The organism is Acinetobacter sp. A22 (genome assembly GCF_030913345.1).
GTDB lineage: Bacteria > Pseudomonadota > Gammaproteobacteria > Pseudomonadales > Moraxellaceae > Acinetobacter > Acinetobacter junii.
The window spans coordinates 979,394-1,037,064 of record NZ_CP133162.1 but is presented as its reverse complement, the minus strand read 5'-3'; the positions used below and the strand labels follow the sequence as shown (position 1 = coordinate 1,037,064).

The 57,671-nt window shown below is 38.4% G+C and carries 51 protein-coding genes and 8 pseudogenes (2 of these 59 running past the window's edge); 24 read left to right on the top strand and 35 right to left on the bottom strand.

What is annotated here, in order from left to right; translation table 11 throughout:
* The 10 genes from catA to pcaD all read left to right on the top strand — a co-directional run.
* On the top strand, positions 1-27 hold the 3' portion of the coding sequence (catA, locus tag Q9Q86_RS05250) for a catechol 1,2-dioxygenase (protein ID WP_039047311.1). It extends 894 nt beyond the left edge of the window; 27 of the gene's 921 nt are visible here — the last part of the coding sequence; its start codon lies beyond the left edge, outside the window; it ends in the stop codon at positions 25-27.
* 82 nt (positions 28-109) lie between these two features.
* A complete protein-coding gene (gene benA / locus Q9Q86_RS05245; protein ID WP_004911181.1) occupies positions 110-1,486 on the top strand; it encodes a benzoate 1,2-dioxygenase large subunit in 1,377 nt (458 codons plus the stop codon).
* 11 nt (positions 1,487-1,497) lie between these two features.
* Complete coding sequence (benB, locus tag Q9Q86_RS05240; RefSeq protein WP_039047310.1) at positions 1,498-1,998, top strand: benzoate 1,2-dioxygenase small subunit; 501 nt, start codon at positions 1,498-1,500, stop codon at positions 1,996-1,998.
* Between the two features lie 70 nt (positions 1,999-2,068).
* Complete coding sequence (benC, locus tag Q9Q86_RS05235) at positions 2,069-3,085, top strand: benzoate 1,2-dioxygenase electron transfer component BenC (protein WP_039047309.1); 1,017 nt, start codon at positions 2,069-2,071, stop codon at positions 3,083-3,085.
* A 17-nt stretch (positions 3,086-3,102) separates the two neighbouring features.
* A complete protein-coding gene (locus Q9Q86_RS05230; RefSeq protein WP_005402611.1) occupies positions 3,103-3,888 on the top strand; it encodes a 1,6-dihydroxycyclohexa-2,4-diene-1-carboxylate dehydrogenase in 786 nt (261 codons plus the stop codon).
* A gap of 39 nt (positions 3,889-3,927) precedes the next feature.
* Complete coding sequence (gene benE / locus Q9Q86_RS05225; RefSeq protein ID WP_039047308.1) at positions 3,928-5,160, top strand: benzoate/H(+) symporter BenE; 1,233 nt, start codon at positions 3,928-3,930, stop codon at positions 5,158-5,160.
* An 18-nt stretch (positions 5,161-5,178) separates the two neighbouring features.
* On the top strand, positions 5,179-5,862 hold the full coding sequence (locus tag Q9Q86_RS05220) for a 3-oxoacid CoA-transferase subunit A (protein WP_039047307.1): 684 nt from the start codon (positions 5,179-5,181) through the stop codon (positions 5,860-5,862).
* A 10-nt stretch (positions 5,863-5,872) separates the two neighbouring features.
* Positions 5,873-6,526, top strand: a complete 654-nt coding sequence (locus Q9Q86_RS05215) for a 3-oxoacid CoA-transferase subunit B (protein WP_039047306.1) — start codon at positions 5,873-5,875, stop codon at positions 6,524-6,526.
* A gap of 411 nt (positions 6,527-6,937) precedes the next feature.
* Positions 6,938-8,164 carry a 3-oxoadipyl-CoA thiolase gene (gene pcaF / locus Q9Q86_RS05210; protein WP_112986522.1) on the top strand — a complete coding sequence of 409 codons (1,227 nt, stop codon included), beginning with the start codon at positions 6,938-6,940 and terminating at the stop codon, positions 8,162-8,164.
* A complete protein-coding gene (pcaD, locus tag Q9Q86_RS05205) occupies positions 8,164-8,937 on the top strand; it encodes a 3-oxoadipate enol-lactonase (protein WP_112986523.1) in 774 nt (257 codons plus the stop codon). Before pcaF ends, pcaD begins: the two co-directional genes overlap by 1 nt.
* A 13-nt stretch (positions 8,938-8,950) precedes the next feature.
* Here the strand turns inward: pcaD and Q9Q86_RS05200 are convergent.
* Positions 8,951-9,663, bottom strand: a pseudogene (locus tag Q9Q86_RS05200) (IS5 family transposase).
* Between the two features lie 280 nt (positions 9,664-9,943).
* Here Q9Q86_RS05200 and Q9Q86_RS05195 point away from each other — a divergent pair.
* From Q9Q86_RS05195 to Q9Q86_RS05185, 3 genes are all read left to right on the top strand, one after another.
* Positions 9,944-11,308, top strand: a complete 1,365-nt coding sequence (locus tag Q9Q86_RS05195) for an aromatic acid/H+ symport family MFS transporter (protein WP_099948643.1) — start codon at positions 9,944-9,946, stop codon at positions 11,306-11,308.
* 52 nt (positions 11,309-11,360) lie between these two features.
* Positions 11,361-12,614, top strand: a complete 1,254-nt coding sequence (locus tag Q9Q86_RS05190) for an OprD family outer membrane porin (RefSeq protein WP_112987584.1) — start codon at positions 11,361-11,363, stop codon at positions 12,612-12,614.
* Between the two features lie 176 nt (positions 12,615-12,790).
* Positions 12,791-13,963: an iron-containing alcohol dehydrogenase gene (locus Q9Q86_RS05185; RefSeq protein ID WP_004911209.1), complete on the top strand. Its 1,173-nt coding sequence runs from the start codon at positions 12,791-12,793 to the stop codon at positions 13,961-13,963.
* 223 nt (positions 13,964-14,186) lie between these two features.
* Here the strand turns inward: Q9Q86_RS05185 and Q9Q86_RS05180 are convergent, their stop codons facing one another.
* Positions 14,187-15,368, bottom strand: a complete 1,182-nt coding sequence (locus tag Q9Q86_RS05180) for a hypothetical protein (RefSeq protein WP_004911210.1) — start codon at positions 15,366-15,368, stop codon at positions 14,187-14,189.
* 139 nt (positions 15,369-15,507) lie between these two features.
* On the opposite strand from Q9Q86_RS05180, the gene Q9Q86_RS05175 reads away from it, so the two are divergent.
* Both Q9Q86_RS05175 and Q9Q86_RS05170 read left to right on the top strand, forming a co-directional pair.
* A complete protein-coding gene (locus Q9Q86_RS05175; RefSeq protein WP_112987583.1) occupies positions 15,508-17,019 on the top strand; it encodes an aldehyde dehydrogenase family protein in 1,512 nt (503 codons plus the stop codon).
* Between the two features lie 257 nt (positions 17,020-17,276).
* Positions 17,277-18,152 (top strand): bile acid:sodium symporter family protein, encoded by an 876-nt coding sequence (locus Q9Q86_RS05170; protein ID WP_004961983.1) that lies wholly within the window; start codon positions 17,277-17,279, stop codon positions 18,150-18,152.
* Between the two features lie 60 nt (positions 18,153-18,212).
* Here Q9Q86_RS05170 and Q9Q86_RS05165 read toward each other — a convergent pair.
* The 10 genes and pseudogenes from Q9Q86_RS05165 to Q9Q86_RS05120 form a co-directional block, all read right to left on the bottom strand.
* Positions 18,213-19,214, bottom strand: a pseudogene (locus Q9Q86_RS05165) (2-dehydropantoate 2-reductase).
* A gap of 150 nt (positions 19,215-19,364) precedes the next feature.
* Complete coding sequence (gene hchA / locus Q9Q86_RS05160; RefSeq protein ID WP_112987582.1) at positions 19,365-20,243, bottom strand: glyoxalase III HchA; 879 nt, start codon at positions 20,241-20,243, stop codon at positions 19,365-19,367.
* A 106-nt stretch (positions 20,244-20,349) separates the two neighbouring features.
* Complete coding sequence (locus Q9Q86_RS05155; RefSeq protein ID WP_112987581.1) at positions 20,350-21,354, bottom strand: NAD(P)H-quinone oxidoreductase; 1,005 nt, start codon at positions 21,352-21,354, stop codon at positions 20,350-20,352.
* A gap of 7 nt (positions 21,355-21,361) precedes the next feature.
* Positions 21,362-22,238: pseudogene (locus Q9Q86_RS05150) on the bottom strand (AraC family transcriptional regulator N-terminal domain-containing protein).
* 157 nt (positions 22,239-22,395) lie between these two features.
* Positions 22,396-22,704, bottom strand: a complete 309-nt coding sequence (locus Q9Q86_RS05145) for a hypothetical protein (RefSeq protein WP_075696518.1) — start codon at positions 22,702-22,704, stop codon at positions 22,396-22,398.
* Positions 22,705-22,735: 31 nt separating this feature from the next.
* Positions 22,736-23,431: a GntR family transcriptional regulator gene (locus Q9Q86_RS05140; RefSeq protein ID WP_004911256.1), complete on the bottom strand. Its 696-nt coding sequence runs from the start codon at positions 23,429-23,431 to the stop codon at positions 22,736-22,738.
* Between the two features lie 11 nt (positions 23,432-23,442).
* Positions 23,443-27,048: an urea carboxylase gene (gene uca, locus Q9Q86_RS05135; protein WP_112987580.1), complete on the bottom strand. Its 3,606-nt coding sequence runs from the start codon at positions 27,046-27,048 to the stop codon at positions 23,443-23,445.
* A gap of 15 nt (positions 27,049-27,063) precedes the next feature.
* Positions 27,064-28,890 (bottom strand): allophanate hydrolase, encoded by a 1,827-nt coding sequence (gene atzF, locus Q9Q86_RS05130; protein ID WP_112987579.1) that lies wholly within the window; start codon positions 28,888-28,890, stop codon positions 27,064-27,066.
* A gap of 236 nt (positions 28,891-29,126) precedes the next feature.
* The gene (locus Q9Q86_RS05125) at positions 29,127-29,483 is read right to left on the bottom strand and encodes a winged helix-turn-helix domain-containing protein (RefSeq protein ID WP_112987578.1); all 357 of its coding nucleotides are present in this window, start codon (positions 29,481-29,483) and stop codon (positions 29,127-29,129) included.
* A 59-nt stretch (positions 29,484-29,542) separates the two neighbouring features.
* Positions 29,543-29,890, bottom strand: a pseudogene (locus Q9Q86_RS05120) (zinc-binding dehydrogenase); the annotation flags it as partial.
* 204 nt (positions 29,891-30,094) lie between these two features.
* Between Q9Q86_RS05120 and Q9Q86_RS05115 the strand changes: the two are divergent.
* Positions 30,095-30,583: a pyridoxamine 5'-phosphate oxidase family protein gene (locus tag Q9Q86_RS05115; protein WP_112987577.1), complete on the top strand. Its 489-nt coding sequence runs from the start codon at positions 30,095-30,097 to the stop codon at positions 30,581-30,583.
* Here Q9Q86_RS05115 and Q9Q86_RS05110 read toward each other — a convergent pair.
* The 11 genes and pseudogenes from Q9Q86_RS05110 to Q9Q86_RS05060 all read right to left on the bottom strand — a co-directional run bounded on the left by Q9Q86_RS05110 (position 30,575) and on the right by Q9Q86_RS05060 (position 39,756).
* A pseudogene (locus Q9Q86_RS05110) lies at positions 30,575-31,197 on the bottom strand (class I SAM-dependent methyltransferase). The gene Q9Q86_RS05115 and the pseudogene Q9Q86_RS05110 sit on opposite strands and share 9 nt — an antisense overlap.
* Positions 31,198-31,218: 21 nt before the next feature.
* Complete coding sequence (locus Q9Q86_RS05105) at positions 31,219-31,812, bottom strand: uracil-DNA glycosylase family protein (RefSeq protein ID WP_112987576.1); 594 nt, start codon at positions 31,810-31,812, stop codon at positions 31,219-31,221.
* Positions 31,813-31,941: 129 nt separating this feature from the next.
* Positions 31,942-32,814 (bottom strand): MBL fold metallo-hydrolase, encoded by an 873-nt coding sequence (locus tag Q9Q86_RS05100; RefSeq protein ID WP_039047293.1) that lies wholly within the window; start codon positions 32,812-32,814, stop codon positions 31,942-31,944.
* A gap of 14 nt (positions 32,815-32,828) precedes the next feature.
* The gene (locus Q9Q86_RS05095) at positions 32,829-33,239 is read right to left on the bottom strand and encodes a DUF6691 family protein (protein ID WP_004911272.1); all 411 of its coding nucleotides are present in this window, start codon (positions 33,237-33,239) and stop codon (positions 32,829-32,831) included.
* Positions 33,236-33,655 carry a YeeE/YedE family protein gene (locus Q9Q86_RS05090; RefSeq protein ID WP_004954238.1) on the bottom strand — a complete coding sequence of 140 codons (420 nt, stop codon included), beginning with the start codon at positions 33,653-33,655 and terminating at the stop codon, positions 33,236-33,238. Before Q9Q86_RS05090 ends, Q9Q86_RS05095 begins: the two co-directional genes overlap by 4 nt.
* Positions 33,656-34,223: 568 nt before the next feature.
* On the bottom strand, positions 34,224-34,697 hold the full coding sequence (locus Q9Q86_RS05085) for a DUF6438 domain-containing protein (RefSeq protein ID WP_112987575.1): 474 nt from the start codon (positions 34,695-34,697) through the stop codon (positions 34,224-34,226).
* Positions 34,698-34,823: 126 nt separating this feature from the next.
* Positions 34,824-35,528 (bottom strand): 2-C-methyl-D-erythritol 4-phosphate cytidylyltransferase, encoded by a 705-nt coding sequence (ispD, locus tag Q9Q86_RS05080; RefSeq protein WP_112987574.1) that lies wholly within the window; start codon positions 35,526-35,528, stop codon positions 34,824-34,826.
* Positions 35,512-35,883 carry a cell division protein FtsB gene (gene ftsB / locus Q9Q86_RS05075; protein WP_004911282.1) on the bottom strand — a complete coding sequence of 124 codons (372 nt, stop codon included), beginning with the start codon at positions 35,881-35,883 and terminating at the stop codon, positions 35,512-35,514. The genes ispD and ftsB overlap by 17 nt, the downstream gene beginning before the upstream one ends.
* Before the next feature lie 10 nt (positions 35,884-35,893).
* The gene (gene eno / locus Q9Q86_RS05070) at positions 35,894-37,183 is read right to left on the bottom strand and encodes a phosphopyruvate hydratase (protein WP_004911285.1); all 1,290 of its coding nucleotides are present in this window, start codon (positions 37,181-37,183) and stop codon (positions 35,894-35,896) included.
* 45 nt (positions 37,184-37,228) lie between these two features.
* A complete protein-coding gene (gene kdsA, locus Q9Q86_RS05065) occupies positions 37,229-38,086 on the bottom strand; it encodes a 3-deoxy-8-phosphooctulonate synthase (protein ID WP_004954227.1) in 858 nt (285 codons plus the stop codon).
* 32 nt (positions 38,087-38,118) lie between these two features.
* Positions 38,119-39,756, bottom strand: coding sequence for a CTP synthase (locus Q9Q86_RS05060; RefSeq protein ID WP_004911289.1), 1,638 nt, complete (start codon positions 39,754-39,756; stop codon positions 38,119-38,121).
* 366 nt (positions 39,757-40,122) lie between these two features.
* Here Q9Q86_RS05060 and Q9Q86_RS05055 point away from each other — a divergent pair, with 366 nt between their 5' ends.
* The 3 genes and pseudogenes from Q9Q86_RS05055 (at position 40,123) to Q9Q86_RS05045 (ending at position 42,181) form a co-directional block, all read left to right on the top strand.
* Positions 40,123-40,566: an internalin gene (locus tag Q9Q86_RS05055; RefSeq protein WP_112987573.1), complete on the top strand. Its 444-nt coding sequence runs from the start codon at positions 40,123-40,125 to the stop codon at positions 40,564-40,566.
* Positions 40,567-40,796: 230 nt separating this feature from the next.
* Positions 40,797-41,456 (top strand): annotated as a pseudogene (locus Q9Q86_RS05050) (metal-dependent hydrolase); the annotation flags it as partial.
* Positions 41,457-41,503: 47 nt separating this feature from the next.
* A complete protein-coding gene (locus Q9Q86_RS05045; protein ID WP_308150317.1) occupies positions 41,504-42,181 on the top strand; it encodes an IS1595-like element ISAju1 family transposase in 678 nt (225 codons plus the stop codon).
* Positions 42,182-42,432: 251 nt separating this feature from the next.
* Here the strand turns inward: Q9Q86_RS05045 and Q9Q86_RS05035 are convergent, their stop codons facing one another.
* The 4 genes from Q9Q86_RS05035 to Q9Q86_RS05020 all read right to left on the bottom strand — a co-directional run bounded on the left by Q9Q86_RS05035 (position 42,433) and on the right by Q9Q86_RS05020 (position 46,802).
* On the bottom strand, positions 42,433-43,527 hold the full coding sequence (locus tag Q9Q86_RS05035; RefSeq protein ID WP_112987687.1) for a YheT family hydrolase: 1,095 nt from the start codon (positions 43,525-43,527) through the stop codon (positions 42,433-42,435).
* A 19-nt stretch (positions 43,528-43,546) separates the two neighbouring features.
* Complete coding sequence (locus tag Q9Q86_RS05030) at positions 43,547-44,263, bottom strand: SGNH/GDSL hydrolase family protein (protein WP_112987688.1); 717 nt, start codon at positions 44,261-44,263, stop codon at positions 43,547-43,549.
* Positions 44,264-44,296: 33 nt separating this feature from the next.
* The gene (locus Q9Q86_RS05025; RefSeq protein ID WP_112987689.1) at positions 44,297-44,704 is read right to left on the bottom strand and encodes a nuclear transport factor 2 family protein; all 408 of its coding nucleotides are present in this window, start codon (positions 44,702-44,704) and stop codon (positions 44,297-44,299) included.
* Between the two features lie 73 nt (positions 44,705-44,777).
* Positions 44,778-46,802, bottom strand: coding sequence for an NADPH-dependent 2,4-dienoyl-CoA reductase (locus Q9Q86_RS05020; protein WP_205669713.1), 2,025 nt, complete (start codon positions 46,800-46,802; stop codon positions 44,778-44,780).
* Between the two features lie 124 nt (positions 46,803-46,926).
* Here Q9Q86_RS05020 and Q9Q86_RS05015 point away from each other — a divergent pair, with 124 nt between their 5' ends.
* The gene (locus Q9Q86_RS05015) at positions 46,927-47,487 is read left to right on the top strand and encodes a PadR family transcriptional regulator (RefSeq protein ID WP_112987691.1); all 561 of its coding nucleotides are present in this window, start codon (positions 46,927-46,929) and stop codon (positions 47,485-47,487) included.
* Positions 47,487-48,407, top strand: a complete 921-nt coding sequence (locus Q9Q86_RS05010; protein ID WP_039047342.1) for an alpha/beta fold hydrolase — start codon at positions 47,487-47,489, stop codon at positions 48,405-48,407. Before Q9Q86_RS05015 ends, Q9Q86_RS05010 begins: the two co-directional genes overlap by 1 nt.
* 48 nt (positions 48,408-48,455) lie before the next feature.
* Here Q9Q86_RS05010 and Q9Q86_RS05005 read toward each other — a convergent pair whose 3' ends face one another.
* Positions 48,456-49,496, bottom strand: a complete 1,041-nt coding sequence (locus Q9Q86_RS05005; RefSeq protein ID WP_039047343.1) for a 3-deoxy-7-phosphoheptulonate synthase — start codon at positions 49,494-49,496, stop codon at positions 48,456-48,458.
* 608 nt (positions 49,497-50,104) lie between these two features.
* Here Q9Q86_RS05005 and Q9Q86_RS05000 point away from each other — a divergent pair.
* A pseudogene (locus Q9Q86_RS05000) lies at positions 50,105-51,094 on the top strand (ATP-binding cassette domain-containing protein); the annotation flags it as partial.
* Positions 51,095-51,130: 36 nt separating this feature from the next.
* Here Q9Q86_RS05000 and Q9Q86_RS04995 read toward each other — a convergent pair.
* The 3 genes from Q9Q86_RS04995 to Q9Q86_RS04985 all read right to left on the bottom strand — a co-directional run bounded on the left by Q9Q86_RS04995 (position 51,131) and on the right by Q9Q86_RS04985 (position 53,546).
* Positions 51,131-52,756 (bottom strand): IS66 family transposase, encoded by a 1,626-nt coding sequence (locus Q9Q86_RS04995; protein WP_157938044.1) that lies wholly within the window; start codon positions 52,754-52,756, stop codon positions 51,131-51,133.
* Positions 52,757-52,830: 74 nt separating this feature from the next.
* Positions 52,831-53,166 carry an IS66 family insertion sequence element accessory protein TnpB gene (gene tnpB, locus Q9Q86_RS04990; protein WP_157938043.1) on the bottom strand — a complete coding sequence of 112 codons (336 nt, stop codon included), beginning with the start codon at positions 53,164-53,166 and terminating at the stop codon, positions 52,831-52,833.
* A complete protein-coding gene (locus Q9Q86_RS04985) occupies positions 53,163-53,546 on the bottom strand; it encodes a transposase (RefSeq protein WP_004762545.1) in 384 nt (127 codons plus the stop codon). Before Q9Q86_RS04985 ends, tnpB begins: the two co-directional genes overlap by 4 nt.
* A gap of 83 nt (positions 53,547-53,629) precedes the next feature.
* Between Q9Q86_RS04985 and Q9Q86_RS04980 the strand changes: the two are divergent.
* Positions 53,630-54,217, top strand: a pseudogene (locus Q9Q86_RS04980) (ATP-binding cassette domain-containing protein); the annotation flags it as partial.
* A gap of 40 nt (positions 54,218-54,257) precedes the next feature.
* Here Q9Q86_RS04980 and Q9Q86_RS04975 read toward each other — a convergent pair.
* Complete coding sequence (locus Q9Q86_RS04975) at positions 54,258-54,620, bottom strand: YnfA family protein (protein ID WP_112986397.1); 363 nt, start codon at positions 54,618-54,620, stop codon at positions 54,258-54,260.
* A complete protein-coding gene (clpA, locus tag Q9Q86_RS04970; protein WP_004962073.1) occupies positions 54,620-56,905 on the bottom strand; it encodes an ATP-dependent Clp protease ATP-binding subunit ClpA in 2,286 nt (761 codons plus the stop codon). Before clpA ends, Q9Q86_RS04975 begins: the two co-directional genes overlap by 1 nt.
* Positions 56,906-56,955: 50 nt before the next feature.
* Between clpA and Q9Q86_RS17465 the strand changes: the two genes are divergently transcribed.
* Positions 56,956-57,123, top strand: a complete 168-nt coding sequence (locus Q9Q86_RS17465; protein WP_017397588.1) for a hypothetical protein — start codon at positions 56,956-56,958, stop codon at positions 57,121-57,123.
* A gap of 61 nt (positions 57,124-57,184) precedes the next feature.
* On the opposite strand, the gene clpS is transcribed toward Q9Q86_RS17465, so the two are convergent.
* A complete protein-coding gene (gene clpS / locus Q9Q86_RS04960; RefSeq protein ID WP_171293855.1) occupies positions 57,185-57,595 on the bottom strand; it encodes an ATP-dependent Clp protease adapter ClpS in 411 nt (136 codons plus the stop codon).
* A gap of 22 nt (positions 57,596-57,617) precedes the next feature.
* Positions 57,618-57,671: the final stretch of a DUF6776 family protein gene (locus Q9Q86_RS04955; protein WP_004911333.1), read on the bottom strand. 696 nt of this gene lie beyond the right edge of the window; only the last 54 of its 750 coding nucleotides appear in the window; its start codon lies beyond the right edge, outside the window; it ends in the stop codon at positions 57,618-57,620.

Here is a 57,671-nt window from a genome sequence, read left to right as displayed (position 1 = left end):
GTTGATCGTCGTCGTGCATCTGCATAAGCAAGCGTAATTTAGGAACCGAGTTATTGAGATTTAATCAAATAACTCGGGGCTTCCTCCTTAGGAAAGTCGGAGAACGGACATGCCAAAAATTCCAGTAATCAACACGACGCATCTTGATCGAATTGATGAATTGCTTGTTGATAATGAAGAAACAGGTGAATACAAACTTCATCGTTCAGTATTCACAGATCAAGCGATGTTTGATCTTGAAATGAAATATATTTTTGAAGGCAATTGGGTCTACCTAGCTCACGAAAGTCAAATTCCAAAAAATAATGACTTTTATACGACTTATATTGGTCGTCAACCAATCATTATTGCTCGCAATCGTAATGGCGAATTAAATGCCATGATTAATGCTTGTTCACATCGTGGTGCACAACTCTGTCGCCATAAACGTGGCAATAAAGCGACTTATACGTGCCCTTTCCATGGTTGGACATTTAACAACTCAGGTAAATTGCTCAAAGTTAAAGACCCTACCGATGCGGGTTATTCTGACTGTTTTAACCAAGATGGTTCACACGATTTAAAGAAAGTTGCGAAGTTTGAAAGTTATAAAGGTTTCTTATTCGGTAGTTTGAATCCTGATGTTCCATCTCTAGAGGAATTTCTTGGGGAAACAACCAAGATTATTGACATGATCGTTGGTCAGTCAGAACAAGGTTTAGAAGTATTACGCGGCTCTTCAACCTATACCTATGAAGGTAATTGGAAGCTCACCGCTGAAAATGGTGCAGATGGTTATCACGTATCTGCCGTGCATTGGAACTATGCAGCTACTACACAACATCGTAAAGAAACTGAAGCGGGTGACAACATCCGTGCAATGAGCGCTGGTTCTTGGGGTAAACAAGGCGGTGGATCATATGGTTTCGAACATGGTCATATGTTGTTGTGGACTCAGTGGGCAAATCCAGAAGATCGTCCAAACTATCCAAAAGCAGATGAATACACCGAGAAATTTGGTGCTGCAATGTCTAAATGGATGATTGAGCGTTCGCGCAATTTATGTCTTTACCCAAATGTTTATTTGATGGATCAGTTCGGTTCACAGATTCGTGTGCTTCGCCCACTGAGTGTAAATAAGACCGAAGTGACCATTTACTGTATCGCACCAGTTGGTGAAGAGCCTGAAGCGCGTGCTCGTCGTATTCGTCAATATGAAGATTTCTTTAATGCTTCTGGAATGGCGACACCTGATGATTTGGAAGAGTTCCGCGCATGCCAAGCAGGTTATGCAGGCTTAGAGCTGGAATGGAATGATATGTGCCGTGGTTCAAAACATTGGATACATGGACCCGATGATGCAGCAAATGAAATTGGTTTAAAACCTAAATTAAGTGGCATCAAAACTGAAGATGAAGGCTTATATCTAGCTCAGCATCAGTATTGGTTAAAGTCGATGAAGAATGCTATCGCAACTGAGAAAAAGTTAGCTGAAAGCCAAATTTAGGAAGATGCCAAATGAACACAACAACTCAAGCAACTTTAGAAAATATTGCTCAGTTTCTTTATCGTGAAGCACGTTTTCTAGACGATGAACAATGGGATGAATGGTTAAGTTGTTATTCACCAGAGGCTTCTTTTTGGATGCCTGCATGGGATGACGACGATCAGTTAACTGAAGATCCACAGTCTGAAATTTCATTGATTTATTACCCAAACCGTCAAGGTTTAGAAGATCGTGTATTTCGTATTAAAACTGAACGCTCATCAGCAACGATGCCAGATACACGGACCAGCCACAATATTAGCAATATTGAGGTGCTCGAACGTGATGGAGACAAAGTCACCGTTCGGTTTAATTGGAACACATTGAGTTTTCGCTACAAAACCAACTACAGCTATTTCGGTATGTCTCGTTATGTGATCGATTTTTCTAACGAACAACCAAAAATCATCAGCAAATATGTGGTGTTAAAGAACGATTATATCAATCAAGTGATTGATATCTATCATCTCTAATCAGTAAGCCCAGCCAAATGGAATTTTGGTTGGGTAAGCGAGATCAAAATTTTTAAATAGGATGATTGCCATGTCTTACCATAATGTAGCACTTCAATTTGAAGATGGTGTGACCCGTTTTATTACAGTTACACAAGGTGAAACTTTATCTGACGCAGCCTATCGTCAGAAGATCAATATCCCTTTGGATTGCCGAGATGGTGCATGTGGTACATGTCGTGCATTCTGTGAATCTGGTAGTTATAACATGCCAGAAGAAACTTATATCGAAGATGCTTTAACACCAGAAGAAGCTGAACAAGGCTACATACTTGCTTGCCAGTGTCGCCCTACTTCGGATGCAGTTTTCCAAATTCAAGCATCATCTGATGTTTGTAAAACTGAAATTCATAGCTTTCAAGGCACTTTATCACGTGTCGAAAACCTATCTGACTCAACAATTACATTTGATATTCAACTAGATGATGGTCAACCTGAAATTCACTTCTTAGCTGGTCAATATGTAAATGTCGGTATTCCAGGAACATCTGAAACACGTTCATATTCATTTAGTTCAAAACCAGGCAATCGTTTAACCGGTTTTGTGGTGCGTAATGTCCCAAATGGTCAAATGAGCGAATTTTTGAGTAAGAATGCAAAAGCTGGTGACAAAATGCACTTCACAGGTCCATTTGGAAGCTTCTACTTACGTCATGTCACTAGACCCGTTTTGATGCTCGCAGGTGGAACTGGTATTGCCCCATTTATGTCAATGCTTCAAGTACTTGAAGAAAAGGGGTCAGAACACCCTATTCGTTTAGTTTTCGGTGTGACAAATGACTTTGATCTTGTCGCAATAGAAAAGTTAGATGAATTGCAAAGTAAGTATCCTTGGTTTGAATATCGAACGGTTGTTGCACATCCTGAAAGTCAACATGAGCGCAAAGGCTATGTAACAGGTCATATTGAAAATGATTGGCTTAACAATGGTGATGTTGACGTATACCTCTGTGGGCCAGTACCAATGGTTGAAGCTGTTCGTAGTTGGTTAGATCAAGAAGGAATTAAACCTGCCAATTTCTTATTTGAAAAATTTTCTGCAAATTAATCAAATCGGAGATCAGCATGATATTTCAAGATAGATTTAAGAACAAAATCGTCATCGTAACGGGTGCTGCTCAAGGGATTGGACGTAGCGTTGCAATTCGGGTAGCCGCTGAAAATGGATATGTGGTTTTAGCCGATCGTTCAGAGTTGGTCGATGAAGTTGCTTCAGAAATCCGTAGCACAGGTGGTCATGCAATCACAGTACAAGCTGATTTAGAGCGCTATGACGGTGCCCAAGCTGTTGTAGACAAAGCGATTCATGAGTTTGGCCGAGTAGATGTACTCATCAATAATGTTGGCGGTGCGATCTGGATGAAACCCTTTGATGAATTTAGCGAAGAGCAAATTATCAAGGAAATCAATCGTTCTCTGTTTCCAACTTTATGGTGTTGTCGTGCAGCTCTACCTGAAATGTTGAAGCATCAATATGGGGTCATCGTCAACGTATCGTCTATCGCTACCCGTGGTATCAATCGTATTCCATATTCGGCAGCTAAAGGTGGTGTAAATGCACTTACCGCATCGTTGGCTTTTGAGCATGCCAAAAATGGCATCAGAGTGAATGCGATTGCTACGGGTGGAACAGACGCTCCACCACGTAAAGTACCTCGTAATTCAGCTCCACTTAGCGAAGATGAAAAAGTTTGGATGCAACAGGTTGTAGATCAAACCAAAGAAAGAAGTCTGATGGGACGATATGGAACTATCGATGAACAGGTAAATGCCATTCTCTTTCTAGCATCTGAAGAGTCGTCTTATATGACTGGCAGTGTAATTGCAGTTGGTGGTGGTGATCAGGGGTAATTCTGATCTAAACAGCAGGAAATCTTGCAAGGAGGCGCTATGACTAACCTGTTGACGAGTTTAAAAAATGATTGGTCTATTTCAGCAACTATTGCAGGATTTTTAGCGGTTCTGATTTCATATTCTGGTCCGCTTATTATCTTTTTCCAAGCAGCACAAAAAGCAAATATCTCAACAGAAATGATGATTTCATGGATTTGGGGCATATCAATTGGTGCTGCTGTTGCTGGAATCTATCTTTCAATTCGTTATAAAACCCCTGTCATCACAGCATGGTCAGCTCCTGGTACGGCATTATTGGTTTCACTGTTTCCAAATATCTCTTTGAATGAAGTTGTTGCAGCTTATATCACTTCAGCGATTGTCATTTTTATAGTTGGAGCGACAGGATATTTTGACAAATTGCTGAAATGGATTCCTCAAGGAATCGCAGCAGGCATGATGGCAGGAATTTTATTTCAATTTGGGCTCGGATTATTTGTAGCAACGGATTCCATGCCTTTGATCATTTTCAGCATGTTGCTTTGTTATTTATTAGCAAAACGATATTCACCTCGTTATACCATGCTGTGGGTTTTGTTGTGTGGTGTTTCACTCAGCTTAATTTTGGGAAAAATGAATCCTGTTGAAATGCAGTTTAGTTTTGCTATTCCTCATTTCATTTATCCAGAATGGACTTGGCACTCTACATTAAACTTGGCTTTACCTTTAATTCTTGTGAGTCTGACAGGACAGTTTTTGCCAGGTATGGCAATTATGAAACTGAGTGGCTATGACACCCCTGCTAAACCGATTATTACAGCATCAAGCATCGCTTCACTCGCAGTCGCATGTGTAGGTGGAATTACGATTGTACTTGCTGCAATTACTGCTGCTCTATGTATGGGTAAAGATGCTCATGAACTCAAAGAGAAGCGTTATATCGCAGGTATTGCGAACGGTATTTTCTATATTTTAGGTGGCTTATTTGCTGGCAGTATTGTCATGCTCTTCAGCCTTCTTCCCAAAGAACTCATCGCAGCTTTAGCAGGATTAGCTCTGCTTGGGGCGATTGGGACAAATGTCATGATTGCGATGAAAGATGATCATCAGCGCGATGCAGCATTAATCACATTTCTTGCAACAGTTTCAGGAATGCACTTTCTTGGACTTAGCTCAGTTTTTTGGGGCATCTGTATCGGTGTTATTGCCCAGATTCTTTTAAATCCTCACACCCACCCAAATACTGTGATGACCCAGTCATCTTCTGAAAAACAGATCAGCAAGACTTGATTGTAGGATGAATTTATTATGATCGACAAATCACAAGCTTCACTAGTTGAAGCACTCTCCCAAATCCAAGATGGCTCAACCATCATGATTGGTGGTTTTGGAACCGCAGGACAACCTGCTGAACTCATCAATGCTCTGATTGAACTCGGGGTTAAAGACCTTGTCATCGTCAATAACAATGCAGGCAATGGCGATTATGGTCTTGCCAAACTCCTAAAAACAGGTGCAGTCCGTAAAATCATCTGCTCTTTCCCACGTCAGTCTGATTCATGGGTGTTCGATGAACTCTACCATGCAGGCAAGATCGAATTAGAACTCGTCCCACAAGGCAATCTCGCTTGCCGTATCCAAGCTGCTGGGATGGGATTAGGGGCGGTATTTACACCCACTGGCTTCGGAACATTATTGGCAGAAGGCAAAGAAACCCGTCATATCGATGGCAAAGACTATGTACTGGAATATCCCATTAAAGCTGACTTTGCCTTAATCAAAGCTCACAAAGGCGATCGTTGGGGCAATTTAGTTTTTAATAAGTCGGCACGTAACTTTGGACCAATCATGGCCATGGCTGCAGATGTCACCATCGCTCAAGTCTCTGAAGTAGTAGAACTCGGTCAGCTTGATCCTGAACACATTATTACCCCAGGGATTTTTGTCCAGCATGTGGTTGCTGTTAAAGCAACATCACCTGTTGCGCAATAAGGAGAATAACATGAGCTATCAAAAACTCAGCCGTGATCAAATTGCAGAACGTGTTGCACAAGATATTCCTGATGGTGCTTATGTCAATTTAGGTATTGGCTTACCGACCAAGATTTCAAATTACTTACCAGCCGATAAAGATGTCTTTCTACATTCTGAAAATGGTTTATTGGCATTTGGCCCACCACCAGCCAAAGGTGAAGAAGATCCTGAGCTGATTAATGCAGGCAAAGAATATGTGACCATGCTCACTGGGGGATGCTTTTTCCATCATGGTGATTCCTTTGCCATGATGCGTGGTGGTCATCTGGATATTGCGGTACTCGGTGCGTTCCAAGTCGCAGCCAACGGTGATCTTGCCAATTGGCATACGGGTGCAGCCGATGCGATTCCTGCTGTGGGTGGTGCAATGGATTTGGCTGTAGGTGCAAAGAAAGTGTTTATCACCACCGATCATGTCACCAAACAAGGTGAACCGAAGATTGTTGAAACCTTATCTTATCCTGCAACGGGTCTGAAATGTGTTGATCGTATCTATACCGATCTGTGTGTGATTGATGTGACCACAGAAGGTTTAAAAGTGATTGAGAAAGTGGATGGTCTAAGCTTTGAAGAGCTGCAGGCTTTGACGGGTGCTCAATTGATTGATGCGACACAGGGTTAATGTTTACCAGCAACTAATTACGGGTTAAAGCAAAAGCTTTTTGTATAGGCGGCATCTTACTTTTTAAGGATAAAAAGTAACAAAAATCCTTTGTTACTCAGACACAACATCCGTGTTGTGCTGAGTAACGAGGCGACATCCATGTCGCCACCGCGAAATACTGATTGGAATGATTTAAATGCAGTTTTTTACTCACTTATATTTAGATTTTTTCCCGTAGTTAACTATCGTGACAGGCGACATGGATGTCGCCCGTTGGACAGGGAGGCAAGGAAGTCTCCTCTGTTCAACAATGGGTTTTGTCACTTTTGCCCTGTCAAAAGTGAGGCATTGCCTACGCAAAGGAAGTATGACTGAACCCGTAATTTGTGGCAGTGGTCCCAACAGATTGAAATATGGAAGTGTAAGACTATGAAAAATGCATACATCATTGATGCGATTCGTACCCCATTCGGTCGTTATGCAGGTGGTTTAGCCCCTGTACGTGCAGATGACCTTGGTGCAGTTCCAATTCAAGCCTTAATGCAACGTAATCCAACGGTCGATTGGCAACAGGTGGATGATGTGATCTATGGCTGTGCCAATCAAGCGGGTGAAGACAACCGTAATGTGGGACGTATGTCCGCATTATTGGCTGGCTTGCCGTATCAAGTCCCTGCAACCACAGTGAACCGTTTATGTGGTTCATCCTTAGATGCGATTGCCATGGCTGCACGTGCGATTAAAGTAGGTGAAGCAAATCTCATCATTGCGGGTGGTGTCGAGAGTATGAGCCGTGCACCCTATGTGATGGGTAAATCGGACAGTGCTTTTGGTCGTAGTCAAAAGATTGAAGACACCACCATGGGATGGCGTTTTATCAATCCAAAGCTCAAAGAAATCTATGGTGTAGACACCATGCCACAAACTGCGGAAAACGTGGCAGAGCAATTTAAGATTAATCGGATCGATCAAGACCAGTTTGCCCTAAACAGCCAACAACGGACTGCAGCAGCACAAGCCAAAGGCTTTTTTAAACAAGAAATCGTTCCAGTCACGATCCCACAACGTAAAGGTGATGTGGTCGTGATTGATACCGATGAACACCCACGTGCATCGACCACGATTGAAGCATTGACCAAACTCAAAGGTGTGGTGAAAGCAGATGGCACAGTCACTGCGGGTAACGCTTCAGGCATTAATGATGGTGCAGCAGCACTATTGATAGCCTCAGATGATGCGGTTGCTCAATACCAACTTAAGCCACGTGCCAAAATCATTGCAGCCACTACGGTGGGTGTTGAACCCCGCATTATGGGTTTTGCCCCTGCGCCTGCAATCAAAAAGTTACTGAAACAAGCCAATCTGACCTTAGAACAAATGGATGTGATTGAGTTAAATGAAGCCTTTGCAGCTCAAGCTCTAGCGGTGACTCGTGATTTAGGCTTGTCAGATGATGATGCGCGTATCAATCCGAATGGTGGTGCGATCGCTTTAGGTCATCCACTCGGTGCATCGGGTGCGAGATTAGTGACCACAGCGCTGAACCAACTTGAACAGATCAAGGGGCAATATGCTTTGTGTTCGATGTGTATCGGTGTGGGTCAAGGTATTGCTTTGATTATTCAGCGTGTTGATCTAGATACAGGAGAACAGTAATGCCGATGTTTCAATCCGCAGATGTCATGATTCATTATCAGACCTTTGGTGATGCAAATGCCCCTGCTCTGGTATTCTCCAATTCCCTAGGTACGAATTTTGGGATGTGGCAACAGCAGTTTAATTTTTTTAAAGATCGCTTTTTTGTGATTTGTTATGACACTCGTGGTCATGGTTCATCTTCTACTCCAACTGGTCCTTACACTTTGCAGCAGTTAGGTGAAGATGTGATTGCTTTACTAGATCATTTGAAGATTGAAAAAGCCGCCTTTTGTGGAATTTCAATGGGTGGACTAACTGGACAATGGTTAGCGATTCATTATCCATCGCGTTTTAGTCATGTGATTGTTGCCAATACAGCAGCGAAGATTGGACAGGAACAAGAATGGCAAGATCGTGCCGAACTGGTACGAAAGCAAGGTTTAGAACCAATTGCTGCAACCGCAGCATCTCGTTGGTTTACCGATCCCTTTCTCCAAAGTCATCCTTCAGTTGTTAGCCACCTATGTAACGACTTAAGTGCTGGCAGTGCACTGGGCTATGCCAATTGTTGTGAGGCTTTGGCTAAAGCGGATCTTCGTGATGAACTAAAACAAATCATGATACCTGTTTTAATTATTGCAGGAACTCATGATCCTGTGACCACAGTTACAGATGCTGAATGGATGTTGCAACACATACCAAAGGCTCAGTTGGTTGAAATTAATGCTTCGCATATTTCAAACGTTGAAGCGCCTGTTGTGTTTAATCAGTATATAAATCAATTTATCTAGGGTCTGTTGAGAATTACCGAGAGTTAATTACACTCGCGCACAATTGAATCATGGCTTCAAAACTCGTATCTGTTTTACAACTACGCATCGCTATACGTTTAAATTCTTTTAACTTACAGAAATAGTTTTCAATGAGATGACGCCATTTATACATAGTCGTATCAAATGCTCTCATTACTTTTCGATTAGATTTGGGTGGGATCACCACTTTCACTTTACGTTCATTGAGTTCTTGGATGAGCCAATCTGCATCAAATGCTTTATCAGCTAGTAATGCTTGAAAATCAACATCTTCAATTAAAGGTTTGGTTTCTACTAAATCGTGATATTGACCAGGCATTAATCGAAACTTAATGAGGTTGCCTAGACTATCCACTAAGGCAAGAATTTTACAGGTCATTCCACCTCGAGATTTACCTATAGACTGTTTGAAAGTCCCCCTTTTGCACCTTGCCCATGTCGATGAACTTTAACAATCGTTCCATCAATCATGGCGTATTCCAAATCAACATCTTCATTTACAGATGCAAAAATAGTTTCAAATACACCAGCTTTAACCCAGTCACGGTATCTTTTAAAGACGGTATTCCATTTACCAAAATGAGCAGGTAGATCACGCCATGGACTGCCTGTACGGGCAATCCATAGGACTGCTTCTAAAAATAATCGATTATCTTTTCCACTACGACCTCGATCGGTCACTTTACCTAGGCAAAAAGGTTCCATTTTTGCCCATTGGGCATCAGTAAGTATGTATCTATCCATAGTACTATTATAAATTAATCAGTAGTCTTTGTTAATTCTCAACAAGCCCTAATATACCTATTGTTATAAAAAAGCAGAGTATAAAAATACTCTGCTTTTTGTCGTCAAAAATTTAGATAGAAAATAATAAATTCAATACCTTAAAGACATAAAGATATATCAATTTAGTTTTTGACTGAATCTCCATAACAAAATAGTTTAAACATTAATAAAACAAAGCTTCACAAATTGGAGGTGAAGGATGTATATGGAAAAAGTAAATATCAATGAAACAATTGATAATGCCAAATTTAGTTTATTTCATTGGAAGGTTTTAGTTTGGTGTTTACTAATTATTATTTTCGACGGCTATGATTTGGTTATTTACGGTGTTGCATTACCATTATTAATGCAGCAATGGTCATTAACGGCTGTTCAAGCAGGATTATTAGCAAGTGCTGCCCTATTTGGAATGATGTTTGGTGCAATGATATTCGGTACATTATCAGATCGTTTAGGAAGAAAGAAAACCATCATGATCTGTGTCACTTTATTTAGTGGTTTTACATTTCTAGGGGCTTTTGCAACCAATCCCGTTGAATTTGCAATTTTAAGATTCATAGCAGGATTAGGTATAGGCGGCGTAATGCCAAACGTTGTTGCATTAATGACGGAATATGCACCTAAAAAAATTCGAAGTACTTTAGTCGCAATTATGTTTAGTGGCTATGCTATTGGCGGTATGACTTCAGCATTATTAGGTGCTTGGTTAGTCAAAGATATGGGATGGCAAATCATGTTCCTGATTGCAGGGATTCCATTGTTAATGTTGCCTATCATTTGGAAATTCCTACCTGAGTCATTGGCATTTCTGATCAAATCTGGAAAGGAAGAACAAGCTAAACAGATCATCAATAAGCTGTTACCTACACGAGACATTCATCAAAATACTCAATTGGTTTTCAATGAAAATATTCATCATGAAGCACCAGTAAAAGCCCTTTTCCAAGATGGTCGTGCATTTAGTACATTCATGTTTTGGATCGCTTTCTTTATGTGCCTATTAATGGTGTACGCATTGGGAAGTTGGTTACCTAAATTGATGTTGCAAGCAGGATATTCTTTAGGCGCAAGTATGCTGTTCTTATTTGCATTGAACATTGGCGGTATGGTTGGTGCAATTGGAGGCGGTGCTTTAGCAGATCGATTCCATTTAAAACCAGTCATTACCTCAATGTTTGTAATCGGAGCTGCTGCCTTAATACTATTAGGATTCAACAGTCCTCAAATTGTTCTCTATAGCTTAATTGCTTTAGCAGGTGCAGCAACGATTGGTTCACAAATTCTTCTATATACTTTCGTCGCACAATTTTATCCAACTACTGTTCGCTCAACAGGTATGGGCTGGGCATCAGGTATCGGCCGTATAGGTGCAATCATTGGGCCTGTACTTACAGGTGCATTGCTCACTTTTGAACTACCTCATCAAATGAACTTCTTAGCAATCGCAATTCCAGGTGTGATTGCTGCATTTGCGATCTTCCTTGTCAATCTTAAAGTCGCGGTCAATGTACCTGAAAGTTCAAAATCAACTCTTCAAACACAAGCTTCAGTCAACCAGCAATAAGTAATATTGCGCCGAGGATTGGCGCAACTCAATTCAAAATGGAAATTAAAAAATGCATACATTTAAATGTAATAAGCTTATTTTGTCTTCTATTTCACTCCTAGGTGGATTAGTTTCAACTTCACTTTGGGCTGATAATGTAAGCGCTAAAGAAGAATGGAAATTTACCTTAAAAAATGCCTACATCAATCGTAATTTTGAGAATGAAGCACTGAAGGATACTGGAAGTTGGTCTCAAGCTGTCTCTTTGTTTTATAACTCACGAATGCTTGAGACACCATTAAGTATTGCCGAAAAACCTTTGACAATCGGTGTCGATGCTTCCGTTCAATATGCTGTTAGATTAAGTTCAGATAAACATGTGGCTGATACAGTATTACCATTTGATAAAGTGACTCAATCACAAGCTTCCGATTATTTAAAACACGGCGCCACATTAAAATTGGGTTATAACCGAACCTTGTTGAGTATTGGTGAGCTTTGGTTAGACTTACCTGTTACTGCCGTAGATACCAGTCGTCAGCTCTTAACATCTTATTGGGGTGCAAACCTTAAGTCACAATTAACTGATCAACTTTACGCAGAAATAGGTCGTGTTGAAAAAGTATCCCCTCGTAATGAAGAAGATTTTCGTAAATTCTCTTTTACTTCAAATGGAAAGACAGAATACTCAGATGGCTTAAATTATATTGATTTACGCTATCAGTTCTCCCCTGATTTAAAGGGAGAATATTATTATGGCAACATGGAGGATTTATACAATAAACATTATTTGGGTTTAGAGCATAATTTGAAAGGAAAAAATTATGTGCTTAATTCGAAATTTAAATATTTTAATGCTCAAGAAGATGGAAATAATTTTAATATTGATGCACAAAATATTGGTTTATTAGAAATATTGAAAGTAAATAATCATACTTTTGGTTTAGGCTATCAGCAAATTATTGGTGAATCTGCCTACCCATTACCAGATGGTTTTCTTCCTGAAACATATTTCATTAATTGGAATGCTACAGGTTTCTTTAAAAAAGATGAAAAATCATATCATTTTATTTATGGTTATAATTTTAAAGATTATATTCCTGGTTTTAATGCAGCCGTAAAATATGTTTATGGTGAGAATTTTGAAACGACTGATGGTAAAAAAAATCATGAAAGTGAGTCTAATATTATCTTGAACTATGCTTTTCAACAGCCCTATCTCAAAGGTTTAGCATTGCAATATATTCGAATTGATTATGATGTGAAGCATGGAAATGATTTTGGTGAGGATCGCATGTTTGTAAACTACACTCATAAATTCTAAAGACTTAAACTTAGTATAGGGATACTCAACTTTATGTAGCGTATCCCTTTTATTTTTAAAACAATATTTTGGTAGGTATTTGGTAGGTAGGAAATTTTTTTAAGCACTCCATACTAAGTTCAAGGTGTAACTCACCTGAATAACAAACAATGGAAAATGGAAGAAGGAATCACTCCATGGCTTTTAAAAATATTGCAGATCAAACAAACGGTTTTTATATCCCTTGCGTTTCTCTCTTTGGTCCAGGCTGTGCAAAAGAGATTGGAACGAAAGCACAAAATCTCGGTGCAAAAAAAGCATTAATCGTTACAGACGAAGGTCTATTTAAATTTGGTGTAGCAGATACTATTTCAGGATATTTGAAAGAAGCTGGTGTAGATAGCCACATCTTTCCAGGTGCAGAGCCTAACCCAACAGATATTAATGTTCACAACGGTGTTAAAGCCTACAACGACAATGGATGTGATTTTATCGTTTCATTAGGTGGCGGTTCATCACACGATTGTGCAAAAGGGATTGGTCTTGTAACTGCTGGCGGCGGACATATTCGTGATTATGAAGGAATTGATAAAAGTACAGTTCCGATGACTCCCTTGATTGCAATCAATACTACAGCAGGTACAGCCTCAGAAATGACGCGTTTCTGCATCATTACCAACACGGATACTCATGTCAAAATGGCAATTGTAGACTGGCGTTGTACACCTCTTATTGCAATTGATGACCCTAAGCTTATGGTTGCAAAACCTGCAGGTTTAACGGCAGCTACAGGAATGGATGCATTAACTCATGCCGTCGAAGCTTATGTCTCTACTGCTGCAAATCCAATTACAGATGCCTGTGCTGAGAAAGCCATTACTATGATCAGTCAATGGTTACGCCCTGCTGTAGCCAATGGTGAAAATATCGAAGCACGCGATGCAATGAGCTATGCACAATATCTAGCGGGTATGGCATTTAATAATGCATCTCTAGGTTATGTCCATGCAATGGCACATCAGCTTGGTGGGTTCTACAATCTTCCTCATGGCGTATGTAATGCGGTGCTTTTACCACATGTTTGCGAATTTAATTTAATCGCTTGCCAAGATCGTTATGCAAAAATTGCAGAATTAATGGGCGTTAATGTTGAAGGTTTCACTGAAACAGAAGCTGCATTTGCCGCAATTGATGCAATTCGTGAACTCTCATCATCAATTGGCATCCCATCAGGATTAACCGAACTTGGTGTAAAAACTGAGGACTTGGCAATAATGGCTGAAAATGCTCAAAAAGATGCATGTATGCTGACCAACCCACGTAAAGCAACACATGCTCAAGTTGTAGAAATTTTTAAAGCTGCTTTATAAAGCTTTCCTCTCAAAAGTAAGCCAGAACTCCGAGACTTGGCTTACTTTTTTGTGGGAATATTAAAATGGTTATATTCCCACTTTTTTTATATAAATTAAAATTCAAAGTAAACAATGATTTATTTAATTTTTTGATCTTTCTACAGAATATCGAGTTCTTTTTCAGGCAAAGCAAATTTCATTTTTTAATTAACGCTAGATAATTCTAATCTCAAATATTCAATCAATATACGTCTTTAAACTTACTCAAAGATAAACGTGCAGGATGTTCGCTCGGGAACAATTCCATTAGACGTTCTACAGCATCGATTGCTTCTGGGAAATGGGCCACATGTTTAAGGAGTAGGTCTGTTTCTTTAGTTTTGAAAATCGCATCACTTAAACGAGACTCAAGACAATCACGCCATGCACATAAAAATGGACTTTCAGTTTTAGCGAGGAAAACACCTTTATATAATTGAAGTGCAGACGCGACATAACCTGCATCTAAAGCCTGCTCTGCTGACAGAAAATCAGCTTCAACATCAGCCAGTAGACGATATGGGCGAGAACCCAACATACCACCTAAAATATCCCGTAGTTGAGACATTTCTGCTTTGAGCGTACCGATACTCACCTTACGCTCACCATATAATGCTTGATGTAAATTTTCTAAATTCAAGCCATTTGGACATAAGGCTAAAATGACTAATATCTCGACCTGTCTTGGAGTTAATACTAATGATTTATGGTTAAAAATAATTTGAGGCGTGGCAAAGGCACGAATATATAAACGTTGGCGCTGTTGTTCGATTAAAGCAGTTTGAATAATAGATGCACATCGTTCAGCAGCTAATACACCAAGTGTATTGTGTTTTTTCCATGTCGTAGATAAATCAACGACACCCAATACCTGTTTTGAATACGGGTCTAAAATTGGTGCTGCATAGCACACCCAATCATGAATAGACTCCATGTAATGTTCATTTGAGAACACACAACTTGATTGTTGAGTTTTTAAAGAAAGTGCTAGAGCATTGGTTCCGACCATATCTTCAGCCCACTGCCCACCTGCAATAAAATGCACTTTTTCAGCTGCACTTTGCATTTGATTACTAGATGCAGTCCAAATAATCGTACTTCCAACGTCACCTACCGCGATAACCATTGAGGATTGTTCTGCAATATGACTTAGTTCATCGGAACAGGTTTCAAGTGCTAGGTCCAAACTGCTTTTGTTCTTTTTATTTTGACTTAATAGTGGTGCAGCTAAGCGTTCTTTAGGAATTGAGGACGAAACAGATCGCTGCCATGAACTCGCAATACTTTGACCAAGTTTTTCAGCATTTTGTGGCGACAGACTACTTTGTTTTTTTAGCTGATCAACGGACGAACGATGTTGCAATAACTCTTGTTTTGTAAACATTTGTGTATCCCTCACACTTGATCATGGTTTCCAACCTTTCTCCAACCTTCGCACTTATATCCTAATGAAATAACGTACAAAAGTACCTTATACCAAAGCTGTAGATCGTTAAATCAATTATAAGCAAAGGAATTTATATATGCGTTACATCGATCCTAACCAACCTGGTTCAAAAGTCCAATTTAAATCTCAATATGAGAACTTTATTGGCGGTCAATGGGTAGCTCCTGTAAGAGGAGAATACTTCGATAATGTTTCACCTGTCGATGGCAAAGTGTTTACAAAGATCCCTCGTTCTTCAGTTGAAGACATTGAACTTGCTCTCGATGCAGCACATAAAGCAAAAGCTGAATGGAATAAAAGCTCTGCTACAACGCGTTCAAATATTTTATTAAAAATAGCGGATCGTATGGAACAAAACCTTGAGTTTCTTGCAGTTGCAGAAACTTGGGACAATGGTAAACCAGTACGTGAAACTTTAGCCGCGGACATCCCGTTAGCGATAGATCACTTCCGCTATTTTGCTGGATGTATTCGTGCACAAGAAGGCGGAATTTCAGAGATTGATGAAGATACGATTGCCTACCACTTTCACGAGCCTTTAGGCGTTGTAGGTCAAATCATTCCTTGGAACTTCCCGATTTTGATGGCGGCTTGGAAACTCGCACCAGCACTCGCGGCGGGTAACTGTATTGTTTTAAAACCAGCAGAACAGACACCTGTGGGTATTTTACTGGTCTTAGAACTTATCCAAGACATACTTCCACCAGGTGTTCTCAACGTTGTTAATGGTTTTGGTGCTGAAGTGGGTCGACCATTAGCAACTAGTCCTCGTATTGCTAAAATTGCATTTACTGGTTCTACTCAAGTCGGTCAGCTCATCATGCAATATGCAACTGAGAATATTATTCCAGTCACCTTGGAGCTTGGGGGTAAATCACCAAATGTCTTCTTTGAAGATGTGATGGACAAAGATGATGATTATCTTGATAAAGCGCTAGAGGGCTTTGCAATGTTTGCATTGAATCAAGGTGAAGTATGTACTTGTCCTTCTCGTGCCTTAATTCAAGAAAGTATCGCAGATAAGTTTTTAGAAAAAGCAATCGAGCGAGTTAAACGAATTAAGTTGGGTCATCCATTAGACACTGAAACCATGGTTGGCGCTCAAGCTTCCTTAGAACAGCAAGAGAAAATCCTACGTTGTATCAGCACAGGTCGTGAGGAAGGTGCTGAAGTACTTGTAGGTGGTGGTGCTCGTCAAGAAGTTGGTAAAGGTTTCTATATTGAACCTACAGTGTTCAAAGGACACAACAGTATGCAAATTTTCCAAGAAGAAATTTTTGGACCTGTGTTGTCAGTGACCACTTTCAAAGATTTTGATGAAGCAATCAAAATTGCCAATGAAACCATTTATGGCTTAGGAGCTGGAGTTTGGTCACGTTCTGCACATACTTCATACCGTGCAGGTCGTGCAATAGAAGCGGGTCGTGTATGGACAAATTGTTATCACATTTACCCTGCTCATGCGGCATTTGGTGGTTACAAAAAATCAGGTATTGGTCGTGAAAACCATCGCATGATGTTAGACCATTACCAACAAACCAAGAACCTATTGGTGAGCTACTCAACTAAACCAGCGGGTTTCTTTTAAAATTTAAAAAAGCTTATTTATCTCGATAAGTCAGTTTAAAGTAAAGGCAAGTACACGAATTGTACTTGCCTTTTTAGTTATTAGAAATTCACATAAAAATATCAGTTGTCGTGTAGTTGACAGATTTTCAAATAAATATATGTTTAAAGTGCTAGATCGAAACTTAGATCATCTTTGATTTGTACACGATGATGGTCACTTTTAAAAACGATATCAATTATTTATCAAAATAAAATTCATTTAGGAAAGCACGGTTTATGGATTCAGGATTGATCACAATATTTTTACCTATCGCCTTAGCCATCGTTATGGCAGGTATGGGGCTAGAACTAACACTTAAAGACTTTGCGCGAGTCAGCAAACACCCTAAAGCTGTTTTAATAGCATTGTTCTGCCAACTCATTTTATTAGTAGGGATAGCGTTTTTAATTTGTAAAATACTTGCTTTACCACCGCTTTTAGCGGTCGGTTTGATGCTATTGGCTGCATCACCTGGTGGTACGACAGCCAATTTATTTAGCTATCTATATAAGGGTGACATCGCACTTAATATTACTTTAACTGCAATTAACGCTATTATCGCAGCGGTGTTCCTACCCTTAATTGTAAATTTCTCGATTCTGTATTTTATGAATGAAGGGCAGCAAGTCGGTCTGCAATTTACTAAGGTTTTACAAGTTTTTCTGATTATTTTAGTGCCTGTATGCATCGGAATGATCATTCGTCATTATGCACCGCATGTTGCTGAAAAACTGAATCGTCCTGTACGAATCTTTGCCGTGGTTTTTCTGCTGATTATCATTCTAGGCGCAATTATCAAAGAGCGAAGCAACTTGGTAGATTATTTGGGACAGATTGGCTTAGCAACCGCACTATTCTGCGCAATTAGTTTAATGGTTGGATATTTCGTGCCACGAATGTTAGGCATTAGTTCATATCAAGCACGTGCATGTGCATTTGAGATCGGGATTCATAACAGTACCTTAGCAATGACAATTGCACTCACGATTATGGCAAGTACCACCATCGCAATGCCTGCCGCGGTATACTCCATTTTCATGTATATCTTCGCGACTATATTCGGCATATTAATTACGAAATTTGCCCCTCAAGATGCTGTAAAAACAGTCTAATCTAAGATTTTTATCAAAAAAGCGTATAGGTGCTATACGCTTTTTTTATGCATAATCGAATCACAATTGCGTTAACTGTGCTTTAAGTTTTGATCCAGACCATACTTTCGGTTCTGATTCTGCCTGTTTTACTAGCTCAATTAATTTTTGGTTAATTGGTGCTGTAAGATTCAACTGTCTAGCTAAATTAACAACCTCACCATTAATCCAATCGATTTCAGTTTTTCTTCCAACCATTAAATCATCAGCCATCGAAGAACGCGCAAGTGGATCAATCGCGAGCATTTTTTTACTGATAATCTTAAATATAGGATTGGGTAGTTTTAAAATTTTAGGAATAAATTGTGCTGGAATCGGAGTCAGTTTTGCTGGTTTGATTTTGGCTATTTTTAATAGATTTAATGTTTCTAATTGGACAAGTGCCAAACACTGACGATATTCTCGAATAGATAATTCTTGTTTCAGTGGAAGTTGGGATAACGCATTGATTGAATTATTTAAGTTCAATAATAATTTTGCCCATTGCACAGCTTGCATATCTTGTTCTAACTGAATTTCTAACTGCGCTTTTTGAAACGCAAGTACGAGTTCAGCTAATTGCTCATGGCTTTTTACATACAAAGCACCATCTGTTCCTTGGTGGAATCGACCATTCCCCAAAGCTACAACATTAAAAGGTACCATTCCTTCGAGTATAATGTGGTCTGTTAAAATTCTTTTTAGAATTCCCACATTACTTAAGCCATTTTGAAAACTAATAATAATGGTCTTTTTCTTTAAAATATCTTTTAATTCAAGGGCTACTTGTTCAGTAGATGTTGATTTTACGCAAACAAAGACAATATCAGCATGAGCTACTACATTGGGATCAATGCTCATTTGTAATTGATTTACAGAAATAGTTTGCTTAAATCCTGTGTAATCGGAAACAGTTAAACCTTAAGTTTGAAGTTCTTGCTGAACTCTAGGACGAACAATAAAATCTATGTCATAGTCAGCAGCAACCAATCTACCGCCAAGATAGCATCCAATACTGCCTGCACCATAAATACATATTTTCATTGATGATCTCTAACTATTTAATTATATCTTGCTACTTTTCTAACATAATCAAGATTGCGGACATGATTTGTCAGCTAGCTTACAGAGGTTTATATTTTTCTCAAGAAAAAGCCCAATATAAGATTGGGCTTTAAACTCATAAAAAAAAGATTATGCGTTAAGACTTGGATCAGCTAATAAAGTTTCAGCAGCAAGTTTCCCCAAATTATTAGAGGCTAAGGGACTATCACCCGTTAACAGTTTTCGATCTTGATGAACTTGCCCTGTGATTCCCTTATTTAGGATTTCCACACCAAGCTTTTCAAGATTTTCGCCGACGAGCCACGGCAATTGTCCAGGCATATATCCAATATCAATATTGGCACCTTTATCTAATGAATCTGGGAAAACACAGACTTGATAGCCTTTAAAAATATAATCATTTGGGCTTTCACCAACTGCGGCTGCTAATAAAGAAGCTGGACCATGACATAAAGTAATAACATATTTGTCATGATCTACTGCCCATTTTAATAAAGCCTTAACTTCTTTACTTTCGGGGATTTTAGCCAAAACCCCATGTCCACCTGGTATAAAAATACCAGCATAAGGTGAGTCACTGCTTAAAGCCTGATCTAAAATATCTGCCAATTTAAGTGGAGATTTCAGTTGTTTTTCGTACTTGTGATAGGTATCCAAAACCACTTGCTCTTCTTTTGGCATTACCCACATTTCCAGTTTAACTGGATTACCTGAAAGTGTTGCAACGTCAAAGGCAAAACCAGCATTATCCAAATGGAACATCGGTAACAACATTTCTACTGGATGATTCCCTGTAGAAAAGAATTTCTCATTTTGCATCAGGATATAGCGTTCATCCGTAGCAATCATGAGGATCTTTTTATCGCCCTGATATGGATTTGGATATGTAGTTCCGTCATAGTCAGTTTTTGGAGCCGTATACTGACTTAGAGAATAGGGTGATGGAAAAAAAGCATTATCTTCAGCTAAATCTGGGGTTGGGTTACGATCATCTATATTTATTGTCATGTTCAAATTCCTCGTAGGATATGTTTGATTTACATATTGCTTTTCCAAGTGATCATTCTCAAGCTTGATGTATAAATAGGCATAGAATGAATACGATTAGGCAAAATTAGGATTTAATTTCGAGTACCACTTTTCCAATATGTTCGCTGCTTTCCAGACATTGGTGTGCTGCTGCAACCTCTTCAAAAGCAAAAGTCTTATAAATAATTGGTTTACATTGACCTGTTTCGATTAGTGGCCAAACAAACTGCTCCAATTCTTGGGTAATTTTTGCTTTCTCATCATTGGTTCGAGCACGCATCGTTGAGCCAGTCACCACAGCGCGTTTGAGCATGAGTTCTTGAATATCAAAGCCATCTACTTTTCGACCGCCCATAAATCCGATAATTACCAGTCGCCCATCTCTTTTTAGCAATCTCAGATTCTGATTAAAGTAAGCAGCGCCAATAATATCCAAGATCACATCAACACCTTGATGATCTGTGAGTGATAAGATTTCTTGTTCAAAATCTTGCTTTTTATAATTAATAACAGTCGAAATTGAGCTTAATTTTTCTACTTTTTCTTCACTTCCCACTGTGGAAAAAGTTTGAATACCCATTGCATGACATAAGCTCAACGCTGTAGAACCAATTCCACTCGCTCCTCCATGAATTAACACGGTTTCATTCTTTTTTAACTGTCCGATCTGAAATAGATTTGCCCATACTGTGAAATAAGTTTCTGGAATAGCCGCAGCTTCAATAAAACTCAGATTTTTTGGAATCGCTAAAGTTTGATTTGCTGGAACAGCACAGTATTCTGCATACCCTCCACCGTTGGTCAGCGCACAGACCTTATCACCGACTTTAAATTTTTCTACTTTTGAACCGATTTGTGAAATGATGCCAGCAACTTCCAATCCTGGAATTTGCGTTACGCCTTTCGGCATTGGATACAACCCTTGTCTTTGCAAAATATCAGGGCGATTGATCCCAGTGGCATAGACTTCAATTAGTACTTCATCTTCTTTAATCTTAGGTTTCTCACCATGTACAACTTTTAGAACTTCAGGACCGCCAGCTTGAGTAATTTCGATATATTTCATTTGTTCGCTACTATTTTGATTCATGAGTTACTCATTCCTTATCTATATTTACTTCAGTCTGATTAGGAGAAAAACCAAACAGCTTTTTAAACTCTCGACTAAATTGAGATGAGCTTTGATAACCAACAGCATAAGCTGCTTGAGCAACGCTTTGGTTTTCGTTTTGCAACATTTGTTTTGCCTTATGCAACCGCGTAACTTTGAGATACTGCAAAGGTGAATGTAATGTGACTTGTTTGAATGCTTTATGAAACGCAGAAATACTCATATTGGCTTGCTCAGCAAGCATTTCCACTGTTAATTTTTCTGTAAAATGATGTTGAATATATTCACAAATCTTATAAATAGGTCGTAAGTTGCCTTGAACGACTAATCCTTTTAAAGCATCTGCACCCGAATGTTGAATCACTCGATACATTAACTCTCGTTTAATTTGTTCACCTAAAATCAAGCTATCTTGTTCTGAACCTAAATTTTTTAATAGTCGTATTAAAACATTCGAAATGGTTTGATCATATTGAATTACACTCATGCCCGTAGTGAGTGGTTTAAATTGCTCATTTTCAAAATATGTTTTTGCTAATAACTCATTTACCGTATCCGCCTCTAGTTTCATGCTGACTGCCATCATAGGCAATTCAGGACTCGCTACCGTATCACAATCAAATGGCATAGACACGGAGACGATAAGGCATTCGCCTTGCTGAAATGCATAGGTTTCAGTTCCGATATAACCACGTTTACTGCCTTGTAAAACAAAAAACTAAGGTCGGTTCTTGCAATACGGCTAATGGTGGTGTGTTGTGATCTACACGCATCAAAGTGATGCCATCTATTGCCGTAGTAAAGAAGCCTTCTTTAGCAACAAGTTTTAAAAACAGTGAGCTAAGTATTTGGTTATTCATCATGTGTCATCTGATGATTCTAAATTTGATTTTTATTATTAAATAGAAAATGAATAAAAGATGTTAGTTTTATGCAGGATTAGGCATAGAAAATAGAGTTTTGTGAAGTTCATTTAAACATGTGATATAGATTTATAAAAATGATCTAGCAAACTAAATCTTATTTATTATCAGAAAAAACAATAGCTAAGAAAAATAATAGTGTTATGAAAGCACCCACACCTAAACTAACCATAATTATTTCTAGATTCATAAACTCCATCAATATACCATGTTTTCCCCACGCACCATCAAAGCCATGATTTTCAGATTTCCTACCTAATCCTCCAATGATACAAAACCCTATACTAGAAATAAAAAAAATACTTAAGGAAGCCTTCCATAGTTTAAAAAGTTTGAGAAATGAAATTAAACTCATTCCAAGTATAGTCACAATTGAAGCTACAACGGCATAATGCCAGTTATCCATAAAAATCCTTATTGCTCACCATACTCTAATCTTAATAAAACTGACTTGAATCCAACATCTGTAAAGTAATTTTTTTCACTTCATCACGACTTTGCATAATATGTGCTTCAATCGCTTGAATGGCTTCATCTACTTTACGATTAAAAATATAACCCAGTATTTTCTGATGCTCCTGATAAGTCGCTTCAACGCGATAATCTTTTGAGAAGTCTAAACGACGAATAATACGGATTCGCTCACTCAAATCACGATGAATTCTCGCCATTTCATTATTTCCAGAGGCGCGAACCAATGCGCAATGGAAATCCTCATCTTGTTGTGACAGTTGTTTAATGTCCTTTAGATATTGATGAGGTTCAATCAACCATAAATCTTTTAAAAGAGATAATTCAACCGAATTTTGATGATCCATCTGACAAAGTTTACGAATCGAATCTTTTTCTAATACGATCCTCACATCATAAAGTTCTTCATAATATCGAAAATTGAGCGGTCGGATTTGCCAACCGCTACGAAAACTCACATCAACATAACCCTCTTGTTGCAAACGATACAGCGCTTGTCGGATTGGGGTACGACTTACATCATAAGCCTTTGCAACTTCAGATTCAGTGAAACGTTCACCCGGCATCAGTTTGAAATCAAAGATATCATTCTTAATGCGTTGGTAAACCAGCTCAGACAAATTGTCTGAGCTTTTTGTTGTTTTTATTTTGGTTTCTTTCATGCAACCTTGCCTTATTCCATATAAACCAGTGGTTCACCACTATGTACGGTTTGCCCTGCTCTACAAATAATAGCTTTTACAATGCCATCTTCTTCTGCATAAACCGGAAGTTCCATTTTCATTGCTTCAATAATAGCAACAGTTTCACCTTTTTTAACCTCTTGACCATGTTCAACAAAAATTTTCCAGATATTACCTGTCATCGATGCATTTAATGATGCTAAATGACTGTAATCAGCATGGTTATTTTCTTGAATCTGTTCTTCAGGTTGAGCTGCAAACTCCTCTTTCCAGCGATCCACTTCAGTTGTGAATGCTTGTTGTTGCTTAGCTTTAAACTCGGCAATACTTTCAGCTTCATTCTCTAAAAATTTTACATAATCCGCATAATCGAATTCAGTTTCCTCAATCTTGATCTCAGCACGACCATTTTCAAAGTCAGCACGCCATTGATTGAGTTCTTCTTCTGTAACCTCAAAATATTTAATTTGATCGAAGAATTGTAAGAACCATTGTTTATCACCAAATTGTTTGTTTTTCTTAAACTTGTTCCAAATTGGTAAAGTACGCCCTATCAATTGATAGCCGCCTGGTGAATCCATGCCGTAGATACACATGTACATACCACCAATCCCAACCGTTCCCTCTGCGGTAAAGGTACGAGCTGGATTATATTTAGAACTGAGTAAACGATGGCGTGGGTCAATCGGTACGGCACAAGGTGCTGTTAAATACACATCACCCAAGCCAAGAATTAAATAGTTCGCATCAAAAATAATATCTTTCACTTCATTTCGATCTGCCAAGCCATTAATGCGTTGGATAAAATCAACGTTATTTGGCAACCACGGTGCTTTAGAGCAAACACTTTCTTGATAGCGTTCTACAGCTCCTAAAGTCGCACTGTCTTCAAATGCCATCGGCAAATGTACGATACGAGATGGGATTTTTAATTGGCTCAAATCACCCATCTCTTTTTCGAGTTGAAGTAATTGAGCAATCAATTCTGATTGTGGAATTACTAAGCCATCGTATTTAATCTGTAGTGAACGAACACCCGGTGACAGTTCCAATACGCCTGCAATTTTTGCATCACGGATCATTTGAATCAGTTGATGCACCCGTAAGCGCAAAGCCAAATCTAAAACATTTTCGCCGTATTCTAAGAGAATATAACTATCACCTGCTTGGCGATACACTGTTTTTGGCGACAATTCAGTTGGTTCTCGTTGTGCCAAAATCGTACTGACAACCTCTTGAATTGACTTAATCATTTCTACAACTTTGCTTGCTTCAGCAAAATTTTGGATATTTTCAATTTGCTTGCGCTCTAATTCATTGGCTTGTTCAACGCTAATCGGATAAAAGCAAATTTTATCATCGGCTTTAAGTTGTCCCACTTTCCAAAGTTCGGCTTTGGCAATCGTCACAGGACAAACGAACCCCCCTAAACTTGGACCATCTTTAGCCAGAATTACAGGGAAATCGCCTGTGAAGTTAATTGCACCGATCGCATATTCACAGTCATGGACATTGGATGGATGTAAACCTGCTTCACCACCATTTTCTCGTGCCCATCTTGGCGTTGGTCCTGATAAACGAACGCCTAAACGATTTGAGTTAAAGTGAACTGTCCACTCTGATGCAAAAAACTCTTCTACATATTCAGGTTTAAAGAAATCTGGTGCGCCGTGCGGGCCATATAACACCGCAATTTCCCATTCATTACTATATTCAGGAATCAATTCAGCCGATAACGCTTGAGGTTCATCATGTGCAAGTGGCAATTCTGCACTAGCAAATGCTGGATCAACCATTTTAATCATGTCACCGACACGTAAGGTACGACCTGCATGACCACCAAAATTACCAAGCGCAAAAGTAGAACGACTGCCTAAATATACAGGGACATCCAAACCATTTCGAACCGCTAAATATGTACGGCAACCTGATTCAACTTGACCGATTTTTAGAATTTGTCCTGCTTTAACTTCTACAGGCTTCCAAAAATCAATTTCCTGATCATCTAACAACGCAGTACAGCTTGCTCCCGCCAAAGCAATAATCGTATTTGTGTGAAACTTTAAGGTTGGTCCAACTAAGGTAAACTCGAAACCTGCGGCTTTAGCATCATTTCCAACAATACGATTAGCAAGCTGAAATGCATAATCATCCATTGGACCAGATGGCGGAACACCAATATCCCAGTAGCCTGTACGACCCGGATAATCTTGAATTGAACTTAAAGTTCCTGCTTGAACAACTTCAATCACGTTTGGCGTGTAATTGAAATCATCCAGCATTCTTGTCCAAATTTGCATAGATTCAAAGCGCTGATCTGAAACAATAGCACGTGCATAATCCAAGTTTGTACTAATACCGTTCAAGCGTGTTTCAGCCAATACATGTTTTAATTTTTCAATAGCACTAGCACGGTCATCAGCATGCACAATAATCTTGGCAATCATTGGATCGAAGTATTGAGAAATCTCTGTGCCCGTTTTTACCCAAGTATCAACCCGAATCCCCTCTGGAAATGCAACCTCTGTCAGTACACCTGGACTTGGTTGGAAATTTTTCACAGGATCTTCGGCATAAACACGAACCTCAATTGCTGCACCTTTCGGCTGAATATTGCTGAGATATGCCCAATCAAGTTCATCACCAGCAGCCACTTTGAGCATACATTCAATTAAGTCTAAACCTGTCACCATCTCAGTGACGGGATGCTCAACCTGTAAGCGTGTATTCACTTCTAGAAAATAGAACTCATCTCGATTGGCATCGTAAATAAACTCCACTGTTCCCGCACTACGATAATTAACGGATTTACCTAATTCCACTGCTGCCTGATGTAGTTTTTTTCGTGTCGCCTCAGGTAAGTTTGCCGCAGGCGTTTCCTCGACCACTTTTTGGTTACGACGTTGCAAAGAGCAATCACGCTCACCAAAGGCAACAACTTGCCCCTTTCCATCACCAAAAATTTGTACTTCAACATGACGCGCTTTATCAATAAAGCATTCAATAAATACACCTGCATCCTTGAAAAACTGCTCGCCCAAACGTTTTACACTTTCGTAAGCATCGGTTAACGCTTGTGGCGTATCACAACGGGTCAAACCAATACCACCACCGCCAGCAGTACTTTTCAACATAATTGGATAGCCAATACGATCTGCGGCAATCAGTGCTTCTTCTAAGCTATCCAACAATCCAGTTCCCGGTGTCATTGGTACATTCGCAGCAGCAGCCAATTCACGAGCACGATGCTTTAGACCAAATTCTAGAATTTGCTCGGCCGTTGGCCCCATAAAGGCAATGTTATTTTCTTCACAAGCGCGAGAAAAATCAGCACTTTCAGAAAGAAAGCCATAACCTGGAAAGATTGCCTCCGCGCCAGTTTGTTTAGCTGCCTGAATTAATTTTTCAATACTCAAATAAGTATCGGCTGGTTTTAAACCATCTAATCCAATCGCAATATCAGCATCTTCGACATGTTGCGCATAACGATCACTATCCGAATACACAGCAACACTGGTTATACCTAATTTTTTAAGGGTGCGAATCGCTCGAACAGCAATTTCACCACGGTTTGCAATAAGTACAGTTTTAAACATGATGATTTCCCCCAATTAATTCGCTGTGTTTGCTGCTTGGCTGTTACGATGCTGGATATAAGCTCTCCATCCACCAAAATGACTAATATTCTCTGCATCATCTATGCCATAAGGCTCACAGATAAAACCTTTCACCCAGCGCCCATCTTCTAGTTCGACATTACCCATGCCTAAAGGTGTCGGAATTTCAGCCACAAATTCACCAAATCGAGCAGTTGGGACATCCCACAATTCAACAATGATGCTTTGACCATCTTGCTGACGTGCTAAGCCGGGTTTCGGTGGAACAGTGCCATTCAAAGCATAAAGCGCATAGTTTTTAGAGGTCGTTGTGGTTTCGATATGTACGGCATCACGTGTGGTTAATTGAAAATTTAGCGGCATACCTGTCAAATGAGCACCGACGACTGCAACGCGAATATGATGTTGTGAAATAGGTGTAGAAGAACTTAAAGGCAGAGCTTTATCCAATGCTCCTAATTTCAGTGCAAGATAGTTTTGCCAAGCTTTACCAAAATGAACCAATGCCGCATCATGCCAAGCAGGTGCAATTAGAGTGATCCCAAATGGTAAATTGTCAGCCCTAAATCCTGCTGGTAAAGCTAAAGCACTCAAATCTGCCAAGTTGGTAAAGTTAGTGTAGATTCCTAAATGAGCGTTATATTCAATCGGATTTTGTTCAAGCTGCTCAATGGTATAAATTGTAGGTGCAGTTGGAACAATTAAGGCATCAAAGTCAGCCAGTCTTTGTTGGATTTTTCGAGCTAAATCTTGTTTTAAATATTCTGCATTGTAGGCATCCACCGCTGAATATTTTTCGCCGTTTTTAATAATTTCTAATACCGTTGGATCAAATGCATCAGGATTGGTTTTCAGTAAATATTCAACGGCTGCGGTACGTTCTGCCACCCATGAACCTTGATATAGTTGCACCGCCAGTTGCTCAAAGTCTGAAAAATCAATTTTAGTGATCTCAGCATTTAATGACTCAAGCAATTGGACTGTTTGCTGAAATGCTTTTTCAGCCTGTTCATCACCAAAGAAATTTAGTTTTTCTGGAATGGCAAATTTTAATTTGCTAGAGAAATGCGCTGGAACATTCTTTGGATGCTTACGTGAATAACTATCCAATGGATCATAGGCTTCTAAAACATTTGCAACCAAGTCTGCATCTGCAACGGTTAAAGCAAAAATCGAAATACAATCTAGACTTTTACATGCAGGCAATAAACCACGATTTGAAAACCGCCCTTTGGTTGGTTTTAGCCCAACAATATTGTTAAATGCCGCTGGTACGCGTCCGGAACCTGCAGTATCTGTGCCTAATGCAAATGGGACAAATCCACGAGCAACCACACTTGCTGAACCAGAACTTGAGCCGCCACTGACATATTTAGAATTAAATGTATTTGCAACAGCACCATATGGAGAGCGAGTTCCTACTAAACCTGTTGCAAACTGATCAAGATTAGTTTTACCAATTACAATCGCCCCCGCTTGTTTTAACAAACGTACTGTTTCAGCATCTTCTGCTGCAACAGTAGTTAAAGCTTTACAAGCTGCGGTAGTTACAAACCCTGCAACATCAATATTATCTTTCACTGCAAACGGAACGCCGTAGAGTGGAAATTGTTTTGCTAAACTCTCAGCTTCTTTAGTTAATTCATTGAGAAATTGAATTTGCTGTTCAATCTGTTCTAACGTCGCAATTGAAATCCATGCATTATCTTGAGGATCAATTAATGCAACTAAATCTTTTAACGTATTGAGTCGAATCTCATTTTTCGAATAAGCTGTTTGCCACTCTGAAATTGTCCAACCTAAAGTTTTTATTTCATGCATTTTATGAATCCCATCTTGTATACAAGTTTGAATTTTAAAATGCAGAATCCATGCCAATTTATTTTATATATCTAAATCAGATGGTTATATTATTTTATAGATATACTATTTTTTCTAATTTTCATCTTGGTGCTTAAAAGGCTTTGTTTTAATGCAAATGCTCCATGATTTAGCAAATAGCATTTTTGTTTATCAAAAGTTGCTCAAATTCATATTTAATCAATTATTCTTATAATTTATTGCTTTATTTTTAGATAGTTGGATAACGCCTCAAACTCTGATGCTAAAGTTTGAATAGGTTGTTTCTCCATTGCTCTATTTTTTTTCAATACCACTTGCCCTAGCTCTGTTACTAATGCACCGCCACCGTACGTACCACCAGTTTGTGTTTCAACAAGTTGAGAATGAAAACATTGATTCATGGTATCTACAAGTTGCCAAGCTCGACGATAACTCATGTTCATCGATTTTGCGGCTTGAGAAATTGAGCCTGTACGTTGAATTGCTTCGAGTAATTCAGCTTTACCCGGACCAAAAGCAATTTGCTCCTCAGCTAAGATTCGGACGTGTAATTTTAAACGTGCTTTGGACATCAACTTATACTCAAAGATTTGATGATGCGCTACACATCATCAAATCGAAACATTCACAATTAAAAATGAATCACTGTACGAATCGACTTACCTTCGTGCATTAGATCAAAAGCATAATTAATTTCTTCAAGCGACATAGTATGAGTCACAAATGGCGCAAGTTGAATTTCACCTTTCATTGCATCTTCAACCATTTTAGGTAATTGCGAACGACCTTTCACACCACCAAAAGCCGTTCCCATCCATTTACGACCTGTCACCAACTGGAATGGACGGGTTGAAATTTCCTGTCCTGCACCTGCCACACCAATAATCACGGATTGTCCCCAACCACGATGAGCACATTCCAATGCTGAGCGCATGACATTGGTGTTTCCAATACATTCAAAAGAATGATCAACACCCCAACATCATCACGACCCTGAAAGTACCAGATTTCAGTGTCTTACCATGGATTTTGTCTCTTATTTTCCAGTGGAATGGATGATGTAAATCAACTATGCTCTCATATTGAATTTGCCGAATTGACAATTTATTGAAAATTAAATAGCAATATTATCTTACTTTTTATGTGCTAAATTACCTTGAGAAACAATAACAAGGATAAACACATGATTTTAGAAAAAGACTGGAAAAATATTCAACGGATTTTTAAACTTGCACAAAAAGCATCAATACATGCTTCAATTGCAACAGTCGATCAGTATGGGCAACCCAATATTACCCCTATCGGCACTGTCTTTTTAAATGACAATCAAACCGCTTATTTCTTTGATACATTTACAGAAAGATTGGGTGAAAATCTTAGCCAAAATTCCAAAGCCTGTATTCAGTCTGTTAATAGCGGAAAGCTGTTCTGGCTAATTTCACTGATTCAGGGAAATTTTAGTGATTATCCTGGCGTTCGTTTATATGTGGAAATTGGAGATTTACGTCCAGCAACTGAACAAGAGAAACTTGCAGTGGAACAACGAGTGAAACCACTGCAATGGACAAAAGGCAGTCAACTGATCTGGTCTGAATTTACCCATGTCCGTGACATCAAGATCAATGATTTTAGATGGATCAAATATCCAAGAATGATGGAAAATCTAATCTAAACGCATTTCAAACAGGCACAGCCCCTCAATCTCTAAAGGCATCTTGATATTTTCAAAAGCTGCCGCTTTTAAAGCATCGATATACTCCTGTTTGTTCATATAAAGCTGGTCATTTTGCATGGCATGAGGTGCATATAGATGATCACAAACCAAGTAACAACCTTGAGGTTCTAATAAGGTTGTTACTTTTTTATGGAAATCAGCAGCATTTTTTTATGTCGAAGCTCATGCAATGCCTGATGAATGATAATCAAGTCATATTTTTGATTTACAGCATTTTACCACTCAGGCTCTTTAAAGTTTCCAATGAGATAATTGGCTGTTGCCTACTCTGAAGAGTTTAGCTTCTGTTGAGCAAGCTGATACATTGCCTCAGAAAAATCGAAAGCGGTATATTGAATATTGGGCAATTGCGACAATAAATGTTGCGCTAAAAATCCTGGCCCTGCTCCCAACTCCAGAATATGACCTTGATCAGAAGCATGCGTCTTAATCAGATTGGCATAATAATCAAAGAAATCCTTTCTCCACGGGCGTTTCACATTCGCCGTGTCTTGCCATTCTACAGCATCATCATAATTGCGTAAGTCAATTGGACTGGCAACATCGTTCATTCATTTCCCCTCCTTTTATAGTTAAACCAAACCAATTTGTTGAAAGAACTGTTTGTAAACATCCGCTTTTTTTTCCAGTGCCAATGGATAGGCCCGTGATGATGAGGGCAAGCGATATAAGCTTAGCTCACGATTGCCATAATTCACCTGTACCGATTGACCACCGATCATGGGCTTGACTGGCTGATCTGGAAAATGCTGCATCAGTGTATCTGTCGCTTTATCACCAGTCGTCATAATGGTGTGACATGCAGGAATTTGGATGAGTAATTCTGACAAATCTGTAGGCGTGACTATTTCTAGAAATTTATCAGATGCATTACCTTGTAATCTTTTAATTCGAAATGCGGTATCGAATATTCCTACACCAATTTCTATCAAAAATTCACGAATTTTTTGTTCTTTAAAGTTTTTATTTGATAAATCAAGGAAATAGTTTTTATCTTTGAAAAATATTAATCCGAATATTCGCCACATGTCATTTTGATAATTTGGATAGTAAAAATTCATCCTCCATCTGTTTTGAGGAGGAGGAAAGCTTCCCAACATTAGCAACTTAGCATTATATGGTAAGAATGGCTTCAGTGGATGTGTTTCAATTTCAAAAATAGTCATTAAAATCTAACAACATGAAAAATTTAAAACAGTTTAATCAATTATTCTGTATCAAAATAGCTTTCTCATTTCTAATAGAAAATAAACAAGGAAGACAACGTGTATCTTCCTTGTTTATCAATTTTTTTATCAACGTTTAAAAAAATTGAATGGTAACTTTAAATACCGCACACCATTACTTTCTGGTTCTGGAAAACGACCTGCATCCATATTGATTTGTATAGATGGCAGAATCAACTTTGGCATCGCCAAAGTGGCATCACGTGCCTGACGCATCTTTACAAAATCTTGTCGATCGGTATCAGATTTCAAATGAATATTACTGTGTTTCTGTGCAGCAATTGTTGTCTCATAGAAATACTCATTTCTACCTTCAGGCTTATAATCATGGCATAGATAAACACGCGTATCATCAGGTAGTTCATATAACTTTTGAACAGAATCAAAAAGTATATCCGCACTTCCTTTAGGAAAATCACATCTCGCCGTACCATAATCTGGCATGAATAAAGTATCACCAACAAAGACAGAATCACCAATGACATAACTCAAGCACGCTGGCGTGTGTCCAGGCGTTGGAATATTGTAAGCATCTAGATGACCAATCTTAAAATGCTCATCATCTTTAAAGAGATAATCAAAAGTTTGGTGTGAATTAAACATCTTCACATCAAGATTGTATATTGAGCTAAAGGTCTCTTGCACAATACCGATCTTTTCACTCATCGCAATCTTTCCACCCAAATATTCTTTGAGATACTGAGATGCGGTTAAATGATCTGCGTGGACATGTGTTTCTAGTATCCACTCAACCTTTAACTGATGAGTCTTTACGAAATCAATAATTTGATCTGCACTATGAGTTGATGTAGAAGCAGATGCAGCATCATAATCTAGAACACTGTCAATTACGGCACATACTTTAGTTTCTGGGTCAGTCACCACATAACTAAATGTATTTGTATTTTCATCAAAAAATGCTTTGACTTGAGGATGTTGCATCTAATCTCTCCTACTTATCGTTCTGCCCATATGCGATGAATAAAGATACCGAGGAACATTGCTCCGATAAAATACCATGCTTCAGCATAGCCTAACCCGATCAGAGTAATTGCAGGTGCAGGACATACACCAGCTATCCCCCAACCTATACCGAACAGCATCGAACCAACGATCAATTTTTTATCGATCTGTTTATTAGTGGGTAATGAAATTACTTCACCGAATAATGTTTTTGGATTTCGGATCGCTTTTTGGAATGGAATGATGGCAATCGCAATAGCCCCAATCATCACAAACATTAGGCTAATATCCCACTCACCAAAAATGTCTAAAAATCCTAAAACTTTTTCAGGATTTGACATACCTGAGACCATTAGTCCTAGTGCAAATAATCCGCCAAATATGAACGCAAATACATTTTTCATATCGCAACTCCTAAAATATGGCGAATAACGAATACAGTCACGATTCCAGCTAGCATAAATGTGACCGTTGCAACGATCGAACGCACTGATAAGCGACTCATACCACAGATACCATGACCACTAGTACATCCCGAACCTAATCGCGTGCCAAAACCTACCAAGATTCCAGCAATGATTAATCCAATTGGTGAGGATTTAATCACAATCTCAGGTTCAACAAATAATTGGTAAATGAAAGGAATGATGAATAAGCCAGACAAGAACCAAAATGCAGGATTATTCAAAAGTGATTTAGGTTGTAAAACCTGCGCAAGCAAGCCACTAATCCCTGCAATACGACCATTTACATACAAATAGCCCACTACTGCAATTCCAAGGATAGCACCGCCAATCAAAGCTAAAATAATGCTAGACATTGTTTTACTCTTTTAAAACATTATATTTTTTTATAATATATTATTTTGTATATTTAATGAAGTAATTATTCAAAAACTATACAAATCTTTTTGTACTTTTTTTCAACAATTCTCTATGTGTATTAAATTAAACATATGATTTAATTTAATAATTTATTTAATTTAATTTTTAACAAAAAATATTTTTTGACCATTGGAAAAAATTCAACGCTCTGCTCTATTTACACTTTAAAACCTCGTCCTTTTAATTTAAACAACCATTAGAGCCAAGTTGATGTTATCTAAAGTTAAAAAACTAGGTAATAATGCTTAGAAAATTTGATATCGTCTTTTCTAGTTTAACTATCATTAGCATAAATAATGGTTGGGTTGTTAACTAAAACATAAAGTTTTTAATCAAGCGATTCTCAAGTTTGAGCTGATTTTAATTTATTAATTTTATATGGTTTTTTACAGACTAATTCTCAATAGTTTTCTATCTAAGCTGCCGTACACAGTTATACGACAGCTAGTTTTTTACAATCTAAGAAATTTCTACAAGCAGTATGCTCTTGGCATAAGACAACACTTATATCAGTTCTTCAATTCCTATTAATGTAGGTAACTTATCAATTAATTTGTTTAATTCATCATTTGCAGGAGAAATACAACCAGTGTAATGACTCAAACGTGTTGTAGTACCATCTGCTTGTTTCCACCAAAAATAAGAACTAGGTTTATCTGTTGCAGTTTGCACACAACCTGTTGTTTTTACATTAGAACCAGTTTCTGGACGATACGTTTTTAATTCACTTTGTAATTTCTTATACACAGCAGGATCTACTTGAAGATCGCGTGTACCAGTCACTTTAGTGTACTGTTTACCCTCGAAATGAACTGTTCCATTAGGTGAAACTTCAACTGAATAAATTGGACATGCACCAAAACATGGGCTTGTTGAATAACGGATCGTTTCTTGAGCTACATTTTGAGATTGCTCAGGTGTTGAAGCACAACCAACTAATGCCAATGTAAAAAAACTTGAAAGTAATAATTTTTTCATTTGTTAATCCGTTGTAAAGTTTAGTCAATAAGTCAATAAATTTATCAAATAGTGAAATAGTTGTCATTTATATTGGTGTTACAATCACTAAATTATCAATTTTACTTAGGCTATTTTTATAAAAAATTAATTTATGGCTTGTGATTGCAATATTAAACGAGCGAGTTCTAAATCATCTGGATAAGTGATTTTGATATTATCTGAACGACCTTGTACAACTTGTACGGGTTCATTTATATATTCCAGTGCACTTGCCTCATCAGTAATTACAATTTGATCTTTCAGTGCTGACTCTATTGCATTTTTTAATATGCTTATCTTTGCCACTTGTGGTGTTTGAGCTTGCCACAATAGATCACGACTCACTGTTTTCTCTATTTGATGGTCTTCAACTACTTGTTTTAATGTATCTCGAACAGGTATAGCTAAAATGGAACTCTGATCTGACTCTACAGCAGTAATTATCAATTTTTCGAGACAATCTGTTGTAATGCAAGGGCGTGCTGCGTCATGTACGAGAACCCAATCATTTTCATCTGCAATATTTAATAAATACATCAAAGCATTTAATACCGAATGAACACGCTCAGCTCCCCCCTTACAAAAGTGAAGCCTATCTAAGTGCTCAAAAGCTAATGTCTGGGCAAAGTTATCGCTCTCACCTATAGCGATAACACATCCAGCTAACTGCAAAGTATTGAGCCTGTTGACCGTATGCTCAATTACTGTACGCTGAGCAATATATTGATATTGTTTTAATTCAGATTTTGAAAAACGACTACCTGAGCCTGCTGCTGGTACAACAGCCCATAATTTAGTCTGGATTTTCATTGGTTGGGGCATCTAATTTTGCATTTGGATCGATATAGATCGGTTTGTAATGGGTACTGATCGTACTCATTTGCACAAAGGTCTCATTTGGTTTGATTAAACCTAGATCGAGACGTGCATGTTCTTCAATCGCTTCAGTTCCATTTTTTAAGTCAAAAACTTCAGCCGCTAAAATGCGATTACGCTCTTTTAGCTCTTCATTGATTTCAGCTTGCTGCGTGATTTGTTGAGCTAAAGCTTGATGAGGGAAATATCCTCCCTCACCTAACCAAAATTGGTACTGTAAGCTTGCAATCAGAACGATTGCAAGCAACAGAATCAATTTACTCGAAGTTGATCGAAAGACTTCTAGCATAATTCAGAGATTATTTTAAACCTTTGAATTCAGCTTTACCGCGGTAAGCTGCTTTAGTCAATTCTTCAATACGAAGTAATTGGTTATATTTTGCAACGCGGTCAGAACGGCATAGAGAACCAGTCTTAATTTGACCAGCTGCTGTACCTACTGCCAAATCAGCAATAGTCGAATCTTCTGTTTCACCAGAACGATGTGAAATAACAGTTGAATAGCCATTTGCTTTAGCTAGATAGATAGCATCTAATGTTTCAGTCAAAGTACCGATTTGGTTATATTTGATCAGAATAGAGTTACCTACTTTCTCATCAATACCACGTTGTAAAATCTTAGGGTTTGTTACGAATAAATCGTCACCAACCAATTGGATTTTGTCACCAAGAATTGATGTTAAGTAGCTCCAACCCTCCCAATCAGATTCATCCAAACCATCTTCGATCGAGATGATAGGATATTGATTTGCAAGACCAGCTAAATAATCAGCAAATTGATGGCTTGTGAAAGCACGGTTACCTTCGCCTTCTAAAACGTATTGACCGTTTTTGTAGAACTCAGAAGATGCGCAGTCTAAAGCAAGCATCATGTCAGAACCAGCTTTATAACCAGTTAACTCAATTGCTTGTAAAATAACTTGGATCGCTTCTTCATTAGAGCGCAAGTTAGGTGCAAAACCACCTTCATCACCAACTGCAGTATTTAAACCTTGTTTCTTTAAAACTGATTTTAAAGAATGGAATACTTCAGCACCAGCACGTAACGCTTCAGCAAATGAAGTGAAACCAACTGGCTCAATCATGAACTCTTGAATATCAACAGTGTTATCTGCATGCTCACCACCGTTGAGGATGTTCATCATCGGTACAGGCATAGTCAAAATAGTTTGACCACGAAGGTCTGCGATATATTGGAAAAGAGGAAGTTTCTTTTCTTCAGCAGCAGCACGCGCAGCAGCTAAAGAAACTGCTAAAGTTGCGTTTGCACCTAATTTTTCTTTGTTTTCAGTGCCATCAAGCGCGATCATTGTATTATCAATGTCTTTTTGCTCAAAAACTGATTTACCCAACAAAGCATCACGAATCAATGTGTTAACATTGTTAACTGCTGTACGAACACCTTTACCTAAGTAACGAGATTTATCTCCGTCACGAAGTTCTAAAGCTTCACGAGAACCAGTTGAAGCACCAGATGGTGCACATGCACGACCAACAACCCCAGATTCTAAAATTACGTCTGCTTCGATGGTTGGGTTACCACGAGAGTCCAAAATTTCGCGTGCACGGATGTCAACGATTTGGCTCATGAACAATTCCTCTGTTTAATGAATAAAAAGATGTATTTTCATACATCAATGGGTATCTAACTTTTTGAATCCTTTAACTAAAGTATCCAATTCTTTTAACTGTGCCAAGAATGGCTCTAATTGAGATAAGCGTAATGCACATGGTCCATCACATTTCGCTACTTCAGGCTCTGGATGTGCTTCTAAGAACAAACCAGCTAAACCAGTCGCCATGCCTGCACGTGCTAACGTCGTAATTTGGGCACGACGACCACCAGCTGAATCAGCACGTCCACCAGGTGTTTGCAATGAGTGCGTCACATCAAAGAACACAGGGACATTCATTTCTTTCATGATGTCAAAACCAAGCATATCAACAACTAAGTTGTTATAACCGAATGCTGAACCACGCTCACAAAGAATTAGTTTGTCATTTCCAGCTTCAAGACATTTATGCAAAATATGGCGCATTTCATGTGGAGCTAAGAATTGTGCTTTTTTAATATTGATAATAGCCTGAGTCTTAGCCATCGCCTCAACTAGATCAGTTTGACGACTTAAAAAAGCAGGTAATTGGATGATGTCAGCAACTTCAGCAACTGGAGCTGCTTGATATGGTTCATGTACATCAGTAATGATAGGGACATTAAATTGTTTCTTAATGTCAGCAAGCCATTCAATCCCTTTTTCTAAACCAGGGCCGCGAAAAGAATTCAAACTTGAACGATTCGCTTTGTCAAAGCTCGCTTTGAACACGTAAGGAATATCTAAGCGCTTGCAGATGTCAATATAAGTTTCAGCAATTTCGAAAGCTAAATCTTTTGATTCTAATACGTTCATTCCGCCAAATAATACAAATGGCAAATGATTTGCCATTTGTATATCGCCTAAACGTACAACTTCTTGTGGTTTTAATTGTGACATTTAAACTTTCCCAGTTTATTTAAAGAACTGCATTATTTACCTTGTTGGTGCTGTTTTTTCGCAGCATCAATAAAACCAGCAAATAATGGATGTCCATCACGTGGTGAACTTGTAAATTCTGGGTGGAATTGTACAGCAATAAACCAAGGATGTTCAGGAATTTCTACAGTTTCAACTAAATGTTGTACAGAAGAATAACCTGAAATTTTCATACCAGCTTCTTCAAGCGTAGGAATGAAACGATCATTCATTTCATAACGATGGCGATGACGCTCAGTAATTTCAGCTTTACCATAGACTTCGCGAGTTTTAGTACCTTCAACCAATTCTGACTTTTGAGCACCAAGACGCATTGTTCCGCCTAAGTCTGATTCAAGACTGCGCTGTTGTAATTCGCCACGCTCGTCTAACCATTCAGTAATTAAGCCAATTAATGGATATTTAGTTGAACGATTAAACTCTGTAGAGCTTGCTTCTGGAATACCTGCTACATTGCGAGCATATTCAATTACAGCAAGTTGCATACCTAAACAAATACCCAAGAAAGGTATTTTATTTTCACGTGCATACTGGATCGCACGCATTTTACCTTCAGTACCGCGCTCACCAAAACCACCTGGCACAAGGATCGCATCAGCAGTATTTAAAACACTAATATCTTGTTGTTCAAGATCTTCAGCATTTACATAATCAATCTGAACTTTTACGCGATTTTGGATACCAGCATGTAAAAGTGCTTCATTGACAGATTTATATGCATCTGGCAATTCAACATATTTACCAACCATAGCTACACGTACCGTGTACTCTGGATTGAGTAATGCTTCAACAACATTATCCCAATCTTCAAGATTTGCTTCAGGAAGATCATTAAAACCAAAACGTTCACAAATTAAATCGTCAACATTCTGTTCATAAAAATTACGTGGGATTTGGTAAATTGTTTTCGCATCTTTACAAACAACAACTGCACGCGCTTCTACGTTAGTGAAAAGAGCAATTTTACGTTTAGTATCAGCATCAACATCATATTCAGTACGACAGATTAAAATGTCTGGTTGAATACCAATTGAAAGTAATTCTTTAACTGAGTGTTGAGTAGGCTTTGTTTTTAACTCAGCAGCTGATTTGATATACGGCAACAAAGTCAAATGCATGAGCATTGTACGTTTATGACCCAACTCAACCATAAGTTGACGAACCGACTCCATAAATGGAAGTGATTCGATATCACCAACAGTCCCGCCAATTTCTACAATAGCAACGTCGTAACCTTCACCTGCACGAAGAACACGCTCTTTAATATTGTCAGTAATATGCGGAATTACTTGAACTGTACCGCCTAAGTAATCACCACGACGTTCTTTATTCAAAACATCTTGATAAACACGACCACTTGTAAAGTTGTTTAATTTGGTCATTTTCGCACGACGTAAGAAACGTTCGTAATAGCCCAAATCTAAGTCAGTTTCAGCACCATCCTCTGTGACGAAAACCTCACCGTGCTGGAATGGACTCATGGTACCTGGATCGACATTAATGTATGGATCCATTTTCACCATAGTGACTTTTAAGCCACGGGCTTCCAAAAGTGCAGCAACAGAAGCAGCAGAAATACCTTTACCTAGTGATGAAACTACACCACCAGTGACAAAAATAAAATGGGTCATTGAGTTTCTCGTACAATCGAGCCGAAATCGGCCTACAATGTTGTGCAATTTTACTGTACTCTGCCCTAATAAAGCAAAGTCAAACCGCATCAATTCAAAGAACTATAAACAACTGGCTATTCTATCAGCATTTTCGATAAAAATTTATCGGAATTGTGGATATTTCATACATAAATTCTTTTTGCTTGGCTGACAGCAATCATTTTCAAGTTTAGATTATGATTTTTTAGTTTTATCACCTTAAAAATTAGTATGGATGGTGCAAGCAACTATAAAATATCAACAAAGCTGTTTGATGTAAGTGATTTATTCTTTTAATTTGCTGATATAATTCCCCCTGTCCTTTTTTAATATGTTGTTTTAACAATGGCGAATAAAAAACTTTTACTTTGTGCAGCGATTGCTACTAGTCTTTTATTAACTGCGTGCGTCAAAAAAGAAGAGCCTAAAAACGAAGATCAGCAAGAACAAACTGCTGAAACTGAAACGAGTCAAGCACAAACTGAGCCTAAGAACAGTGAGTTTGAAACGCTTGAAAGCGTAGATAATCAAGAAACTACAGCTCCTGTTACCGAAACTATTCGTGAAGAAACTCCAAATACAACAACTGAAGTTCGTCGTGAGATTCGCCCTGCTGAAACAACTACTAGCAGCCAAACTCAAACTTCTACAACAGAACAACCTAAACCGACTCAAACTGAACCAAAACCAGTAAAGACGGAACCACAAAAGCCAGCTACTCCAGCTCAATCTGAAGAAGATGCTGTTGCAGCAGCAATTGCGGCTGCTACACCTGCGCTTAATAATTAAGTTATCTTATGAATACCCAAATCAAAATTATGGTTTGGGTATTTAATTCATAAAAAATTTTATCTTCTTTTATCCTTTTACTCTTAAACACATGTCAGAAACGATTCTCTATCTATCAGTTAGGGACAATATTATCTATCTTCTTCAAAATTAATTGACAGGAAAAGAATATAGAACTAGCTTCTATCCCATAAGTTCTATTTTAGAACTAATAATAAATGGAGTAAATAATGAAAACTAACTCAACCCGTTTACCTGCCTCATTTCCTGTACGTCGCATGGATTACAATTTCGAAAATACACCTAAATACTGGTGTGCTAATGATCCAGCAATGACACATTATTTCACCGGACTCTCAACCTTATTTTCAGAAGGTGAATCTTATTTCGTGCGATCAGTAAGAGCATTACGAGAACATGCAAAACTGAATGAAGCATTAGATAGAGAAATTAGTGCTTTCATCGGCCAAGAGGCTATGCATTCAAAAGAACATCATGCTTTTCATATTAGCGCTCAACAACATGGCTTGAACCCTGAATCTTTGGAAAAAGTTACTGGTATTGTTCTCAAAGGTCTTGAAAAAATATTTAGTAAAAAGTGGAATTTACTTGTTACTGTAGGCTTAGAGCATTACACAGCCGTACTAGTCGTAAGTATGATGGAAACTGTAAATGAGTATATGACGGATAAAACTATACGAGATTTATGGTTATGGCATAGTGTTGAAGAAACTGAGCATAAAGCTGTAGCTTTTGATTTATATGAATATTTATATGGAAATGGATTAAATGCTTACCTTCCTCGGGTCACAATTTTCACTTTAAGCCTGATTCTTATTACTGGACTTTCAACAATCTACCAAATAGTTTTAATGAAACGAGATAAACAAGGGGCTTAGGAAGTTAAGCATATCAAAAAGTATGGTAACTTCCTTATATGAAAGCAAAAAATAGATACTATTCCCGTTCAAGAATCACAGAGGCAAAATTCAGACAGATCATTCGCTTTTTTGCCATGGATTTAACTGCTTCAGATACAGCTAAACTCACCAATATTTCTGTACGTTCCATCAATACAATTTACATCAGGTTGCGTAAAAAGATTGCGGCTCAATGTGAGGAAATATCTCCTTTCAACGGTATCGTTGAACTTGATGAATCCTACTTTGGTGCTCGTCGTATTCGAGGAAAACGTGGACGTGGTGCATCAGGAAAAACCATTGTATTTGGACTACTCAAAAGAGATGGAAACGTATACACAGAAATTGTGCCTGATTGCTCCAAAGCTACGCTACAGGGTATTATTCGGGGGCAGATAGAGCTTGATTCTGTGATCAATACAGATGGATGGAGAGGCTATGATGGTTTAGTTGATATTGGTTTTGACAAACATTTAAGAGTGAATCATGGGAACAACGAATTTGCATGCGGGGAGCGTCTTATTAACGGCATAGAATCATTCTGGGGATATGCTAAAAAGCGACTCGTCAAGTTTAATGGAATTGACAAAAAGATGTTTTATTTGCATCTTAAAGAAACGGAGTATCGCTTCAATCATCGGAACGGTAATTTATATCTCGATTTGCTTAAATTACTCCGTAACAATCCTCTTTAACTTCCTAAGCCCCTAAACAATTATCAAATCTTAAAACATGGCAAAACTTCTTTAATTTTGCAGCTAAGCAATATAAAACATTTATTCCCAAATTCTTTGAATACTATAGATATGACTTTCACCCTAACCAGACTAATGAAAAAAATTTAGTTGCAACCACGAAAATAAAACTTGGAATAAAAGATACACCTGCTTTGGTATCTTAAAATAAAAAAAGCCCATTCACACATGGGCTTTATTCCTTAAATTACTTAGCTTGAACGCTGAATAAGAAAATAATCTGAAATAAGTCGTGCTGACCAAGATGAAGTTTGCCAGCCTTCATAAAATCCACAGTGGCTTCCTTTTTTCGTTGTAATCACAGCAATATTATCCATTTGCTCTATAGCAGATTTATATGGATGAAAGTTTTTGATCGAGCACACAGGATCATCTTCAGAGTTTAGAATCATCAATGGAATTTTTATATTTTGAAAAACATATATCGGATTAATCGCTTTACAGTAGCTCTCATAATCTCTAAAACCTGCCATTTCAAAATAGACTTTTTCAAACTCTTCAAGAGTTGTTGATGCTAAAACCTTTTCTAATGAATCAAGCTGTTTCCATGTAGATTGGTAAGGATAAATAAAATGCTTAAACAATTTTTTCGTCATTAACTTTGTGTAAAACGGATGAACATTTTTGAATCCAATTTCGGTGTTATAACCAGGACACATCGCAAATGCAGCTTTAAAAGGCGTGTCTAGACCTTGTTCACCCAAATAACGCACTAATAATCCAGTTCCAACAGAAGAACCAACAGCATACAAATCAGACTCAGGAAATATATGTTGAATATGCGTAAGTTGTTCTTTCAAATCATCTGTCGATCCAAAAAGTGAAATGCGAGGTACAGGCATTGGTAAACCAGCGTGTCCACGACGTAAACATAGCGCGATTCTCCATCCTGTGTATTGATGCAAATCTTTTACTAGTTCTCGCATACTTTCAGGTGAACCCGTAATTGTATGCATAATAACAATCGTCGGTGTTTGCTTAGGCAAGTCGTATCCATACCATGCTATTCCTGTAACACCACCATCCTGCATAGTGAGTTGTTCAATACGATCATATTGAAGCTTTATCGTCTTTTTTCTAATAACATCAAAATACAACAGATGCATGTGATTGTTAGACAACCAAGGTGTTGGGCGATACTTCTGTTTTAGCTGAGGCAATTTCTCTAAGATATTTTTAATCTTTCCATTTGGTGAATAATATGTCTTTGGTTTCTCTGCACCAACCACAAGGTCAAATAACTCTATGCCCAAAACTTTAATTTTATTTAAAGTAGAAATACCCATAGATGACAATAGCCTTAAATTATGAGGTGAAGAATTCTCGCACTAACGACGCGACCTGTTTCCCCCAGATCTCGTAAATTTCTTTACTTGGATGAAACCCATCTATAGCCATGGGTAGATTCATCTCTTGAAAATGTTCAAGATCAAATTCAATAAACTTAAATATTGGTTCAGTTGATAAATAGCCTTGTAATTTTTTATTCATTTGTTGAGCATGTTTTCCAAATATCCAAGCAAGTGGATGAGGTAAAGCTGGAAAATGCTGCATAGGTGGAACACCAGTTACAATAATCAATTTTGGATCAAATTTCTTTCGTAATTCGGTAAACAATTGTTTTTGCTGCTTTATCCACAAGCGAGTTGAGGTAAGTTTAGTCACGTCATTTACCCCAATTGAAGTGACGATCACATCATAAACTTGCGGCTCTAAAGCATTAATTGCATCAATGAGTTGTCTAGTATTATTACCAGTTTTAGCATGTAAAGCCCATGTCAGTTTATATTCATTCATAAGCTGTGAAAGTAATACGCCTGAAAGAGCTTGATGCTGATATTCAACACCAACTCCTGCAGCAGCAGAATCACCTAAAATAAGCAATGATAATGGTCGACCAAGACCTACAATTCCTTGACGCTCTCCAATTGGCTCTATAAGTTTTGGTGTACGTTGTTTAACAACAATTCCTTGAGCAACTATGACTGGTAGTAGGAATAATGTCGATATTTTTAACCACATTTTAATTCAAACTTACTTAGGCTATTTTTAATATTAAGTAGCTTGATATTGGGAGATTCTTTGACCCATTTGCTCTGCTAAGGCAGCCAAACCACTCATCGGCCGAATCATCACCTCAAAATCAATAATTTGCCCTCGATCATTGAAGCGAATCATATCGATACCTTTTAATGATTTACCACTCACATTCGCGCTAAATTCTAGCACTACATTTTCACCATCTTCAGTAAAGAACTCACGATGATAAGTAAAGTCCTGAAAAACTTGGATAACATTGGTCAAAATAAAGAAAACAACCTGTTTCCCTTCATACGGTTTATAAGCGACAGGTGATCTAAATACTACCTCATCTGCTAATAAATCATTTAAGACGGACATGTCATTGGTTTCCAACATTTGATGCCATTTTTTGATTGATATTTGAGTTGTTGCAAGTGTCATTCTTATTGTCCTATTAAATTTATATGGTCTTGAAAAGGGCATTTTCTTAAAATAGAAAACACCCTTTTATTTATTATAGAATTGCTGCTAGTTCAGCACCTTGACGAATTGCACGCTTCGCATCTAACTCGCCTGCTTCTTTTGCACCACCGATAAGATGAACATTTTTACCATCAGCTTTGAGTTGATCATACATCGCTGTATATGATTCTTGGCCTGCACAAATTACGACGTTATCAACTTCTAATACTGTTGTTTTTCCATCAACAGTAATATGTAAACCTAGATCATCTACTTTGTCATAACTTGCACCTGCGATCATTTTTACATCGCGATGTTTTAAGCCTGTGCGGTGAATCCAGCCAGTTGTTTTACCCAAACCTGCACCTACTGCCGAAGCCTTACGTTGTAATAAATATATTTCTCGTTCAGATTTTTCAAGTTTAGGTTGTTTCAGACCACCAACATGCTCGTATGCTGTATCAATACCCCATTCTGCATAGAATTTTTCAGGGTTTAAGCTACCGCTTTCACCTTCGTGACTTAAATATTCAGCAGTATCAAAACCAATACCACCAGCACCAATAATCGCTACACGTTTTCCTACTGGTACACGCTCTTTAAGTACTTGGATATAACTTAGAACTTTTGGATGATGAATGCCTTCAAATTGTAATTGACGTGGTGTTACACCAGTAGCTACAACAATTTCATCATAGTTTGCTTTGCTTAACTCTTCATAAGTTACAGTATGGTTCAATACCAACTCAATATTTGGTTGTAATTCGATTTGACGCTTGAAGTAGCGCAGTGTCTCGTAAAATTCTTCTTTTCCTGGAATCGTTTTAGCGATATTGAACTGTCCACCAATCTGATTACTTGAATCAAAAATTTTAACTTTATGACCACGGCTAGCTGCATAAGTTGCAAAACTCAACCCAGCAGGCCCTGCACCAATTACTGCAATATTTTTTACGGCATTTGTTTCCTTGAAAATTAGTTCAGTTTCATAACATGCACGCGGATTGACTAAACATGTCGCAATCTTCATAGAGAAAATATGGTCTAAACATGCTTGGTTACAACCAATACAGGTATTGATTTCATCACTGCGATTTTCTTTAGCTTTTAATACAAATTCTGCATCCGCCAACATAGGACGAGCCATTGAAATCATATCAGCATGACCTGATGCTAAAACATGCTCAGCCATTTCAGGTGTGTTAATACGATTCGAAGTGATTAATGGAATAGATACACTTCCTTTAAGTTTTTCCGTTACCCAAGTGAATGCAGCACGAGGTACTTTTGTAGCAATCGTTGGAATACGTGCTTCATGCCAGCCGATCCCTGTATTAATAATTGTTGCACCCGCTTTTTCAATTTCTTTAGCAAGGTGAATCACTTCTTCTAAGCTAGAACCACCTTCTACCAAATCGAGCATAGATAACCGATAAATAATAATAAAGTTCTCGCCCACTAAATCACGCGTACGTTTCACAATTTCGATTGGAAAACGGATACGATTTTCGTAGCTACCACCCCACTCGTCATCACGATGGTTGGTACGTGCGGCAATAAACTCATTAATCAAGTAGCCTTCTGAGCCCATGATTTCTACGCCATCATAACCTGCATATTGTGCTAATTTTGCACAATTCGCAAAGTCATCAATGGTTTGTTGGACTTCTGCAGAACTTAATGCTTTTGGCTTAATTGGGTTGATTGGAGCCTGAATTGCTGAAGGCGCGACGTTATTTGCTTGATAAGAATAGCGCCCTGTATGAAGAATTTGCATAGCAATCTTACCACCTGCATCATGTACAGCTTGGGTAATCACTTTATGTTTTTCTGCTTCTTCGATTGAATCTAATTTTGTTCCATGTGCAAAAACAACACCATCATCGTTTGGAGATACACCACCTGTAACAATTAATCCAACCTCACCTTTTGCACGTTCAGCATAAAATGCTGCCATACGTTCATAGCCTTGTGGCGCTTCTTCTAAACCAATATGCATAGACCCCATAAGCACACGGTTTTTTAAAGTCGTAAAGCCTAAATCAAGTGGCTGAAGTAAATGTGGATAAGCTGACATAAATTCTCCTATGGCTAGCAATCTGCTTGCTAATGCAACTTGTTGCATAAAGTTATAAACAATATTTGATTTTTATGCAACATTTTGCATAATCTTAATAGTCACATTTTATTTTTGGATGTTTATGTCTCTTGCCCATGTTTTATTGACGAGTTTATTAGAAAAACCAAGCACTGGTTTCGAACTTGCTCGTCGTTTTGATCGCTCTATGGGCTTCTTTTGGAACGCGACACATCAACAAATTTATCGTGAACTCAATGGAATGCTCAAAAAAGGTTGGATATCAACCATTGAAGAAGAAACAACAAACAGTCGTAAAAAAACATATCAAGTCGAACAATTAGGTCGCATACAATTAGCTGCATGGATCGAGCAACAAAGTGAACCTGCGCAACTAAGAGATGATTTGATGATTAGGTTGAGGGCTGAAGCACAATTAGGTGGCAATACGATATTACCTGAGTTGATTCGCCACTTAGAGTTACACAAAGAGAAGTTAAAATTGTACCAAGCCATTCATGACAAAGACTTTAAAAATAACGAGCCAACAAATCGTATTTTATTTATCCATAAAATGATTCTTGAACTCGGTATTATTAAAGAAAATGAATGGATAAAATGGTTACAGAAAATGATCCCTCAGCTCAAAAAGTTTGAGGAAGCGGACAAGATTGGAGAAAAATAATGCCGTTTTACACCATGCCTGATCAAGAAAAATTATTTGTACGACGTGTTGGCGAAGGAGAACCTGTACTCGTCTTATCAGGACTTGGTATGCAAAGCTGGCAATGGCTACCTTTTTTATTTTCCAATCGCAATCAATATGAATTTATTATCCCAGATTGGAGAGGATTCGGCGGCTCTAAAAATTGTGTAATTCCATCAATGGATGCTATCTCAAGCCATTGGAATGATGTAGATGCACTCATCAAACTGCTTAATTTAGACCAGTTTATCCTGATGGGATATTCTATGGGTGCAACGACTGCTATGCATGGAATGAAACATGGTGATTTAGCTAAAAAAATTAAAGCCTACCTTCATATTGATCAAACACCAAAAATTGCTGTTGATGATACTTGGCAATATGGTCTATTTGGAACAAAGTATTCTCAATTCAAAAGTTTACTTCTCGATATTCAAACACTTTTATTGGATTATAAGTCTGCAAAAAGGCTTGAAGATTTACCTAAAGACATTCGATATCAACTTGTAAGTCTTTGGAGTGCATTTATTGAGTTACAAAGCAATAATGCTTATAGTCCAAAAATCTTTAAACTGGCATTAAATCGACCAGTTTTACAAAAGTATTTACTACCTATTCAACGACTAGACTATTTACTTTGGTATGTTGAAAATTATCTGAATCATGATGAAGATTACCGTGATGCCATCAGTCAATTAGAGTGTCCAACAACGTTCTTTATTGGCCGAGACTCTACGCTTTATCCAGAAACTGGACAAACTTTAGTTGCTAATAGTCTAGCAAATGCTCAAACAATCTATTTTGAACGTTCAGGGCATACTCCCTTAATTACCGAACCAAGAAAATTCTCTCAAGAAATTGGGCGTTTTCTTAGTAGTAATTCATTGGATGCTGCATAAAAAATACAATAAAAAAGCCAATCAACAAGATTGGCTTTTTATGATCAATCAGGATCTCATTTGCTCAGCGATTTCCAAGAGAACTTGTTCAGTTTTATCCCAACCTAAACAACCATCCGTTACCGACTGACCGTAAGTCATATTACATGAAATCTTTTGATTTCCATCAACCAAGTGGCTTTCGATCATCACACCACGTACTTTGGATTCTGCACGTTCTGCAATAATTTGTTTTAGTACATTTGGTTGCTGTAATGGGTCTTTACCACTATTGCCATGACTACAATCAATTACTAATGCAGGTAAATGTTTATGTTTGAAGTGCATCGCTTGAATTGAAGCCAAATCATAATTTGTACCATGGTTTGAACCACGCAAAATTAAATGCGGTAAAGGGTTGCCATTGCTATGCAAAATAGCAGGTAAACCTTGCTGAGTCATTCCAAGGAATTGATGACCATTTAAAGCAGATTGAATTGCATCCAAAGCAATCTGAATCGAACCATCAGTACCATTTTTAAAACCAATACTATATGGCATATGGCTTGCGATCTCACGATGAATCTGAGATTCACTTGTTCGTGCCCCAATCGCTCCCCAAGCCAACAAGTCATCAAAATAACCTGTTGCCATCGGACTTAAAATTTCACTCGCGATCGGCAAACCTTTTTCAATAAGTTGAATATATAGCTCACGAGATTTTTCCAATCCCAATTGTAAATCTGATGATCCATCTAGGTTTGGATCATATAAAAAACCCTTCCAGCCAACTGTTGTACGTGGTTTTTCAATATAAGCACGCATTACAAGAAATATTTGATCTTTAACTTTTTCTTGGAGTTTTTGTAGGCGATCAGCATATTCAAGTACTGCGATAGGATCATGAATCGAGCATGGACCTGTAATCACCATAAGTCGAGGATCATGACCAGATAAAATATTCTGAATCGTTTGACGATGTTTTGAAATTTGCTGCACTAAATTTGCAGACAATGGATACTGCGCTTTGAGTTGTGATGGCAAGCTAAGCATTGATTCTTTTATTTGCGTTTGTGATGATTGTTTCAAAGCCGTATTTAAAGCATTCATTTTCATTTCCTTTGGACTGAAATCAGCCCGAGTATTTATTTGAGCAAGAGTGATCTAAGTGATGTTGATTTTTTTGCAAAGTAAAACCAAGAAATCTTGCTAAAATATGAAATGTTTGATGTATACATAATATTTCTCCTAAATTAATGAATCTTAAAGCATAAAAAAACCTGATCGGTGTTGCCGATCAGGTATTAACTGGTTGGGCAACCCTTTCGCTGCCCGAAACGCATCAGGCAACTAGATATATTGCCAAAAGTAAAAGTATGCGTTCGTGTTTACAGTATGCTTTAACATGTTTATTTCAAATATCTTAAAAACTGTTGCTTAGTTCTAAGTTACGCACTATTTCTGTATTTGACAAGCACTTTTTATGTTTTTTTAATTTTACCTAAAAAATAGACAGTAATTGATCTTTTAGCCAAGCTTCAATAAAATAGCACAAAAATACATCACCACGAGTATACGCCAATGAAGTAAGTCCTATTTTTCATCATCAAATTCAATTTCTTTTTTGATGTGCAAAATAGACTTATCTATGGTTGGACCACTCATATTCTAAAACTGATTTCGATCTATTTTTGCATATCCTGTTTATGAGGTTTCTTATGACTCAACAGGCATGTGTCGTTTCAAATTTATCGCTCGAACTAGCACAAAACAAACTATTTACTAATTTATCTTTCCAACTTCCAATTGGACAATTCACTGGTTTAATTGGAAGAAATGGACAAGGCAAATCTCTTCTGATGTCTATTCTTCATGGAGAAAAAACAACTCTACCCTATTCAGGTCAAATATCTTGGTTACGCCCACATCAAGATCTTCACCAGCTTCAACGTATCCAATCAGCGACTATTGCTGAGACACTGGAAATAGAAGACTTATATTTTTGTTTTGAACGCATTAGTAATGGAACTGCAACATTGACTGATTTTGATCAAGTTGAACATCTTTGGCATTTACCTTCTGAATGGCAACAACTATTAGAAAGTGCAGACTTACCCACTGATCTAGGTAAAAGTACAAATCAATTAAGTGAAGGACAAAAGACTAAACTTGCACTTTGTCGTTTATTCTTACTTAAAGATCATTATCTATTACTGGATGAACCGAGCAATCATTTGGATACGCAAGGAAGAAAATGGCTCGCTCAGCAAATGGAACTACATCCAACAGGCGGACTCATTATTAGTCATGACCGCCTACTACTCGCTCATGTAGAAGGTATTTTCAATTTAAACCACTTAGGTTTGCACTACTATGGAGGAAATTATGATCTTTATCACCGACAGCATCAGTTGCAAATACAAGCATTATCTCATTCAGTTCTACAAGAAAAGCGTGATTTGAAACAACTCAAAGAGCAACAACATCAAAGCCAAAAGAAAGCACAAAAAAGAAAGAAAACAGGTGAGAAATTAAGAGCTTCAGGATCTCAAGCGACAATCTTACTTGATGCAAAAAAGGAGCAATCTGAACAATCACTCTCTCAACTAAAAAAACAACAGATCAAACAGCTTACTCAAGCAAAAGATGAATTACAGCATAAACAACATCAACTGGAATATTACAAATCACAATCATTTGAGTTTACACATCCGTAAGCGTCCGCTGAACCCCATGCCTATTTTTTAATTTGAGTTGGATTTCCAGCGATGTGGCAGTAATTCTTCTATTTGGGTCGCTTTATGCGTCGGCAGCCTTTTCAGCACATCACTGAGATAGGCATACGGATCCAACCCATTCAGCTTTGCTGACTGGATTAAAGTCATGATATTTGCCGCTCGCTGTCCACTGCGCAGCGAACCTGCAAACAACCAGTTCTTACGGCCCAATGCCCAGGGGCGCATTGAGTTCTCTGCCCAGTTATTGTCAATGGGTAGATTGCCATCATCCAGATAGCGGCTTAAGGCTGGCCAACGCTTCAGACTGTAATTGATGGCCTTGGCGGTTGGAGAACTCGATGGCACCGTCAGATAATGTTGGTTGAGCCATTCATACAGTTGTTGCATCACCGGTTGGCTGTGCTGTTGTCGGTATTCGCGGCGGTGTTCTGCTGTACTATCGGTCTTTTTCCTGAGTTCGGCTTCTATCGCATACAGTTTCTGAATCATCAGTAATGCCTGTTCAGCGATCTGACTTTTCCCAGTCACATGTAGCTCATGGAATTTACGACGTGCATGCGCCATGCAGCCCACCTCAATGACATCGCCTGATTTAAAGCGTGCTTTATAACCACTGTAATCATCACAGACCAGATAACCCTGCCAGCCATTCAAGAACTCTGCAGCATGCTGACCTGAACGGCTATCCTGAAAGTCATAGATCACCGCTTGAACTGGATTGTACTGTGTAGTGGCATAGGCCCAGACATAACCTTTCTTCGGTTTTTTCTCATCATCACCCATCCGCATAATGGTGACTGGTGTTTCATCTGCATGGATCACCCGCTGTTGCAGCACCACCTGTTTTAAGGCATTGGCCAGAGGTTCCAGTTCCACACCGCAGCGACCTATCCAGTCAGATAAAGTAGATCTGGACAGATCAATGCCCGCCCGCTGATAGATCAGGCGCTGACGGTACAGCGGCAAATGATCGGCATACTTCGATACCAGCACATGGCTGAGCAGTTCAGGTGAAGCAATGCCTTTATCAATCACATAGGCGGGCATCGCTTGCTGAGTCAGGGTGTCACACTGATCACAGACCCATTTGCCACGCACATGCTGTTCCTTATAGAACTGTGCCGGTCTGAAATGCAGTTTTTCACTGATATCTTCGCCGATACGACGTAACTGGCAGCCACAACTGCATTGGGTTGATGCTGGTTCATGCTCAATACGAATGGTGTGTAGATGATCGGGCAGCAGTCGACGTTTAGGTTTATTGGTTTTGGCTTTCTGTGTCGCTGCATCGGTTTTATCTGCATTCAGCCGTTCCAGTTCCAGATCAACAGCAGCAATATCTTCTTCAACCGCTTCATCCCAGAGATGGATTTGTTTTGCAGTGAGATGTTCGTTTTTACTGCCGAATTTGTGCTGTTTAAATAGTGCGAGTTCATGCTCGTATTTTTGATTGAGAATAGAAAGATGTTGAACTTTAGAATCTAATTGCTGATTGGTGACTTCAAGATGTTGAACTCTGGCATCTAATTGCTGGTTTGATTGTGCTAGAGACTGATGCTGCAGCGCCAACTGTCTGGTAAATTCCAGCAGTTGTTCATGGGTCAGTTGGCTTAAGTCAGGCAGCGTATTCATGACCGCAGTATGCCTGAGGTCATGAGAAGAATGAAATAGAACGTTTGGAGAATAGCGGAATGGAACAGCCTGGTTTAAAGCATCGTCACCACCTGCTGTCGTCCAATGCGCTGCCAGGGCAAACCCTGGATCAGTGCCTGTAACTGTTCCGGGCTGAGGGCCACGGTTTCACCTTGGTGAAGCTTAGCCCAGTGAAATTTGCCCTGTTCCAGCCGCCGGGCACACAGCCAGATGCCCAGTCCATCATGCACCAGTACTTTCATACGATGACCACGTTTATTACAGAACAGGTAAGCACAGTGCGGCTTGATCGAGCCAAAGGTTCTCACCACCTGAGCAATGACAGTATCCATCCCTGCTCGCATATCCAGAGGTTGGGTAGAAAGCCAGATTTCATCAATGCGGATCATGTTGCAAGTGCCTTGAGTAATTCTGCTAAAGCAGATATTTCTGATACTTGCCATTTCAAGCCAATTTCTGCTTTTGAGTGGGGTAAAGTAATTTGAACCGTTAACATGTCAGTAGGAGTAGGATCTAATGGTGCAGAGCAAGATAAGGCAATAAATGCAGGTTTATTCGGTAGTGGTGAGCGATCATTCCCTGGCTTACCATCAATTAAGCGAATCCATTTGGATACAAGATTTGTATTCAATCCATGTTGCAAAGCGACCGAAGCAATTGAAACGTCCGGTGCTTTACAAGCCTGAACGATCTGCTGTTTAAATTCAGCACTGTATGTTCTTCGTTTTTTCGCAAGAGATGCGATGGATGTCTGGTGATTTGTAGTCATAAATTTTAGTCCCCACTTGTTTTTAAGTGGGGACTAAATTAAGGCTTATAGGATGAATTCATAAGGTGTGTTCAGCGGACGCTTACACACATCCTACAAAAATATCAGGAGAAATATTACGCTGTTATGAATTAAAAATAGCTTACGCCAGTACAAATCCAATTCAACTTGCGATTAAAGCAGGAGAAAAAATACATTTGAGGGGTGTAAATGGTTGCGGTAAATCGACTTTTCTTAAAACTATTAAAGGTTTAATCAAACCTATAGCTGGAGAAATCAATTCAAATGCGAAATTAGTATATTTAGATCAGAATGTTTGTTTACTCAATCAAAATATATCCGCTTATGAATTTCTTAAAAGTATTTACTCAAATCTATCTGAGCAACAAATACGAACAGCTTTAGGAAATCTACAAATTCGTAGAGAAAAATCACTTGCTCCAATAAGTTCTCTAAGTGGTGGTGAGCGATTAAAGGTCGCTTTAGTTGCTTTGAAATTCCAAACAGTTGAACTTTTACTCTTAGATGAGCCAGACAATCATTTAGATATAGAATCACGAGAACTTTTAGCTCGTGCTATCCGTTCATTTCATGGCTCCGTCATCTTAGTTTCTCATGATGAGCTCTTTGTAAAAGAATGCGGCATAGAAGAAAGTTGTTTATTGAATTAATCTTAAATCAGCATGGCAAATGAATTTGTCATGCTGATGATTAGCGAACTAAACCTTGTGGTTGTAAAATAATAATTGCCGCACCACATAACACGATAAGTACACCTAAAACATCCCAACGGGATAACATCACTTGATCGACATAACGTAGCCACAACAGTGCTGTAAAAATATATATCCCACCATATGCCGCATAAATACGACCTGAAGCTACTGGATGTAATGTTAGCAGCCATACAAAAACCGCCAAACTTAATGCTGTTGGCACCCACAACCAATGTGACTTTCCTTGATTCAAAATCAAGTATGGAAAATAGCAACCTAAAATTTCAGCGATAGCTGTAATGAAAAATAACCCAAACACTTTGAGTATTTGGGTTATAGAAAATGACAATTCAAACATTAAGCAGGTTCAGCACTCGGATTAATATGATCTTCAAATACCTCTAGTTTCAGACCAACATCTTTACCATCTTCTGTTTTCACAGAAACGGCAACGTTACCACCATGCTCAGCAAGCTCCCCGAACAAGATCATCTCAGCAAGCGGCTTTTTCAGATGCTCTTGAATTAAACGTTGCATTGGGCGAGCACCCATGAGACGGTCATAACCATTGGTTGACAACCAATCTCGCGCACTTTGATCAACTTCAAGAACAACTTGCTTTTCATCCAACTGTGCTTGTAACTCAGTTAAGAATTTATCAACTACTGATTCTATTACAGTCGTAGGAAGTGCTTTAAACTGAATCACACCATCTAAACGGTTACGGAACTCAGGAGAAAATGCTCGTTTCATTGCGTCTTGGTTGTCTGCACTGTGGTCTTGCTCTGTAAAGCCGATACTTGCGCGAGAAATACTTTCTGCACCAATATTTGTCGTAAGCACAATAATAACGTTTCTGAAATCAGACTTACGACCATTATTATCGGTTAAAGCACCATGATCCATTACTTGTAATAACAAGTTGAATACATCTGGATGTGCTTTCTCAATTTCGTCAAGCAACAGTACACAATGTGGATTTTTATGAATCGCATCAGTCAGTAAACCACCTTGATCATAACCAACATAACCTGGAGGCGCACCGATTAAACGCGACACAGCATGACGCTCCATATATTCAGACATATCAAAGCGTACTAACTCAACACCTAGTAATTTAGCAAGTTGTTTAGTGACCTCTGTTTTACCTACACCTGTAGGCCCAGCAAATACAAAACTACCGACAGGCTTATCAGGTGCTTTTAAACCTGCGCGTGACAACTTAATTGCTGAAGCAAGTGCTGTAATCGCCTCATCTTGACCAAATACAACTCGTTTTAAATCTCGCTCTAAATTCTCTAAAACAGTCTTATCATCTTTAGAAACAGTCTTAGGTGGAATACGCGCAATCTTAGAAACAATATCTTCAATGTTTTCTACAGAAATCATTGATCCATCAGCTTCAGCTTTAAGACGACGTTGAGCACCAGCTTCATCAATTACGTCAATTGCTTTATCTGGTAAGAAACGATCATGAATAAACTTAGCTGACAACTCTACTGCTGCAACAAGAGCTTTGTCTTCGTATTCAACGTGATGAAAATCCTCAAACTTACTTTTTAAGCCACGAAGTATTTCGATTGTTTCGCCCACACTCGGCTCATTCACATCAATTTTTTGGAATCGACGTGATAATGCATGATCTTTTTCAAATACTTGACGGTATTCTTGGAATGTAGTCGAACCAATACAACGTAAACTACCATTAGCCAAAGCTGGTTTGATTAAGTTCGATGCATCCATAGTGCTACCCATACTTGAGCCTGCACCAATAATCATATGAATTTCATCAATGAATAAAATCGCGTTCGGATTCTTTTTCAAAGCATTTAACAATTGTTTTAAACGTTTTTCAAAGTCACCACGATACTTTGTACCTGCAACCAAAGCACCGATGTCTAAGCTATAAACTTCAGCGTTAGCAAGCGGTTTTGGTGCTTTACCATTCACAATCAACCATGCCAAACCTTCTGCAATAGATGTTTTACCAACACCTGGATCACCAACTAACAGCGGATTGTTTTTACGGCGACGGCATAAAATTTGTGCAGCGCGCTCAATTTCTTTCTCACGCCCAATTAATGGATCTGTTTTACCCTTTTGTGCTTCAATATTAAGATTAAGCGTATATTGTTCTAAAGGGCCAGCATTCGCAGAGGCTGCATTTTCACCTTCAATATCTTCCACTTCTTCTTCAACTTGAATCTCATCTTTGCGAGTTCCATGAGACAAGTACTGAGTTAAAGTAAGACGATTGATTTGATGGCGTTTTAATAAATAAACCGCAAAAGAGTCTCGTTCAGAATACATCGCAACGAGTACATCAGCGCCTTCTACAGTACGATCACCACCACTCGATTGCACGTGGAAAATCGCTCTTTGTAGAATACGATCAAAGCTCTCTGTTGGATGAGGAGCTTGCTCGTTATTATCACCAAGTTTTGGGGTATGTTGCTCTACATATTCCTCTAATTCTTTACGCAAAGTAACGATATCTGCACCACATGCTTTTAAAGCATTTACGGCAGAGTCATTATCTAGCAAGGCAAGCAACAAATGTTCAACTGTCAAAAACTCATGTCTCTTTTGACGAGCCATGCTAACAGCCAAACGTAACGATACTTCTAATTGACGACTGAGCATGTAACCCCCTTATCTCTTGGGCTCTTTCATTCCGAAATATATGAATTTTCATGAAAGAGCTAATTATGGATTTAATCCGCTTGAGCTGCTGTAATCGCAATGAAATTTGGCGGCTACTATACTCTTTGCTTCATAATCTACTGTTAGCATTAGTTGAGCATCTTGGTCAAGATTCAAAACAGCATATTGTTGTAAAAATTCAATTACAAACAGCATAAAAGTCAATCAACTGTTTAAATTGACAGCAAATCTATTTTTTAATTCTAAATTTATAGAAAATTATGCTTTTGGCTCAATTTGACAAAGTAATGGATGACCCTGCGATCGAGCATAATTATTTACCTGATTCGCCTTGGTTTCAGCAATATCTCTTGGATATACGCCCGCAGTGCCTTTACCTTCGTAATGAACGGTCAACATCACTTGACTCGCTTGATCAAAATCCATCCCAAAATAACTTTGTAAAATCTCAATTACAAAGTCCATTGGCGTGTAATCATCATTCAGCAAAACAACTGCGTATAAAGGTGGGCGTTTTAATTCAGGAGGAGCTGTTTGCACAACAACCTCTCCTTCATGATCCTCATGCGAGTCAATCAAACGTGGACCTAAGTGCCAATCAATCAATCCTGACTGCTGAAAAGAACTTTTCACTTCACTTAAACTCATCTGACGTTTATATCTTCGCATATTGGTTACTTGATCTACTAAATTATTGGGCATTTGCTTCGGCTTGTGGAATTTCAGAAACAAATGCAGAGCTTAC

Coding starts and splice junctions, on each gene's coding strand:
- Q9Q86_RS05170 (WP_004961983.1), top strand. CDS start 17,277: ATGGATTCAGGATTGATCACAATATTTTTACCTATCGCCTTAGCCATC.
- Q9Q86_RS05175 (WP_112987583.1), top strand. CDS start 15,508: ATGCGTTACATCGATCCTAACCAACCTGGTTCAAAAGTCCAATTTAAA.
- Q9Q86_RS04975 (WP_112986397.1), bottom strand. CDS start 54,620: ATGTTTGAATTGTCATTTTCTATAACCCAAATACTCAAAGTGTTTGGG.
- Q9Q86_RS05125 (WP_112987578.1), bottom strand. CDS start 29,483: ATGTCCAAAGCACGTTTAAAATTACACGTCCGAATCTTAGCTGAGGAG.
- Q9Q86_RS05230 (WP_005402611.1), top strand. CDS start 3,103: ATGATATTTCAAGATAGATTTAAGAACAAAATCGTCATCGTAACGGGT.
- Q9Q86_RS05220 (WP_039047307.1), top strand. CDS start 5,179: ATGATCGACAAATCACAAGCTTCACTAGTTGAAGCACTCTCCCAAATC.
- Q9Q86_RS05055 (WP_112987573.1), top strand. CDS start 40,123: ATGGCGAATAAAAAACTTTTACTTTGTGCAGCGATTGCTACTAGTCTT.
- Q9Q86_RS05180 (WP_004911210.1), bottom strand. CDS start 15,368: ATGTTTACAAAACAAGAGTTATTGCAACATCGTTCGTCCGTTGATCAG.
- Q9Q86_RS05215 (WP_039047306.1), top strand. CDS start 5,873: ATGAGCTATCAAAAACTCAGCCGTGATCAAATTGCAGAACGTGTTGCA.
- Q9Q86_RS05100 (WP_039047293.1), bottom strand. CDS start 32,814: ATGCAACATCCTCAAGTCAAAGCATTTTTTGATGAAAATACAAATACA.
- Q9Q86_RS05155 (WP_112987581.1), bottom strand. CDS start 21,354: ATGAATCAAAATAGTAGCGAACAAATGAAATATATCGAAATTACTCAA.
- Q9Q86_RS05015 (WP_112987691.1), top strand. CDS start 46,927: ATGTCTCTTGCCCATGTTTTATTGACGAGTTTATTAGAAAAACCAAGC.
- Q9Q86_RS05095 (WP_004911272.1), bottom strand. CDS start 33,239: ATGAAAAATGTATTTGCGTTCATATTTGGCGGATTATTTGCACTAGGA.
- pcaD (WP_112986523.1), top strand. CDS start 8,164: ATGCCGATGTTTCAATCCGCAGATGTCATGATTCATTATCAGACCTTT.
- Q9Q86_RS05010 (WP_039047342.1), top strand. CDS start 47,487: ATGCCGTTTTACACCATGCCTGATCAAGAAAAATTATTTGTACGACGT.
- Q9Q86_RS05030 (WP_112987688.1), bottom strand. CDS start 44,263: ATGTGGTTAAAAATATCGACATTATTCCTACTACCAGTCATAGTTGCT.
- benA (WP_004911181.1), top strand. CDS start 110: ATGCCAAAAATTCCAGTAATCAACACGACGCATCTTGATCGAATTGAT.
- ispD (WP_112987574.1), bottom strand. CDS start 35,528: ATGAAAATCCAGACTAAATTATGGGCTGTTGTACCAGCAGCAGGCTCA.
- clpA (WP_004962073.1), bottom strand. CDS start 56,905: ATGCTCAGTCGTCAATTAGAAGTATCGTTACGTTTGGCTGTTAGCATG.
- Q9Q86_RS17465 (WP_017397588.1), top strand. CDS start 56,956: ATGAAAGAGCTAATTATGGATTTAATCCGCTTGAGCTGCTGTAATCGC.
- kdsA (WP_004954227.1), bottom strand. CDS start 38,086: ATGTCACAATTAAAACCACAAGAAGTTGTACGTTTAGGCGATATACAA.
- pcaF (WP_112986522.1), top strand. CDS start 6,938: ATGAAAAATGCATACATCATTGATGCGATTCGTACCCCATTCGGTCGT.
- ftsB (WP_004911282.1), bottom strand. CDS start 35,883: ATGCTAGAAGTCTTTCGATCAACTTCGAGTAAATTGATTCTGTTGCTT.
- Q9Q86_RS05105 (WP_112987576.1), bottom strand. CDS start 31,812: ATGACTATTTTTGAAATTGAAACACATCCACTGAAGCCATTCTTACCA.
- Q9Q86_RS05145 (WP_075696518.1), bottom strand. CDS start 22,704: ATGGATAACTGGCATTATGCCGTTGTAGCTTCAATTGTGACTATACTT.
- Q9Q86_RS05090 (WP_004954238.1), bottom strand. CDS start 33,655: ATGTCTAGCATTATTTTAGCTTTGATTGGCGGTGCTATCCTTGGAATT.
- Q9Q86_RS04985 (WP_004762545.1), bottom strand. CDS start 53,546: ATGACTACAAATCACCAGACATCCATCGCATCTCTTGCGAAAAAACGA.
- Q9Q86_RS05060 (WP_004911289.1), bottom strand. CDS start 39,756: ATGACCCATTTTATTTTTGTCACTGGTGGTGTAGTTTCATCACTAGGT.
- Q9Q86_RS05115 (WP_112987577.1), top strand. CDS start 30,095: ATGATTTTAGAAAAAGACTGGAAAAATATTCAACGGATTTTTAAACTT.
- Q9Q86_RS05005 (WP_039047343.1), bottom strand. CDS start 49,496: ATGAATGCTTTAAATACGGCTTTGAAACAATCATCACAAACGCAAATA.
- Q9Q86_RS05085 (WP_112987575.1), bottom strand. CDS start 34,697: ATGAAAAAATTATTACTTTCAAGTTTTTTTACATTGGCATTAGTTGGT.
- Q9Q86_RS05195 (WP_099948643.1), top strand. CDS start 9,944: ATGTATATGGAAAAAGTAAATATCAATGAAACAATTGATAATGCCAAA.
- atzF (WP_112987579.1), bottom strand. CDS start 28,890: ATGCATGAAATAAAAACTTTAGGTTGGACAATTTCAGAGTGGCAAACA.
- Q9Q86_RS05190 (WP_112987584.1), top strand. CDS start 11,361: ATGCATACATTTAAATGTAATAAGCTTATTTTGTCTTCTATTTCACTC.
- Q9Q86_RS05140 (WP_004911256.1), bottom strand. CDS start 23,431: ATGAAAGAAACCAAAATAAAAACAACAAAAAGCTCAGACAATTTGTCT.
- tnpB (WP_157938043.1), bottom strand. CDS start 53,166: ATGATCCGCATTGATGAAATCTGGCTTTCTACCCAACCTCTGGATATG.
- Q9Q86_RS05185 (WP_004911209.1), top strand. CDS start 12,791: ATGGCTTTTAAAAATATTGCAGATCAAACAAACGGTTTTTATATCCCT.
- benB (WP_039047310.1), top strand. CDS start 1,498: ATGAACACAACAACTCAAGCAACTTTAGAAAATATTGCTCAGTTTCTT.
- Q9Q86_RS05020 (WP_205669713.1), bottom strand. CDS start 46,802: ATGTCAGCTTATCCACATTTACTTCAGCCACTTGATTTAGGCTTTACG.
- eno (WP_004911285.1), bottom strand. CDS start 37,183: ATGAGCCAAATCGTTGACATCCGTGCACGCGAAATTTTGGACTCTCGT.
- uca (WP_112987580.1), bottom strand. CDS start 27,048: ATGTTTAAAACTGTACTTATTGCAAACCGTGGTGAAATTGCTGTTCGA.
- clpS (WP_171293855.1), bottom strand. CDS start 57,595: ATGCGAAGATATAAACGTCAGATGAGTTTAAGTGAAGTGAAAAGTTCT.
- benC (WP_039047309.1), top strand. CDS start 2,069: ATGTCTTACCATAATGTAGCACTTCAATTTGAAGATGGTGTGACCCGT.
- hchA (WP_112987582.1), bottom strand. CDS start 20,243: ATGACAATAAATATAGATGATCGTAACCCAACCCCAGATTTAGCTGAA.
- benE (WP_039047308.1), top strand. CDS start 3,928: ATGACTAACCTGTTGACGAGTTTAAAAAATGATTGGTCTATTTCAGCA.
- Q9Q86_RS04995 (WP_157938044.1), bottom strand. CDS start 52,756: ATGAATACGCTGCCTGACTTAAGCCAACTGACCCATGAACAACTGCTG.
- Q9Q86_RS05045 (WP_308150317.1), top strand. CDS start 41,504: ATGAAAGCAAAAAATAGATACTATTCCCGTTCAAGAATCACAGAGGCA.
- Q9Q86_RS05035 (WP_112987687.1), bottom strand. CDS start 43,527: ATGGGTATTTCTACTTTAAATAAAATTAAAGTTTTGGGCATAGAGTTA.
- Q9Q86_RS05025 (WP_112987689.1), bottom strand. CDS start 44,704: ATGACACTTGCAACAACTCAAATATCAATCAAAAAATGGCATCAAATG.